Here is a 56825-nt window from a genome sequence, read left to right on the forward strand (position 1 = left end):
GGGGGCGGCGGAGGCGGGCCTCGAGACGCTGGCGACGCTGACGATGCCGGCTCTCGACCCGGTGATCGCGCCGATCGTCTACGCCGTGCCGATGCAGTTGATCGCCTATCACACGGCCGTATTCATGGGCAAAGACGTCGACCAGCCGCGGAACCTCGCCAAGTCCGTCACGGTGGAATAGGCCCGTCACGGGGGAATAGGTCCGTCACGGTCGAGTGAGCCGGTAGCGACGGATCTCCCGCGCTCGCGCGTCGCTCGGCCCTGGCACGATGCGGCTGCCGGGCTAAATCGTTCCGAGACGGCTCGCCCTCCGACGGCTGCGGTTTCCCGCCGCCGCGTCCGGAGGGCGATCTCTCCCGACGGAACGAGGCGAGATGACGAACGGGACTTCGAGAGATGCCGCGCACCCGGGTGCCGCGGTCGCCTCCTTCGTCTGGGAGGACCCCTTCCTGCTCGACGACCAGTTGACCGAGGACGAGCGCGCGATCCGCGAGACGGCACGCGCGTTCTCGCAGGACCAGCTCCTTCCCGGCATCGTCGCGGCCTACGCGGAGGAGCGCACCGACCGCTCCCTCTTCGCCCGCATGGGCGAGGTCGGGCTCCTCGGGCTGACGCTTCCGGAAACGTATGGCTGCGCGAATGCGAGCCATGTCGCCTACGGCCTCGTCGCTCGCGAGATCGAGCGCATCGATTCCGGCTATCGCTCGATGATGAGCGTGCAATCCTCCCTCGTGATGTACCCGATTTTCGCCTACGGCGACGAGGATCAGCGCAGGCGTCTCCTGCCGAAGCTCGCCAGCGGCGCGTGGGTCGGCTGTTTCGGTCTCACCGAGCCCGATGCGGGCTCCGACCCGGCCGGCATGTTCACCCGCGCGCGCGCCATCGACGGAGGCTACAGGCTGAGCGGGACCAAGAGCTGGATCTCGAACGCACCGATCGCGGATGTCTTCGTGGTCTGGGCGAAGTCGGATGCGCATGGCGGTGCGATCCGCGGCTTCGTGCTCGAGAGGGGCCAGCGCGGCCTCTCGACACCCAGGATCGAGGGCAAGCTCTCCCTGCGCGCCTCCGTCACGGGCGAGATCGTGATAGAGGACGTGGAGGTGCCGGATTCCGCTCTCCTGCCGAACGTCTCCGGCCTCAAGGGTCCGTTCGGCTGCCTGAACCGTGCGCGCTATGGAATCTCCTGGGGCGCGATGGGCGCGGCCGAGGATTGCTGGCACCGGGCGCGCGCCTACACCCTCGATCGGAAGCAGTTCGGGCGGCCGTTGGCCCAGACCCAACTCGTGCAGAAGAAGCTCGCCGACATGCAGACCGAGATCGCGCTCGGATTGCAGGCGTCCCTGCGGGTCGGGCGCCTGTTCGACGAGGGCCGCGCGACTCCGGAGATGATCAGCCTGATCAAGCGCAACAATTGCGGCAAGGCTCTCGACATTGCCCGGACCGCCCGCGACATGCACGGCGGCAACGGCATCATGGGCGCGTACCACGTGATGCGCCACGCCCAGAACCTCGAGACGGTCAACACCTACGAGGGGACACACGACGTCCACGCCCTGATTCTGGGCCGCGCGCAGACGGGGCTGCAAGCCTTCGGCTGAGACCGTGGCTCCGAGCCGCTAGAGCATTGAATTCGGCTCGATGCGACGGCATATCGGCCCCGGTTTTTTCGCGGAGCGGAGGCTACACCTTGAGCGAGACCGTGGAGCGGCACGAATTCGGTGCCGAGGTCGGGCGCCTGTTGGACCTCGTCGTCCACGCCCTGTATTCCGACCGGGAAATCTTCCTGCGCGAGCTCGTGGCGAACGCGGCGGACGCGATGGACCGGCGCCGTTTCGAGGCGCTGACCGCTGCGGGCCCGGCGCTTCCCCCCGACGCCAAGGTCCGGATCATCCCGGACAAGGCGGCGCGCACGCTGACGCTGTCGGATGCCGGCATCGGCATGTCGAAGGAGGATCTCGCCCAGAATCTCGGGACGATCGCCCGCTCCGGCACCCGGGCCTTTAGCCAGACGCTCGCCGAGGCGAAGCCGGACGAGCGCCCGAGCCTGATCGGCCAGTTCGGCGTCGGCTTCTACTCGGCCTTCATGGTGGCGGACCGCGTGACGGTGACCTCGCGACGTGCGGGCTCGGACGAGGCCTGGACCTGGGCCTCCGACGGCGGCGGCAGCTACACCCTGCAGCAGGCCGAGCGGCCGGATCCCGGCACCGACATCGTGCTGCACCTCAAGGAGGACGCCGACGAGTACCTGGAGCCCTATCGCCTCGACCATGTCGTGCGGAAATGGGCGGACTTCATCACCGTCCCGATCGCCATCGTGCAGGAGGGCCGCGAGGAGGCGGCGAACCAGGGCACCGCGCTCTGGCGCAAGCCGAAATCCGAGATCACGGAAGAGCAATACGCGGAGTTCTACCGCCAGGTCGGCATGAACTTCGACAAGCCCTGGGCCACCCTGCACTGGCGGGCCGAAGGAGCGCTCGAATTCTCGGCGCTGCTGTTCGTGCCCGGCATGAAGCCGTTCCAGGCGCTCGACAACGAGCGCGAGAGCAAGGTCCGCCTGCACGTGCGGCGCATGTTCATCACGGATGAGGCGGGGCTGCTGCCCTCCTGGCTGCGCTTCGTCCAGGGCGTGGTGGACACGGAGGACCTGCCCCTCAACGTCTCCCGCGAGATGCTGCAGGCGACGCCCGCGCTCGCCAAGATCCGCCGCGCGGTCACGGGACGGGTGCTGTCTGAACTCGCCACCCGCGCCAAGGAGGCGGATTCCTACGCTGCGTTCTGGGAGAATTTCGGCCCCGTCCTGAAGGAGGGCATCTACGAGGACCACGAGCGGCGCGGTGAGATCGCCCCGCTCCTCCGCTTCCGCTCCTCAGCCGTCGAGGGATGGACCTCCCTGCCGGACTACGTGGCACGGATGAAGGACGGGCAGGAGGCGATCTACTACCTCGTGGCCGACGATGTGGACGCGCTCAGGAAGTCGCCGCAGCTCGAGGGCTTCCGCGCCCGCGGCGTCGAGGTGCTCCTGCTCTCCGATCACGTGGATGCCTTCTGGCCGGAGGCCCTCGCCCGCTTCGAGGAGAAGCCCCTCCGGTCGGTCACGCAGGGCAGCGTCGATCTCTCGAAATTCGCGGCCGGAGAGGAGAGCGCGGAAGCGCCCGAGAGCCTCGACGCCCTCGTGGCAGCGATCAAGGGCGCGCTGAGCGGCGAGGTCTCGGATGTGCGCGTCACCGACCGGCTCGTCGACAGCGCCGTGGTGCTCTCCGCCTCGGGAGGTGGCCCCGACCTCCAGATGCAGCGCCTGCTGCGCCGGGCGGGGCGGGCGGCAGCGGGCCTGCCGATCCTGGAGATCAACCCGCGCCACCCGCTGATCCGCTCGCTCGCCGAGGGGCCGGAGGGCGACGTCGCGGATGCCGCCGGCACGCTCCTCGACCTCGCCCGCATCCAGGACGGCGACTCCCCCCGCGATCCCGTCGCTTTCGCCCGCACGGTCGCCGCGGCCCTGGCCTTGCCGAAGCCGGCCTAACAGCCGCCTTGGGGCCCGGTCGCACTGGCCGGGCTGCCCGCGACGGTCGTGGGGCGGGTGTCTGCGGCGTGATCGCGCGCGAACCGCTTGTCGGAGCGTGAGCACGTGTGCTAGGCACCGCCCGTCTCGTCGAGGCACCTCGCGGAGAGGTGGCAGAGCGGTTGAATGCACCGCACTCGAAATGCGGCATGCCTGCAAGGGCATCGGGGGTTCGAATCCCTCCCTCTCCGCCACTTCGCTCAAGTCGCTCCGAGACTTGAGCCACGGCACGCATCTCTCAGCTCGCCTCGATCGGTCCTCCGTCGGCCGGCAGGTCCGATCTGGATGTAACCCTCGTCAGCCCGTACGCAGCGCTCGTCTGCGTGGACGGTACTTCGCCGGCTTCGACTTCGCTGCTACCGGAACGCGGCCCGGCAGCGCGACGCCGCATGGTCGGGACCCGGCGAAGAGGTGAGCGTAGATGGACGAGACCGTATCCCGCAAAGTGCTCTGGCGGCTCGTTCCGTTCCTGATGCTCTGCTACTTCGCGGCCTTCCTCGACCGGGTGAATGTCGGCTTCGCGGCGCTGACGATGAACCGGGACCTCGGCCTCTCCGCCGCCGTCTACGGTCTCGGCGCCGGGATCTTCGTCCTCGGCTACTTCCTGTTCGAGGTGCCCAGCAACATCATCCTGGAGAAGGTCGGGGCGCGCCGCTGGATCGCGCGCATCATGATCACGTGGTCCCTCGTCTCGGGCTGCACCGCCTTCGTGGCGGGCGAGTGGTCGTTCTACCTCGTGCGCTTCCTGCTCGGGGTTGCCGAGGCGGGCTTCTTCCCCGGCATCATCTTCTACCTGACGAACTGGTTCCCGTCCGAGCAGCGCGGGAAGGTCGTCGGCACCTTCATGATGGCCATCCCGATCTCCTCCATCATCGGTTCGCCCCTCTCCGCCTGGATCATGGCCGCCACAGACGGATCGCACGGTCTCGCCGGCTGGCAGTGGCTCTACCTGATCGAGGCGGCTCCGAGCTTCCTTCTAGGCTTCGCCGTGCTCGCCTACCTGACCGATCGGCCCGAGGAGGCCCGCTGGCTCGCACCCGAGGAGCGCCGCTGGCTGAGCGAGCGGATCGCGCGCGACCGGCGGGAGAAGGTCGAGGTCCGGAAGATCAGCCTCGCGCAGGCCCTGGTTCATCCGCGCGTGCTCGGCCTCAGCCTCGTCTATTTCGGAATCAGCACCGGGCTCTACGGCATCGGCCTGTGGCTGCCGCAGATCGTCCGGGAGTTCGGGCTCAGCACGCTCCAGACCGGGTTCGTCACGGCCATCCCCTACGCGGTCTCGGCGGTGGGCATGGTCCTGTGGACGCGCCACTCCGACGCGAAGATGGAGCGCACGTGGCACGTCGCCCTTCCTGCGGTCGTCGGTGGTCTCGCCCTGGCGGCGGCGGGTTACGCGCCCTCGCCCGCCCTCTCCATGGCGGCGCTCAGCCTCGCGGCGCTCGGCGTCTTCTGCGCGATGCCGACCTTCTGGACGCTGCCCACCGCACTCCTGACCGGAAGCGCAGCCGCGGGCGGAATCGCCCTGATCAACTCGATCGGCGGCCTCGGCGGCTTCGTGGGTCCGTACATGATCGGCTGGATCAAGGACGCGACGGGCCAGTTCGGCCTCGCGCTGCTGGCGATCGCGGGCTTCATGGTCGCCGCGGGCCTGCTGACGCTCGTGGTCGGCTCGGTCCGCCCGGCACTCCGCGACAAGCCCTCGCCGGCCGAATGAGCGGGGTCCGCGACCGAGGCGCCCTCGCTCAGCGAGGCGGATCGGGAGGCGGTGCGCAAGCGGACCCACCGACACGAGGCTCGCGGAATCGGCCAATTCATCGGGAGGGCAAGGCCGAGAGGAGGGCGCGATGGACGAGGAGACGATCAAGAGGCTGTCCGACGCCGTCCACGAGGCCGCGAGCGCGCTGAACAGGGCGATGGCCTACGCGGTCCAGAGCGGGCTCCGCGTCGACATCGAGCCCGAGCCCTCACACCTGTCGGTCGGTTACAACCCGATCCCGATCCTCAGGGTCCACGTCTACCAGGAGCGGTAGCCGCGGACCGCGAGGCGGACGACACTCAGCGTCGATAGCCGCGCCGGTACACGACGGTTCTCGGCCCGCGATAACTGCGCCGCACCACGGTGCTCCGCGCGCCATGATAGCCGCGCCGGACTCCGACCGCCGCGTTTGGCCCGACGCAGCCGGCCCGCACCACGCCTCGGGCGCAGACGACGGCGCCCGCGTCCACGGGCACCATCCCGAGAAGGCCCACCGCGACGGCGAGAGCCGGCAGAAGCTGTTTCATCGCACAATCTCCACTTCGCTCGGTGGCGGTGAGGACCGGGGCGTCCCCGACCCCAACGGGACCGCACCCGCCCTCGTCAGGCGGGCGAGATCAAATCTGGCGCGAGCCCGCGATCGATGGCGCCGGGGCGCAAGCGTCCGCTGCCACCAGGCCCCCGGACGGCTCAGGGGGTCGCGAGCATGCGCAGGCAGGTTCCGGCCTTCTCCGCGGCGGGGCGCGCATCCGCCTCGCTGATCTTGCCGGCCTCCACGAGGGAGCGCGTCTGGGCCACGACGGTGTCGCGCAGCGTCTCCAGGCTCTTCATGTTGCGGATGGAGGCGTCGTAGATGATCCGGGAATCGGCCGGCAGGCCTGCCGCGCAATGGGCCGCGGCCGGGTTTCCGCCCCCCGCCTGTGCCATCTGCTTCGGCGCGGAAGCGCCGGTCGCCGTCACGGGCTCCGCCGGGGCAGCCGCGGCCGAAGGCGCTGCCGCGTTGGTCGCGGCGACGGCCGTACCGGCAAGGGCGGCGCCCGCCAGGGCCGAACCGGCGAGCGCGGCGCCCGGGGCACAACGCCAGCAGCGGGCGAAATACGCCTCGCGCGCCAGGGCCGGCCGTGCGACGCCGCCCACCGCGACGCCGCGCCACCCCCGCGCAACCCAGAATGCGTCGGCAGGCGCCGCGAACCCGGCGATGGTCGCGCCGGCGAGGATCGTAAGAACAAGCCGTCGCATCGCTGCCTCCCTCAAGGGTCGGGATTCGGGAAGGGCACGGATTGCGCCCCCTCGGTGTGGGCCGTCGAGAAGACGCGGTCCTCGATCGGCGGGTCGATGGCCCAGTCGGAGAAGGTGACCGTATTGCGCGGGCGGCCCGGCGCATTCGTATCCGTGACCCAAAGCTGGCGTGGCAGGCGATCCTGCACGCCGATCCAGATCTGGGCCTGGGCGTCCCGATCCGCGAAGGAGACGACATCGGTCTCGACACCCCCGACGAGGCGCGAGCGTCCCACCACGAAGGCCCGCGTCAGGCCCTGCGTCAGGGCTTGCGCCGGGTCCGTCACGATCATGTCCGCGAAGGCCTGCCCCTCGCCCGTCGCCGCTGCCTCCGCCTTCAGGGCTGCGTCGAGGCTCGCGGGAGCCGGCTCGGTCGCGACGGTGCGAAGGTCGGGGCGGAAGAGGGTCAGGCTGCGGCCATCGGCAACGAATTCGCGCGAGGGACCGTCGCCGTCCGTCACGACGCGAAGCCGGTCCGGCCGCAGCAACGCGACGCGGCTGCGCACCGTGTAGAAGATCGACTGGCCCTCGCCGTTGGGGACGTCGTGGACCGCGACCGCCGTGAAGCTCAGGCTTCGCGCCGCGGCGAGGGCGTCGCCGGCCGATCGCAGGAGCGCCACCGCAGCCGGCTCGACCATTTCTCCTGCGCCCGGCGGTGCTTGCGCCCCGGCGCGGCGCGCGGATGGCAGAAGCGTCAGGGTCGCCGCGAGCATGGCAAGACCCGCGGCCGCACGGGCAGACCGGAGCCCGTTCGAGTTCGGGGGCCCTCTCATCGTTCCCTCCCGACCATCCTGCCCGCGCCGTCACGGCCCGGCGCGGTGGATCCGCGGCGTCTCACCGGGCCCGCGACCATCACCCGGCACAGGGAGGGGTCGCAGGGACGTACCTCCGGCAGGCTTGTCCGCCGGCCCCGCACTGCTTGCGCCGTGTGATCGACTTGGCGTCGCAAGCGCAGTGCAGCCGGAGGCCGCAAGCTTTCATCGGCTCTTCCCGGCATTCGGGAAGAGCTTGTCTGAAACGGAACGAAGATTATGCCCCCGATTATCTCCAGTCCATGCCGAAAACCGTACAAACGTTGCCAAGCAGACACCCCGATGACAACATCTCTTTTATCGGCTTAATCAAGGAATATCGCAGATTTGGTGCAAACTGTACATTGCACAGACTTCGCATCGCGCGCGGCCAGTTCCTCCGTGCTCCGCCGGGGACTCCCCGCCGACCGGGAGGACGGGCCTTGATCGTCCGAGCGCTCGCAGCATCGCTCGCCCTCGTCGGCTGCGCGGTCGCGATCCTGTACGTGGCGCAGCCGCACGCCGATCTGCGGATCGCGGTCGGTCCGGCGGGCGGCACGATGCAGCGCCTCGTCGCGGCCGTCGCCGCGGCGAACGCGAAGCTGCATCCGCGCGTGCGCCTCGTGCTGGTCGAGGCCGACACGCTGGAGGCCGCCGCCCGCGACCTCGAGGAGGGACGCGTCGATCTCGCGGTGATCCGAAGCGACCTGCGGCCGCCGAGCAACGCCCAGACCGTCGCGATTCTGCGCCGCGACGTGGTCGCCGTGCTGCTCCCGCGCCACAGCGGCATCGAGCATCTCGGGCAGCTCGCCGGACATTCCGTCGTGCTGCCGGCCGGCCCCGCCGCGGTGGACAATGCAGGCCTCCTCGACAAGCTGCTCGGCTACTTCGACGTGCCGCCTGGGAGCGTCTCGCGGATGGTCCTGCCGGCCGACGAGGTCGGGCGCGCCGTGCAGGCGCGGAAGGCAGCCGCGATCCTGGCCGTCGGGCCGATCGGGCCGGGCGCCGTCGTCGACGCCGTCTCGGCTCTCGCGCGCGCGGAGAAATCGGCGCCGAAGCTTCTCGCCATCGGCGAGGCCGAGGCCATCGTGAAGCGGCTCCCGGGCTACGAGCAGATCGACATTCCGGCCGGGGCGTTCCGCGGGAGGCCGGAGGTTCCGGACGACACCGTGACGGGCATCGCGGTGACCTACCGGCTCGCGGCGTCCCGCGCGATGCTCGACATTCTCGCGGCGGCCGTCGCGCGGACGGTCCTGACCATGAAGCCGATGCTTCTCGAAGCGACGCCGCTGGCAAGCCAGATCGAGGCGCCGGACACCGACGAGAAGGATCCCTTCCTGCCGATCCATCCGGGCGTCGCCGCCTATCTCAGCAGCGGGGACCAGAGCTTCTTCGACACTTCGCAGAATTATCTGTACGTCGCCGGCATCCTCGTCAGCGTCGCGGGCTCGACGCTGGCGATCCTCGCGGACCGGCGGCGGCGACGTCAATCCGACCGGGACCGCAAGGTGCTGCTGCACCTCGTCGGGATCGCCGAGCGCGCGCGCGACGCCGATGCCGCCAGCCTCGCGCGCCTCGACGGCGAGTTGCACGGGCTCCTCGCGGCCGCTCTGACCCGGCAGGCCGAGGGCCGCTCCGGACCGGATCAATGGGGTGTCGTCGCGGCTGCGGCCGCCCATGCCCGCCACGTCATCGCCGGCCGACAGGCGTGTCTCTCCGGCTCGGCGGGTGCCCTCTCCGGGCCGAGTCTCGACGGATCCGAGACGTGGGTACGCAACCCCACAAGTCACAGTCCGAGCTGATGGCACTTATTGCCTGGACTAATCAAAGATGGCATGGTCAATATTCGCAATCTGATCATAATTGTACTCGGGCGCACCAGATTTCGCGATCGTGATCCGTACAGGAGCGCACGCACATGGTGGTCGTCGGCCTTGCCCTCCTCGCCGCCACCGTCGCACGTCCGGCGGCCGACCAGGTTCCGGAGTTCGACGTTCGGCCGAGTTGCCACGCGGCGACCTCGCTCATGACCCTCGATCCGAAGCGCGAGAAGCGCTGCCTCGACGACGAAGCGACGGCCCGCAGCGAGGTCGCGAGACAATGGGCGAGTTTCCCGGGCGTCGAGCGGCAGCGATGCGCGGCGGAGGCGCAGCTGAACGGAATGCCGAGTTACGTCGACCTCCTCGAGTGCCTCACCCTCGCCCGTGAGGCGAAGGCGGGCGCGAACTGACCGGGGGCGCCCGGCCGAGGCGCCGCAAACCGGTCGCACCGCTGCCTGGGCGGAGCCTTCCATGCCGAACGAAAGCCGCCCGTCATTCTCCGTTCCGGATCATCCTGGCCTGACGCGCCGCCCCTGGCGGTCCCTGCCCGCCGCGATCCTGATCCTGCTCGGCGCCTGCAACGAGCGGAACCAGTACATCGCACCGCCGCCGCCCACCGTGTCCGTGTCCCAGCCGGTCGAGCGGCCGATCACGCGATATCTGGAGATGACCGGCAACACGCAGGCCTTCGCGTCGGTCGATCTGGAGGCGCGCGTTCAGGGATTTCTGGACTCGATCACCTACAAGGACGGGGCGGACGTGACGAAGGGCACGACGCTCTTCGGCATCCAGCGCGACACCTACGAGGCGCAACTCAAGCAGGCGCAGGGCAGTCTCGCTTCCCTCGATGCGGCACGCTCCAACGCCCAGTCCGAATATCAACGCCAAGCCACGCTCGGCAAACAGGAATTCGCTTCGCAGGCGCATGTCGAGGACACCAAGACGAAGCTCGACCAGGCCACGGCCTCGGTGACGGAGGGGCAGGCGAACCTCGATCTCGCCCGGATCAACCTCGGCTACACTCAGGTCCAGGCGCCCTTCGACGGCATCGTGACGAACCACCTCGTCGATGTCGGCGGCCTCGTCGGGGTCGGCGGACCGACGAAACTCGCCACGATCGTGCGGGTCGATCCGCTCTACGTGTACTTCAACGTGAGCGAGCAGCAGGTGCTGCAGGTCAAGGCAAGTCTCACGAAGCAGGGCCGGACCCTCGGCGATATTGCGAAGATCCCGGTCGAGATCGGGCTTCAGAACGAGGCGGGCTATCCCCATGCGGGGCACCTCGACTACGTGGCGCCCCAGATCGATCCCGGTACCGGCACCCTGCTCGCCCGCGGCCTGTTCGAGAACGGCGGGCACGCCCTGATGCCGGGGCTGTTCGTCCGCGTGCGCGTGCCGGTGCAGCATCAGGAGAAGGGCCTCCTCGTGCGCGACGATGCCATCGGCACCAGCCAGCAGGGCAGCTACGTCCTCGTCGTCAGGTCCGACGACGTCGTGATCCAGCGCCCGATCACGACGGGCCAGCTCGAGGGGCGCTACCGCGTGGTCGAGGCCGGGCTCTCGGCCGGAGAATGGGTGATCACCGACGGGCTCCAGCGCGCCGTGCCCGGCTCGAAGGTCGTTGCGCAGAAGGTGGTGCAGGAAGCGGTGGCCGATGCGCGGCCATCCGCCCCGGCTCCGGCCCAGCGCTGAGGCGTCTTCCCTCCGCGCTCCGGAAAGGCCCGAGCCGACCATGATCTCGCGCTTCTTCATCGAGCGGCCCGTCCTCGCCAACGTGCTCGCCCTCGTCATGGTGCTGATCGGGGCGGTCGCGCTCTGGAACCTGCCCGTGGCGCAATACCCAAACGTCGTCCCGCCGACCGTCCAGGTCACGACGCGCTACCCGGGCGCCAGCGCGCGCACCGTCGTCGACACGGTGGCGCTACCGGTCGAGCAGCAGGTCAACGGCGTCGAGGGCATGCTCTACATGCAGTCGACCAGCGCGAGCGACGGCACCTACACGCTGACCGTCACGTTCGCGATCGGCACGAACGCCGATCAAGCCCAGGTTCTCGTGCAGAACCGTGTCGCCATCGCGATGCCCTCGCTGCCTCAGGCCGTGCAGGTCCAGGGCGTCACCACGCAGAAGAAGTCGACGGCGATCCTGCAATTCGTCACCCTGTCCTCGCCGGACGGACGCTTCGACAGCCTGTTCCTGGCCAATTACGCCGTGATCAACCTGCAGAGCGAGCTGGCGCGTCTGCCGGGCGTCGGGACCGTGTCGGTCTTCGGCGCCGGGCAATATGCCATGCGGATCTGGCTCGACCCCGATCTCGTGCAGTCCCGCGGGCTCACGCCGAGCGACGTGATCAGCATCGTCCAGCAGCAGAGCCAAGAGGTCACGGCCGGGGCGGTCGGGATGCCGCCCGCGCCCAGGGGTCAGGACTTCCAGTACACGCTCAACGTGAAGGGCCGGCTCGACGAGGCGGCCGATTTCGAGAACATCATCCTCAAGGCCGATGCGCAGGACGGCGGACGGATCACGCGGCTCCGCGATGTGGGCCGGGTGGAGCTCGGCGCGCAGAGCTACAGCCAGTCCTTCACGCTGAACGGGCGGCCGGCCGCTGGAATTGGGATCTACCAGCTGCCGGAAGCGAACGCGATCGCCGTCGCGAGCGAGGTCCGCGCCCGGATGGACACGCTCGCCAGGGCCTTTCCGCCGGGCCTCGTCCACACCATCCCCTTCGACACCACGACCTTCGTCGAGGCCTCGATCCGCGAGGTCTACCTGACCCTGTTCGAGGCCGGGATCCTCGTCCTCATCGTGATCATGGTCTTCGTTCAGGATTGGCGGGCGATGCTCGTGCCGGCGACGACCGTCCCGGTGACGATCATCGGCGCCTTCGCGGCGATGGCCGCCCTCGGTTTCACGGTCAACCTCTCGACCTTGTTCGCCATCGTCCTGGCGATCGGCATCGTCGTCGACGACGCGATCGTCATCGTGGAAGGCGTCGCCCGCCACATCGAGCGGGGCCTGTCGCCGCGCGAGGCGGCGGAGACCGCGATGGGCGAGCTGTTCGGGCCGATCATCGGGATCACCCTTGTCCTGATGTCGGTCTTCATCCCGGCCGCCTTCCTGCCAGGCCTGACCGGCCAGCTCTACAAGCAATTCGCCCTCGTGATCGCGGCCACCGCCCTCATCAGCGCGATCAACGCCCTCACCCTGAAGCCGACGCAATGCGCCCTCTGGCTGCGCGAGCCGGTGCCGCCGGAGCGCCGCAACGTCTTCTACCGGGCCTTCAACCGGGTCTACGGCCTCGCGGAAGACGCCTATGCCCGGCTGGTCGCCCGGATGGTCCGGCACAGCCTCGCCCTCGTGATCGTCGCGCTCGCGCTCTCGGGCCTGGCGGGCTGGGCGCTGACCCGCCTGCCGACCGCCTTCCTGCCCGTCGAGGATCAGGGATACGTCCTGATCGGGGCGCAGTTGCCGGACGGCGCCTCGAAGGAGCGCACGGACGCGGTGATGCAGCGTCTGAGCAGCCTCGCGCGGGAGGTGCCGGGCATCGATCAGGTGCTCACGATCAGTGGGATCTCGGTCCTCGATTCGAACGCGAGCCTGCCCAATGCCGGGGTCGCCTACGTCGTGCTGAAGCCCTGGGACGAGCGCGCGGGGATGCCGGGCCAGGACCTGCGCAGCCTCTACGGTCGCTTGAACCGGATGCTCGACGGGGTCGAGGAGGCGGCCACCTTCGTGCTGGTGCCGCCGCCGATCCAGGGCATCGGCAATGCCAGCGGCTTCACGATGCAGGTGGAATTGCGCAACGGCAGCTTCGACTACACCCTCCTGGAGGGGCTGACCCGGACCATCGTCGCGAACGGCAGCGCGCAATCCGCCCTGCAGAGGCTCAACACCTCCTTCCGCGCCGGCGTGCCGCAGATCGCCGTGTCCGTCGACCGGATCAAGGCCGAGGCGCTCGGGGTCACCGTGGGGCAGGTGTTCTCGACCCTGTCCGGCTATGTCGGCTCGGCCTACGTGACGCAGTTCAACAAGTTCGGCCGCACCTTCCAGGTCTACGTGCAGGCCGCCTCGGAATACCGGCTCCGCCCGGAGGACATCGCCAACCTTTACGTCAAGGCCGGCAACGGCACGATGGTGCCGCTCGGAACCCTGGTCACCGTGAGGACGGTGCAGGGACCCTCGCTGATCAGCCTCTACAATCTCTACCCGACGGCCACGATCGTCGGCGGCCCGGCGGCGGGCTACAGTTCCGGCGAGGCGATCGGGCTGATGGAGGAGATCGCCGGGACGGTGCTGCCGCCGGGCACCGGCTACGACTGGACGGCGATGTCCTATCAGGAGAAGGCCGTCGGCGCGCAGGTCTACCTCGTCTTCGCCCTGGCGCTCGTGCTCGTCTACTTCGTCCTTGCGGGACAGTACGAGAGCTGGATCCTGCCGCTCGCGGTGCTGCTCGCCGTGCCGCTGGCGCTGCTCGGCACGGTCGGCGCGCTGGCCGCGCTCGGAGCGGCCAACAACCTCTACACGCAGATCGGGCTCGTTCTGCTCATCGCCCTCGCCAGCAAGAACGCGATCCTCATCGTCGAGTACGCCCGCGAGAAGCGGGGGGAGGACATGGAGATCGTGGCGGCCGCCGTCGAGGCCGCGCGGCTCCGGTTCCGGCCGATCCTGATGACCTCCTTCGCCTTCATCCTCGGCGTGCTGCCCCTCGTCACGGCGAGCGGCGCGGGCGCGGCGGCGCGCAAGTCGATCGGCATCGCGGTCTTCAGCGGCATGCTCGCCTCGACCTGCCTCGCCGTCTTGTTCGTGCCGCCCCTCTACGTGGTTCTGCAACGCGTCGAGGAGTGGCGGGCGCGGCGAAGCACGCCGGCGCGCACCGCGCTGCCGCCGCTGTCCGGCCCGCTCTGAGGAGTTCGGCCAGGGGCCGGCGCGGCCCTGGCGGAGGCGGATGGGAATCGAACCCACCATACGCTGTTGGCGTATCGCTGGTTTTGAAGACCAGGAGGGCCACCAGACCCCGTTCGCCTCCGCACGAGGTGGTAGCAGCCCGCCGGAGGCGGGACAATCGCACCCGCGGCGGCCCCGGCGGCCTCAGCCTGGCAGCGGCTCCGCCGCTCAGTCCTGCAGGCCCATCGTCAGGAACCCCGTCCGGAGTTCCTCCGACATCGGGATATCGAGCCGCTCGCCGTTCGGCAGCCGCTTGAGGAACCACTTGTCGTAGATCCAGCGCAGTTCGCGCGAGGCGGCGAGGCGGCGGAACGTGTCGCCGACGAGGGCGGCGAGGTCCGGATCGTCCCGGCGGAACATGACGGCGTAGGGCTCGAAGGAGAGCTTCTCCGGCAGCACGGTGTAGGCCGCGCCCTCGCGTCCCTCCCCCGCCTTCAGGCCGTAGAGCAGCACCTCGTCGGTGGCGAAGGCGTCGGCGCGCCCGTCCTTGAGCAGCGCGAAGGATTCCGCGTGATCCCCGGCCGTGAGGATCTCAGCCGCGATGCCGGACTTGGCGAGCATCGCGCGGAGCGGGGCCTCGTTGGTCGTGCCCGCCGTGACCACGACCTTGCGGCCGCCGAGGTCCCGGTACGACCGCAGGCCGGATTCGCGCCTGACGAGGAGCTTCGTCGCGCTGACGAACAGGATCGGCGAGAAGGCGACGCTCTTGCGCCGCTCCGCGTTCGTCGTCGTAGAGCCGCATTCGAGATCGACCATGCCCGAGGTCACGGCTGGGATGCGGCCCTCCGCGGTGACCGGCTCGTAGCGGATGCGCAGGCCCTCCCGCCCGGTCGCCCGGCCGATATCGTCGACGATTTCCTGGCAGAGGTCGATCGAATAGCCGATCGGGCGCCCGCCCTTCTCGACGAAGGAGAACGGGACCGAGCTCGACCGGTACCCGATCACGACCTCGCCGGTCTCCGCGGCCTTCCGCAACGTGCCCGTCAGCACCTCGATGGCGCGCGCGGGGGCGGCGCCGAGGCAGAGGGCCAGCGCGCAGGCGACCCTGGTCGCGAAGGAAGCGAACATCGCGCGTCTCCGCGGGTTCGGCCTACTCGGCCGGCGAGGGCAGCGGGCTGACGTCCCGGTCGAGCCGCTGGTCGGTCCCGGCGAGTTGCCCCTCCCATTTTGCGACGGCGACCGTCGCGACGCTGTTGCCGAGCACGTTCGTCGCCGACCGCCCCATGTCGAGAAACTGGTCGATGCCGATGATGAGCAGGAGCCCGGCCTCGGGAATGTTGAACTGCGACAGCGTCGCCGAGATCACGACGAGGGAGGCGCGGGGCACGCCGGCCATGCCCTTCGAGGTCACCATCAGGAGACCGAGCATCGTGATCTGCTGGCCCCAGGTGAGCGGGATGCCGTAGGCCTGCGCGATGAACATCACCGCGAAGGTGCAGTACATCATCGAGCCGTCGAGGTTGAACGAGTAGCCCATCGGCAGGACGAAGGACGTGATCCGGTTCGGCACCCCGAACTGCTCGAGGTTGTTCAGCGTCTTCGGGTAGGCGGCCTCGCTCGAGGCCGTCGAGAAGGCGAGGATGAAGGGCTCCCGGATCAGCCCGAGCAGCCGCGAGATGCCGCCCGAGCCGACGAGGAGAAAGCCGGCGAGGAGCAGCAGGCACCAGAGCACGGACAAGCTCAGGTAGAACTCGACCAGGAACTTGCCGTAGGTGACGAGGACGCCAATGCCCTGCGTGGTGATCGTCGCCGCGATTGCGGCGAAGACGGCGACGGGGGCGAACATCATCACGTAGCCCGTCACCTTGAGCATCACGTCGGCCAGCGCCTCGACGCCCTGGGCCAGGAATCTTCCCTTCTCCCCGAGGGCCGCGAGCGCGACGCCGAAGAAGATCGAGAAGACCACGATCTGCAGGATCTCGTTGTTCGCCATCGCCTCGACGGCGCTCTTCGGCACCAGATGGGTCACGAAGTCCTTCAGGGAGAGCGAGGCGGTCTTGAGCCCCGTTCCCGCGCCGGTATCGGGCAGCGGCAAGTTCAGGTTGTGACCGGGCTGCATGATGTTGACGAGGAGGAGGCCCAGCGCCAGCGAGCAGAACGAGGCGCCGACGAACCAGATCAGCGCCTTTCCGCCGACGCGCCCCACCGAGGCCGTGTCACCCATATGCGCGATGCCGACGACGAGCGTCGAGAAGACCAGCGGAGCGATGATCATCTTGATCAATCGCAGAAAGACGTCGCTGATCAGAGAAATGTAGCCGGAGATCTCCTTCGCCGTCTGGGGATCGGGCCAAGTGATGCTGCAGGCGTATCCGACGCCGATCCCCAGAACCATGCCGATGAAGATCATCGTCGTCAGGCGGTTGCCGCTCACGGGCGTCTCCTCGGCACCTTCGGCATCTCGGCCGCATCATCGGTTCTGAGCAGGAAGCGTGCCGCGCGCAAGCTCAGCAAGGACCCCGGCCCGGGCGGGACTGGACGCAAAGGGCCGCGCTGTCACGAAAGACCGCCTCCTTCGCACCCTCAACTCACGAAGCCGCGACTGCGATTGCCGCCGATGCTTGCCGGAACTCGGCCGGCGGCGCAGCAGGCGACGGCCTTCACGCACCTCGCCAGCGAAACGGCCTGCCCCTGGGTTCCGCGCCCTCGAGCGAAGATGCAGAAAGGCAACACAGGTCGGCGAGCTGCGTTCGACCGCGGCCGAATCGCGGGAATGCTCTTGTCGTAGGCGGATCTTATCTGTCGAATTGCTTTCACGCCATGAACTGATCTTGTGCTTACAACGCAAACAACCCGCACAAGAAACATGCAACCGCGGTTTGACGGGCGCCCAAAGGTTCGGGTGGCCCGGCACAAACCGCGAGACGCCGCCTCGCCCCTCACCTGAGATCGCGCGGGGCTGCCGATGACGGGACGATGATCGATCGGGCTCAAGGCCGGATCGGATCGCATGGGCCAGAATGTCGAGTTGGGGGTGTGGATGATCAGGATCAGATCGGCCTTGCTGTGCACGGCGGCCGGCATCGTGGGAACGGGAACGGCGCAGGCCGCGGATTTGCCCCTCAAGAAGGCGGTTCCGGTCGAGTACGTGCGCGTCTGCGGCGCCTACGGTGCCGGCTTCTTCTATATTCCGGGCACCGATACCTGCCTGCGGGTCTCGGGACGAGCGCGTTTCGAGGCCGGCACCATCCCCAACCCGAACCGGGCGCAGAGCCAGGGCGACGAGTATCAGTCCCGCGGACTGCTGCGCCTCAACCTCGATGCGCGCACCCAGACGGGCTACGGCACGCTGCGCGCCTTCGTCCGCGCCGAGATCGCGAGCCGCACCGGCACGCTGCTCGCCTCGGGCACGCAGCAGCGCATCGCCAACGCCTTCCCGGCCTTCGGCCAGGACACGTTCGGCCGCGTCCAGAACTTCGTCGTCGCCGACAAGGCCTTCGTGCAAATCGCCGGCCTGACCGCCGGCCGCGCCTCGTCGTTCTTCGATTTCTATGCCCACGATTACGAGTTGATCGGCTCGACCGGCGGGTCCGACATCGCCTCCACGAACCTTCTCGCCTACACGGCTAAGATCGGCGAGGGCCTGAGCCTGACCCTGTCGATGGAAGACCCGATGTTCCGCAAGCAGCCGGTCTACGCGGCCTCCGTGGCGACGGCCGCCGCGGGCGCCGGGCTCGCCTCGCAATTCGTCGTCGGCACGACGGCGCCGACGCCGGTGATCCTCACGACGGATGGCGGCTTCAACGCCACCGGCGTCACCTTCCTCGACGCCGTGCAGCGCGCGCGCATGCCCGATTTCGTGGCCGCGCTCCGCTACGACGCCTCGTGGGGCTCCGCCCAGCTCTCGGGCGCGGTCAAGGACGTCAATGTCGGCGGCTTCATCGCGAACTCGGCGTTCGGCACCGGCGGGGTCGCCATCTCGAACGCGGCGGCCGGCGCGCTCCTCGCCGCGCGGGGCGTCCGATCGGGCGCGCAGACCGATTACGGCTGGGCGGTGCAGGGCGGCATCAAGGTCAACCTGCCGATGATCGCGCAGGGCGACGGCTTCTACCTACAGGGCGCCTACGCCGAGGGCGGCATCCTCTACACCGGCTACACCTACCTGACCGGCAGCTACCTCAGCAACCTCACACCCGTCCAGGGCGCCTCGTTTCAGCAATACGTCTCGGACGCGGTGATCAACCCGATCACCGGCAAGCTCGAACTCTCGACGAGCTTCACGGTGGTCGGCTCCTTCCTGCATTACTGGTCGCCCGAATGGCGGTCGGCCTTCTTCGGCAGCTATGGGGAGGTCAATTACAAGCGGGGCACGCGCGAGGCCTTCAGCCTGCTCAACGGCCTGATCGGAGGCGCGACGCCGGCGAACGCCTTCACCAACCCGGCCGCCTTCGCCTTGAGCCCGGTGCTGCGCAACAACGCGCAGATCATCGCGGGCGTGAGCCTGATCTGGTCGCCGGTGAAGGACCTCGATATCGGCATCGAGGGCACGTATATCGGCACGTCCGTCATCGGCGGTCGCGTCGCCGACCAGACCCGCCCCATCACGGTGAACGGCCTGCCGGCCTTCACGGTGAGCCGCTACGACGCCACCCAGATCCGCATGCGCGTCCAGCGCGATTTCTGACCCGTTGCCGGCACCGGCTCGCCCGTGCCGGGGCGCGTGCGTACCGGCACGCCGCTTGCCCCGGCCGCACCCGCAAGCCTAACCTTGCCGCAGACGATCGCGTCAGCCCCCAGGAAGGATCCCGCATGGGCCTGAGAGACAGCCTACTCCCCGCCGCTCTCGCCGCCGCGCTCGCCGTCGCGCCGGCTGCCGCGCAGGAGCTGACCGGTACGCTCAAGAAGGTGAAGGAGTCCGGCGCCATCACCATCGGCCATCGCGACTCGTCGGTGCCCTTCTCCTATCTCGACGGGAGCCAGAAGCCGGTGGGCTACGCGACCGAGATCTGCCTGAAGATCGCCGACGCCGTGAAGGCGAACCTCAAGCTCGACAAGCTGGAGGTGAAGCTCGTGCCCGTCACCTCCGCGACCCGCATTCCCCTGATCGCCAACGGCACGATCGATCTCGAATGCGGCTCGACCACCAACAACGCCGACCGCCAGAAGCAGGCGGGCTTCACCAACACCCACTTCCTCACGGCGACGCGCTATGTGGCGAAGCGGGAGAAGAAGCTCGACACGATCGCGGACCTCAAGGGGCGCACCGTCGTCTCGACCTCCGGCACCACGAACATCCGCCAGATCAACGAGGCGAACGCCGCCCGCTCGATGGGGCTGACCATCCTGCCGGCCAAGGACCACGCCGAGGCCTTCCTGATGGTCGAGACCGGTCGGGCCGACGCCTTCGTGATGGACGACGTGCTGCTCGCCTCCCTCGTCGCCGGCTCGAAGACGCCCGACGCCTACGCGATCTCGAGCGAGGCCCTCTCGAAGCCCGAGCCCTACGGCATCATGCTGCGCAAGGACGATGCGCCGTTCAAGGCCGTGGCCGACGCGGCGACGGCCGCCCTCTACAAGAGCCCGGAGGGCAAGGCCCTCTACGAGAAGTGGTTCACACAGCCGATCCCGCCGCGCGGCATCAACCTGAAGCTGCCGATGAGCGAGGCGATGCAGAAGACCTTCGCGAATCCGAGCGACAGCCCGGACCCGGCTTCCTACTGATCCGGCCGTGACGGGGGGCGGCCGGACATGAACTACACGTGGAATTGGGGGATCTTCTTCGAGCCCTCCCCCGAAGGCACCGGCACCTATGCCGACATGCTCCTGTCGGGCCTTCTCTGGACCATCCTGACGGCGCTCGCCTCCTGGGCGATCGCCTTCTGCCTCGGCTCAATCGTCGGCGTCATGCGCACCCTGCCCTCCAAGGCGGCGCGAGGCTTCGGCACGGCCTACGTCGAGCTGTTCCGCAACGTGCCGCTCCTCGTGCAGATGTTCCTCTGGTACTTCGTCCTGCCCGAGCTGCTGCTCCCGGCCGCGGGCGCGTGGATCAAGCAGCTGCCGAACGCGCCGTTCTACACGGCGGTGATCTGCCTCGGGTTCTTCACGGCCGCGCGCGTCGCCGAGCAGGTGCGGGCCGGCATCGAGGCCCTGCCGCGCGGCCAGCGCCTCGCCGGCACCGCGATGGGCTTCACGGTGGCGCAGACCTACCGCTACGTGCTGCTTCCGAACGCCTACCGGATCATCCTGCCGCCGATGACCTCGGAATTCCTCAACAACCTAAAGAACACGTCGGTGGCGCTCACGATCGGGCTCCTCGAACTGACCGCGCGTGCCCGCTCGATGCAGGAATTCTCGTTCCAGGTCTTCGAGGCCTTCACCGCGGCGACCCTGCTCTACGTCTTGATCAACGTGGTGGTGATCGTGGCCGCGACGTTCCTCGAGCGTAGCCTGACCATCCCGGGGCAGCGCTGATGTTCGCCAACCTCGACTTCGGCGTCATCGTCTCCTCCCTGCCCTACCTGTTCGGGCAGGGCATGGTCTTCACGGTGACGCTGACCGCGCTTGCCGCTTCGATGGGCGTGGTGCTCGGCACGCTGCTCGCGATCCTGCGGCTGTCCGGCGTGCCGGGCGTCTCGCATCTCGCCAAGGGCTATGTCGAGCTGATGCGCTCGCTGCCGCTCGTGCTGGTCATCTTCTGGTTCTACTTCCTCGTCCCCTATATCGGGGCGTGGGTCGTGCGCTCGCCGACGCCGATCCAGGTCGGCGCCTTCGCCTCCGCGCTCGTCACCTTCACGCTGTTCGAGGCGGCCTTCTTCGCCGAGATCATGCGGGCCGGGATTCAGTCGATCCCGAAAGGGCAGACGGCGGCGGCGTTGGCGCTGGGCATGACGCGCGCGCAGGTGATGCGCACGGTGGTGCTGCCGCAGGCCTTCCGCAACATGCTGCCGCTCCTGCTGACGCAGACGATCATCCTGTTCCAGGACACCTCGCTCGTCTACGTGCTCTCGCTGACCGACTTCCTCGGCGCCGCCTCGAAGGTCGCCCAGCGCGACGGGCGCCTCGTCGAGATGTACCTGTTCGCCGCCGTGGTCTACTTCCTGATCTGCTTCACGGCCTCGTCCCTGGTCCGCCGGCTCCACAGCCGCGTCGCGATCATCCGCTGAGCCGACAGGAGGCCGCCGTGACATCCACACCGATCCCGGGACCGGACGCTCCGACGCCCGCCGGGCGCGAGGCGACGCTTCCCGACGACGGGCTGCAGCAGGGCCCGCTGATCCCGCCGCGCACCGCGACCACGGGCGAGCCGATGATCGCGATCAACGCCGTGAGCAAGTGGTATGGATCGTTTCAGGTGCTCACCGACTGCACGACGACGGTGTCGAAGGGCGAGGTGGTGGTCGTCTGCGGACCTTCGGGATCGGGCAAATCGACCCTGATCAAGTGCGTTAACGCCCTCGAACCCTTTCAGGAAGGCCAGATCACCGTCGACGGGACCAAGGTGAAGGACAGGGCGACGAACCTGCCGAAGCTGCGCTCACGCGTCGGCATGGTCTTCCAGCATTTCGAGCTGTTCCCCCATCTCTCGATTACGGACAACCTGACCCTCGCCCAGCGCAAGGTTCTCGGCCGCAGCCCCGCGGACGCCGAGAAGCGCGGGCTCGACCTGCTCGCCCGGGTCGGCCTCTCCGACCATGCGAAGAAATACCCCGGCCAGCTCTCCGGCGGGCAGCAGCAGCGCGTCGCGATCGCCCGCGCCCTCGCCATGGACCCGGTCGTGATGCTGTTCGACGAGCCGACCTCGGCCCTCGACCCGGAGATGGTCGGCGAGGTGCTCGACGTCATGGTCGAGCTCGCCCGCGACGGCATGACGATGATGGTCGTGACCCACGAGATGGGCTTCGCCCGCAAGGTGGCCGACCGGGTGATCTTCATGGATCGCGGCGAGATCGTCGAGGACGCGACGAAGAGCGACTTCTTCGGCCAACCCCGCTCCCCTCGCGCGCAGCACTTCCTCTCGAAGATCCTCTCGCACTGAGCATCGGGCGCGTCTGCCGGGCACCGGTTCCGCGCGCTCGTGGAAAGATGCTTCCCCGAGCATCCGGACAATTCGAGCGATCCCGGTAGCGACCCTCGAACCGCGCGGCCCGCAGCATGCCGGGACCTCACCTGCTTCGAGCGGATTCATGGCGACAACGACAGCAAGACCGGCCCCCGACGACGTCGCGCCGCACCTCGCGGACGCGCGGATCATCCTGCGGAACGGGCCCGACGCGTATCGCTGCCGGGCCGTCATCATCAACCGTCACCGGGCCCTGATCGAGACGAGCCTGACAGCGCAATTGCCCGCCTGGTTCAGCCTCGCCATCGCACCGGATTTCACGCCGAGGCCCTGCGCCGTGACATGGCGCGGCCAGCGGATCGTGAAGGTCGCCCTGTTCGAGTAAGCAGATCCCCGGCGGCACCCGCCACGTCCCATGCGGCTCGGGCCGCAGCGCTCGTGGCGGGCCTGCGACCCCGCAGCCCTACTTCTTCGTGGCGAGATAGGCGATCACATCGTTGATCTTCTTGTCGTCGGGATAGCCCGCGAAGACCATCTTCGTGCCCGGAACCTTGGTCTTCGGGTTCTTCAGCCACTCGTGCAGGTTCGCCTGATCCCAGGTGATGCCCGAGTTCTTCAGGGCGGGCGAGTAGGTGTAGCCCTCCGCGCTCGCGGCCTTGCGCCCGACGACGCCGGTCAGGTTCGGCCCGACGCCGTTCTTGTCGAAGGCATGGCAGGCCTTGCAGGGCGCGAAAGCCTTCTCGCCGGCCGCCGCATCGCCGGCATCCTGCGCGGAGGCGGCGGCGGGAAGGAGAAGGGCGAGTGCGGCGCTGAAGATCACGGAGCGCATGATGGTTCCTCTCATGCAGGGATCGGGCGCCTGTAGCTAAGGTCTGCACTCCTGGCGCAAATGGCGGTCACAGCCGGATCACGCTTTTGTGAACATTGGGCGGGGATTAAATCGCGCTGCAACTTGGTGCTGCTCGGCACTGCACCTAGATCCTCCGGTCGTGCCGTCCGAGGCGGATGGAGAATGAGGCCGTGCGCGTGCCGTCGCACAGAGTCAGCGCCTTCCTGGAGCGCTCGGGCTGGACGCAGGCCAGGCTCGCCTGGGAGCTCGGCGTCAACCAGCCCCGCATCTCCCGCTTCATCAAGGGGCTGAAGAAGCCCAATCCCGAACTCGACGAGGCGCTGAACCAATTCTTCAGCAGCCATCCGACAGCACGCGCCGTCGCGCCGGGACGGGACGACGCGGGAGCCGGGAAACAGCGCGCCTGAGCGGACCCACCGATCTCGGCGCTTCAGTTCAGTCGGTTGCCGTGTCCGCACCCGATCCTCCGGGCGATCGCGCGGCCCAGCTCCCACATCAGCAGATCGACCAGTTGCCGCAGGATCGGGGTGCCGTCCTCGTCGATGGCGCGGCGCGCGGCAAGGGCGTGCGAGGCGGCGCGATCGAGGGGGCTCGACGAAGCCGCCTGCGGGTCCTCGAGTCGACCGTCGCGTAGGACACGGGCGGTGACGTCGATCAGGATTCCGTGCCCGTGTGCCGGCATTGCGGCCTCGCGCGCATAGATGCGCCCATGATCGAGGACCCAGCGAATCCCTTCGGCCGTGTGCACACGGTAGGTCAAGATGACGGGGCCGCCCTCAGCCTCGGCCTTCTCGACGTGCCGGAGCACGTCGGCGCGATCCTCGGAATGGATGCGGGCGATCACCGTCTCCAGCGAAAGCGTGGTCTGCGCCAGGGCCGGATCGCCGGTCAGCATCTCGGCAGCTCCCCTGTCCAGGACATGGTCGCCACGCGCCCCGCTCCAGACCCAGGTGCCGACGACGCTGGCGCCGCGCGCGAGGGTCAGAGGATCGTCGGAGTGCTCCGTCGCGTGATCGCGTGTTCGATGCAGCACGCTTGGTCTCCTCCCGGCAAGCTCGGACTAGCAAGCATCGGGATGAGATACAACTTGCGACGAGTATAGCTCCTGCCCAAAACGTGCACAGCACGCGCGCCACCTGACGGAGGACAATCAATTATTGCGGCGACGCTTGTTGCCGCGCTCGCCACGGCATCGCACGGGATCGCGCCTGACGACACTCTCTTGCCGGCACCGACCGCAGCGTCAGCCCGCAGGATTCCGGGCGGCCCACGGCTGCAAGCCGCACGGATCTGCCATCCCCGGCCCCCTGATGCCGATATGGTGCAAGGCCATCCTCCCCCTTCGTCCCGACCTCGGACAGGCACGGCGAACGCCCTCGCGGAAACGTTTCCGCCCGCTCCGAACGCCGAGGCTTGGCCATGCGTTACCGGCCATGATGCGCAAGGAGCCCGGTTGCGATGCCCCGATCGACCACCCGTTTCCCCTGGAGGAGGCCGACATCGCCCTGGCCCTGCGGCTTGCTCAGGCCAAGGACACCGACTTCGTCCGCGGTCTCGGCACCGTCAGCGAGATCGGGAGCCAGCAGGCGCTGCTGGCTCTCGTCGGGCTGCTCTTCGCCTACGGTCAGTTCGGCCGGGACCCGGCGGCTACGCGAACAGCCGGCCGCCTGCTCGGCGCCCACCTCGCGGCGAGCCTGATCAAGTCGACCGTGAAGCGCCTCGTTCATCGGACGCGGCCGAACGTCCTGATCGAGGACGGGATCTACGCGCGCGGCTGGTCGGGACCCAACGAGGGCCCGTGGCAATCCTTCCCGTCCGGCCACGTCGCCGTCAGCGTGGCCATGGCCCGGGCGCTCGCCCGCGCGCACCCCTCATGGCGGGGGCGAGCCTATGCAGGAGCGGGCTTCGTCCTGGCACTTCAGGTGCTGCGCGGTGCGCATTACCCGGCCGACGTGGCGGCCGGCGCCCTCGTGGGCCTGTTGGCGGAGGCGGCGAGCGAGCGCGGCCTGTGCGCGGCCGAAAATCGGCGGCGTTCGGCTGCCCGCGGACGGTCGGACCGGGCCGGGCGCTGACCGGCGCTCCTCACGGAATCTCGAGCACCCGCAGGTTGTTGGTCGTCCCTGCCCGGCCGAAGGGAATTCCGGCCACCACGACGATGTGCTCGTGGGAGCGGGCGTAGCCGTGCCGCACCGCCTCGGCCGAGGCGAGGTCGACCATCTCCTCGTAGGAAGCGATGTCCGCGGAGAGCACGCTCTGCGTACCCCAGAGCAGGCAAAGCTGACGCGAGACCAGTTCCGACGGCGTCATCGCCAGGATCGGGACGGGCGAGCGGCGTCGCGCGCTTCGGGCCGCCGTGGTCCCGCTCAGGGTGAAGGCGACGAGGCCCGCCGCATGGATCGATTCCGCGAGGCCGGAGGCGGCCGTGGCGACCGCGTGGGGCGGGCTCTCCTCGTCACCCGGCTCGGAAGCCGAGACGAGCGAGGGATAGAGGCGGTGCGCCTCGGTGCGCCGGATGATGCGGTCCATCATGGCGACCGCCTCGACGGGATAGCGGCCGGTCGCGGATTCGGCCGACAGCATCACGGCGTCCGCCCCGTCGAAGATCGCCGTCGCGACGTCGGACGCCTCCGCCCGCGTCGGCGTCGGAGCGGCCACCATCGAGTCGAGCATCTGGGTCGCCACGATGACGGGCTTGGCCGCGACGCGGCAGGCCCGGATCAACTCCTTCTGGCGGCCGGGCACGTCCTCCGGCGGGATCTCGACGCCGAGATCGCCGCGGGCAACCATCACGGAATCCGAGAGGCGGATGATGTCGCCGATCCGGTCGAGGGCCTGCGGCTTCTCGATCTTCACCATCAGGCCCGCCCGGCCATTCACGAGTGCCCTCCCCTCCAGCACGTCGGAGGGCGTCTGCACGAAGGAGAGCGCCACCCAATCGACCCCGAGTTCGAGGCCGAAGGCGAGGTCGTCGCGGTCCTTCCGGGTCAGGGGCGAGATGTCGAGGAGCGTGCCCGGCAGGTTGACGCCCTTGCGGTTCGAGATCGCCCCGCCGACGACAACCTCCGCCTCGATCACGTCGCTTTCCAGCCCCGTGACGCGCACGCGCACCCGTCCGTCGTCGATCAGCAGGTCCTGCCCCGGCGCGACGGCCCGGAAGATCTCGGGATGGGGCAGCGGGATCGCATCCCGGTCGCCGTCGCTTCCGGCGAGCACGAAGCGGACGGGATCACCCGTCTCGATGCGAAAGCCGCCGTCCTTGAGGGTGCCGAGGCGGATCTTCGGACCCTGAAGGTCCTGCAGGATGCCGATCGGGCAACCGACCTCCCGCTCCAGCGCGCGGATCGCCCCGTGGACGCGGGCGTGATCCTCGCGCCCGCCATGGCTGAAGTTCAGCCGGAATGTGTCGACGCCGGCCTCGAACAGGGCCTTGAGCATCTCGGGCGAGGAACTCGCCGGGCCGACGGTCGCGACGATCTTGGCGTGGCGGTGTCTGAGCATCGGCGGCTCCTGCCGTTCGGCGGCGCGGGCCAAGTCGGCCCGCGCTTCGCGGCGGGTGCCGGCGAAGCACCCGCTCGCCCCGACCTTACTCGGCCGGGACGGGCCGCGGCGTCAACGCCTCAGGCTCCACCGCGAAGGGCCGCTCGGGATGCATCGTGAAGGCCAGCGCCGCGCCGATGACGAGGAGCCCGATCGAGCCGGCAAACGGCAGGATCCAGTTGCCGGTGACGTCGACGATCCACCCGAAGGTGAGCGGCGAGACGATCGCCGCGAAGGCCGAGCCGAAGTTCATCAGCCCGCTCGCGGTGCCGGCATATTGCGGGGCGATGTCCATCGGCACCGACCAGATCGGGCCGATCACGAGTTCGAGGAAGAAGAACCCGCCGCTAAGGAGCAGCGCGATCAAGGTCAGCTCCTTGGTGAAGAACACGCCCGCGAGGCAGGCCGCGGCGCCGAGCATGCCGAGGCAGATCACGTTGCGGCGGGCCTTCTGCAGGTCGCCGGTCTTCTTCAGGATGCGGTCGCTCGCCACGCCGCCGAGCGTGTCGCCGATGACGCCCGCGAAGAACACGCCCGAGGCGAACAGGGCGGAGTTCTTGATGTCGAGGCCATAGCCGTCCTTGAAGAACGAGGGCAGCCAGTTGAGGTAGAGCCAGAGCGACCAGCCGTAGCAGAAATAGGTCAGCGTCACCGGCGCCATCCGCGGCACGAGCCGGCGCCAGGGCACGGGCGGCTTCGGAGCGGCCGGCTTGCGGTCGCGGATCGAGAGGCGCTCCAGGTCCTCGGCGGTGATCGCCTTATGCTCGCGCGGATCGTCCCGGTAGTAGAAGAACCACACCGCCACCCAGGCGAAGCTGACGAAGCCCAGCAGCACGAAGGCGCCGCGCCAGCCCAGATAGGCCATCAGCAGGACGACCAGCGGCGGCGTGACGGCATTGCCGAAACGGGCGAAGGAGTGCGTGATGCCCTGCGCGAAGCCGCGCTGGTCGGCTGCGACCCAGGATTGCATCGCCCGCGTCGCCGTCGGGAAGGTGGCCCCCTCGCCGAAGCCGAGGACGAAGCGGGCGAGGAACAGCGAGACCACGCCGCCGACGAAGCCCGTGGCAATCGTCGCCGCGGCCCAGATCAAGCCGCAGATGAAGAGCGTGCGCCGCGCGCCCCATTTGTCGGCCATGGCGCCGCCGACGATCTGGAACACCGCGTAGGGATAGGCGAAGGCCGAGAAGATCAGCCCGAGCTGCGTGTTGGTGAGCCCGAGCTCGGCCTTGATGGCAGGGGCGGCCGTGCCGACATTCACCCGGTCGACATAGGTGATGAAATACATCAGGCAGAGCAGGAACAGCACCATGCCCGGCGCGGTGACGCGTCTGGGTATCGTTATCATCCGTTTCCTCCGGCGGCGTGCCTGCGGCGCGGGTCTGAGGCCGGGCTCGCACTGGTCGAATTCTTGTTTTGCGCGGCTTTCGCCCACCTGCCGTGATGTCGCCCCTCCCGAGCGGGGCAGAAGCGAGCGGCGTTCAGAGCGTCAGGCGTGAAGGCACATCCTCGCGGCGGGCCGGGTTCGGCCGCAGCCGCCCGATCTGGTCTTGTCGCGCCCTAAAATGCATTCATTTTTCAGGCCCGCAAGAACTATCTTGTCGTCAGATCGCCAATCGACGCGCCCCAGCGCCACTGCTACGGTTCCGCCATGGCCAACACCTCGACCCTCGGCCGAACCACCCTTCTCGATCGGCAGGACGGCCGCTCGCAGGTCGTCGCACCTTTCGATCCGAGCAGCGAAGGGGTGCCGCCCCGTGGGCGAGGAAGCGGGACGCTGCCGGGGCGCGATGCACCCGCCGGGCACCTCCACGGCGAGGTGCTGACGCGGCTGCGCGACTACATCGTCGAGGGCGAATTGCCCGCAGGCGCCCGGGTGCCCGAGCGCCTGCTCTGCGAGCGCTTAGGCATCTCGCGCACGCCCCTGCGCGAGGCTCTCAAGGTCCTTGCGGCAGAGGGGCTGATCGACCTCCTGCCGAATCGGGGCGCGCGCGTGCGCCGGCTCGACGAGAGCGAGCTGATCGAGCTGTTCGACGTGATGGGTGGCCTCGAGGCCCTTGCTGGGCGCCTAGCCTGCGAGAACCTGACCGACGTGGATTTCGATGCGATCGAACGGCTGCACCACGAGATGTACGGCCACTACCTGCGCCGCGATCTGCACGGGTACTTCGCCTGCAACCAAGCGATCCACCAAGCCATCGTAACCGCGGCGCGCAACGCCACTCTCAGCGCGACCTACGCGACCTTCGCCGGGCGAGTCCGGCGGGCGCGCTACTCCGCCAATCTCGACGCGGACCGGGACCGCTGGGGAGAGGCGATGCGCGAGCACGAGGAGATCCTCGACGCCCTTCACCGGCGGGCGGGGGCGGAGCTCAGCGACATCCTGTTCCGGCACCTGCGCAACAAGTACCGGTCGGCCGCCCGACAGACGGCCGAACGCGTACAGGCCAAACCTGTCCACGATCTCACCTGAGGGAGCCGCTGGACGCCACTCAGGCCAGAAAATTGAATTCAATTTTCGAGCCTGATCCTACGCCACGGTCGAACAACACTTGCGTTCGACACCGCACCTGAGGGATGGCACGCGTGTTCAAGGCGAAGCTGCGATGGCATCAAATCGGCAACACAATTGTGCCGATCCTGGATTAGGGCGTGCACAAGATTAGTCCGACTGTTAAGACCTGTGAGCGATCTGAGGAACATGCGTCGCGTCGGGCTGCTCCTTGAAGATTCCTGCTCTCCATAGGTGGGTCCTCCGGTCCCGTCGCAGACGGCCGAGCGCGCCGCCGCCGGCCCTCCCGCCCGACATGCGCGGCAATTTCGACGGTCTCCGGGACGGCGTCCTGAACGGCTGGGCCTTCGATCCGCAGCGGCCGGACAACTATGTCGGCATTGAGCTTTGGGTCGACGGCCTGCTCCTGCGCGAGCACCGGGCCGACCGATTCCGATCGGACCTACGGGCGGCTGGGATCGGTTCCGGCTCACACGCCTTCATGATCCGCATCGACGATGCGATCCGCCGGCACGCGTCGAAGCCGGGCGCCCGCCTCGAGCTCCGCACCGCGAGCGATCCGCCCCTGATCCTCGCACAGGTCAGTCTCTCCGAGACGTTTCGGCCCGATCGGGCCGATCCGACGCCGGACTCGATCCTTCGCCTTCAGGCGCAGGTCCTTCGCGCGGCCGCCGCGCGGCCGGACGGCGCGGCGCGGTGTCCGGCTCGCGGTGAGGCGGCGCGCTCGCCCCTCTACCTGAAACTCCTGCGCGGCGAGGGAGCGGATTGCGCCGGAACGGGAAACGGCCGCGATGCCCGGCCGCGCCTCTCGCCCTTCGCTGCGCAATTGCGCGAGCGAATGGGCCTGAGGAAGCAATTCCCGGAACCCTCGGATCGCGACCATCTCTACCGCTGGTACATCGACCATTACGCGGGCAAGCGCCCCTTCCGCGCGCCGCTCAGCGCGGAGGAGATCGCCTATCTCAACGAGCCGATCGTCCTCGGCGGTCAGCGCTACGCCCTGTCCCGGGCGGCGCTCTGGTACGCGCTCGAGGATGACGGCGTCCGCTCCGTCCTCGACCTGTCGAGCGAGCAGGGGTACCGGCGCGTCCTGTACTGGTGGGCCTGCAACAGGGCGCCCGCCCTCAACGTCGAGGATTGCCTCGTCTCGTACCGGCAGGCTGCCTTCCTCCAGGCCGTGCCGGGTGCCGAGTGCGGCGGATTCCTGCCCTTCTCGCGCTTCATCGAGGAGGCGCTCGATCGAAACCCGAACCTCGCCTTCGTCCGCGACACGGGCGACTTCCAGACGCGGATCGCCTGCCATTACGCCGTGCTGCTCGACGCGGCCGAGGAGCCGGGCCTCCTGCGCTTCGTCCCGCGCGAGGTGCTGGAGCATTTCCTGCTGGGACCCGAACCGCAATTCGACGCGGTCGGCGCGACCCTCTCAGCTGCGAACGATGGCACGCCGTATCCCGACCGCGAGACCTATCTCGCCGTCGTCGCCGCCCACGGATTCGACATCGAGCGCCAAGCGTTCGCGACGGTCTCCCACGACGGTGACCGGATCGATGCGGCTCACCTGACGGCCAGTTCGCCGCCCGATGTCATACCGTTCGTGCAGGTGGTCGCGCCCTTCGACAAGGCCTCCGGGCTTGCCACCGCGGCGCGCTCGACCCGGTCCGTGCTGCTCGCCTCGGGGCTCCCCTGCCGCTTCGCCAATTTCTCCCTCGAGAATCCGCAGCCGGCCGTCGCCGACGACAATCACGTCCGCCACGTGGCGCAGGGTGCGGTCGTCAACATCATCCACGTCAATCCGGACCTGCTGCCGCTGGTCTACGCGCATTCGCCGGACGTCTTCACCGACGCCTACAACATCGGGTTCTTCTTCTGGGAGCTCGACCGGATCGCCGCGAACCACCGGCTCGCCCTCGATCTCGTCGACGAGATCTGGGTCGCGTCCGAGTACAACCGGCGCTGCTTCGAGGCGGCGACGAACAAGCCGGTCCGCAACATGCGGCTCGCGCTGCCGCCGCTCGCGCCGGACGGCGCGTCCAGGGCGCGAACCCTGATGCAGGGCCTCTTCGGCACTACAGCCGACGATTTCGTGTTCTTCACCTCCTACGATTCGTTCTCCTACACCTCGCGCAAGAACCCGACGGCGGTGATCGAGGCGTTTCGGGCGGCCTTTCCGACCGACAGCGGGGTCCGACTGATCATCAAGACGCACAATGCCGCGACGCTGAGCGATCCCGGCACTCTGCGCGCTTGGCGCAAGATCGCGGATGCCTGCGACGCGGATGCCCGTATCGCGATCATCGACCGAACCATGCGCCACGAGGAGGTGCTCGATCTGATCGCGGCGGCGGATTGCTACGTCTCGCTCCATCGCTCCGAAGGGTTCGGCCTCGGCATGCTGGAGGCGATGCAGCGGCGCACCCCGGTCGTCTGCACGCACTATTCCGGGAATGCGGATTTCTGCACGTCGGAGACGGCTTGGCCGGTCGCGTTCGACATCGTGCCGACGGGCGCCGACGAATACGCCTACGTCGAACCGGGCCACGTCTGGGCCGATCCTCGACACGACAGCGCCGTCGAGGCGCTGCGGGCAGTGCGTCGCGAGCACGCGGAGCGCGCGCGCCGCGTCGAGAATGCGGCCCGCCTCGTCGGTTCATCCTACGAGCCGGCCGCCCTCGTGACGCTCTACCGGTCCCGAATCGACAGCATCCTGGCGGCTCGCGGCACCGCCGCGCCGCGGGAAGCCGCGCTGGCGTGAGCATCCGCTCCCTCATCGTCGTGACCTGCGGACGGCCGGACGGCGTCGCGGAGGCGCTCGCCGCGGGCGCGGATGCCTGCGTGCTCGACCTCGGCACGGAGAGCGGAGGCGCCCGGAACGCGGCCCGTGCGGCTGCCGCCGAGCCTCTCGCATGCGGGCGGGCGGACAGGGCCGCGACGCGACTCTTCGTCGGGATCGGCCGCCTCGACGCCGGCAAGACGGATGCGGATCTCGCGGCTCTGATGGGCTTTGCGCCGGACGGCATCGTCCTCGCCACGGGCAGCGGCCGCGACGTCGCGGCCCTCGGCGCGCGTCTCGCGGTTCACGAAGCTTTGGCCGGCCTGCCAGATGGGTCGACGCGGATCCTCGCCGCCGCGCATACGGCCGCCGACATCCTCGCCTTGCCGAGCCTGCCGGGCGCGTCCGGGCGGCTCGCCGGCCTGACCTGGGACGTCGGCGCCCTCGCCGCCGACCTCCGCGTCGATGTTTTCGGCACCGGGAGCGCGGATTGGCCGAGCCCCTGCCGGCATGCCCGCGACCGCCTCCTCATCACCGCCGCGGCCGCAGGCCTCCCGGCCTTCGACACGGCGGAGCCGCACTTCGCCGATCGCGGTGGAGCCGAATGCGCCGCCCGTGCTGCCGCCCGCGACGGGTTCTCCGGCAAGCTCGCCGTCGATCCAGCCCATGTCCCCGCGATCAACACCGCATTCGGCAGGCTCGCCCAGCCGCCGGATTGATACCGCCGCCGGCGGCAGGACCCGCACGGTTCCGGGGTCCGCGAAGCCGGGAAGGCCGCTCCCGAGGCGCGCCTCAGACATGGACCGGCCCCTCGTCCCGCTCCCGCTCTCCGATGACCGAGCGGAGCACGAATATGGCGAGGCCGCCGTAGAAGGTCGCGACGAGACCGGCCACCAGCCAGCCCGGGAGGGGGCCGAGCGCCGCGTTCTCGAGAATGTCCCGGATCGCATGGTTCGTCCCGGCGGGGCTGCTGCCGGGCTGAAGCGAAGGCGACGTGATCTTGAGCACCCAGGCGAAGAGCAGGATCAGGAACATCCAGCCGTAATTGCGCCGCAGGCGGCGGGCGACGGCAGCTGCCAGCGAAATGCGGAAGCTCGGGCGCCGAAGGCTGTCGCCGAGGTCGCGAGTCCAGTCGAGGGTGCCGCCGGGGAGCGGCGCGAAGATCTGGGCGTAGTAGAAGCGCTCCAGACGCCGGACGCGGGCCCGGTAAACGTCGAAGAACCGGTACCGGCGCGCCTCGATGGCGAGGAGCAGCAGCACGAGCAGCATCGCGAAGAGCAGTACGCCGTGATGCGCGGTCGGCGTCGAGAGCGAGACCGAGAGCATCGCGGCGATCACCGTGATCGCCCAGTTAGTGGTGCGGTCGATCCGGTCCCGCCAGCCGGCCATGCGGCCGATCTCGGCGCGGTGGTAATGGGCGAGGACCGTGATGATCTCGCCGGACCCGCGCGGTTGCGGCACGGGGCCGGGAGGTCCTTCATGGTGAGGCCCGGCCAGGGGCTCTGGGAGCGGCGCGCGGCTCATATCATTCTACGAGCGGCCCTTCCCGAAGTTGCAGGGAGGGGCCGGCGCGTGCGGGTGGGGACGCCCGGCGCGGCCCCGCACGGAGGCGCAGCGCCGGGCGGACCTTGCTACTGGCCGCTCTCCACGGCCGCACGCAGGACCGGGGTCCATCGGGCGACCTCGCTCTCCACGAGCTTCTGCAGGGCGGCCGGACCGCGCTCGGCGACGGGCGGAACGGTGCCGCCGAGGTCGAGGATGCGCTTGCGGGTCGACTCGTCCTCCAGGGCCTTGCCCAGCGCGTTCACGAGGGCGGCCGAGACGTCCTTCGGCAGACCCTTGGGCGCGAAGACCGCGTTCCAGGCGCTGACCTCGTAGCCCTCCAGGCCCGCTTCCTTGGTGGTCGGCACGTTCGGCAGCGCGGGCGACCGCTCGGGGGTCGCGATCGCGTAGGCCCTGATCGTGCCGCCGGTGATCTGGGGCGCCACGTTGACGATCTGGTCGGTCATGAAGTCGACTTGGCCCGCCATGAGGTCGTTCAGGGCCGGGCCCGTGCCGCGATAGACGACGAGAGTGGGCTTGGCGCCGACGATGGAGTCGAACAGCACGCCCGTCGAGTGGGAGACCGAGCCGACGCCGGCATGGGCCTGGTTGATCGAGGCGCCGCCCGCTTTGACCGCCGCGAGGAAGCCCTTCAGGTCGGTGGCCGCGAAATCCTTCTTGGCGACGATGACGATCGGCGTACCGGCCGCCATCCCGATCGGGTCGAAGCTCGTCGCGGGATCGTATTTCAGGCCCTTGAACAGGGCGGGCGCGGCCCCGTGCGTGCCCATATGGCCCATCATGATCGTGTAGCCGTCCGGCGTGGCCAGCGCGGCGCGGGTGATGCCTGTGGTTCCGCCGGCGCCCGTCACGTTCTCGATCACGACCTGCTGGCCGAGGGTCCGGGACATGTGGTCGGCCACGATCCGCGCGACGACGTCGGTCGGGCCGCCGGCGGCGAAGGGCACCACCATGGTGATCGGGCGCTGCGGATAGGCGTCGGCGCGGGCGCCCGTCGCCGCGAGGCCGAGCCCGGCCGCGGCGATGGCGAGGCCCGCGAGGCGGCGGGTGAGCGTTCGTGTCATCGTCGTAGGTCCTCCCAATTCGCTTTCTCGGCCCGGTCGCGCCACTCCGGCGCGATCAGGCCTCGCTGAAGACGTCGTCGCGGCTGCGGCGCAGCGACGGCATCAGGGCCGCGACCAGCATGATGATCGAGATGGCGAACAGCCCCGCGCAGATCGGACGTTCGAGGAACACCATCGCATCCCCGCGGGACAGCGTGAGCGCCCGACGCAGGTATTCCTCCATCAGCTTGCCGAGGACGAAGCCGAGCAGGAGCGGCGCCGGCTCGAAGCCGAACTTGATCAGCACGTAGCCGATCAGGCCGAACACGCCGATCAGCATCACGTCCGTCGGCAGCGCGTTGATCGAGTAGATGCCGATCGCGCAGAACATCAGGATTGCCGGGAACATCAGCCGGTAGGGCACCTTCAGGAGGCGCACCCAGACGCCGACGAGCGGCAGGTTGATGACGAGCAGCATCAGGTTGCCGAGCCACATCGAGGCGATCATGCCCCAGAACAGGTTCGGGTTCTTGGTCATCACGCCGGGGCCCGGCACGATGCCGTGGATCGTCATGGCGCCGACCATCAGGGCCATCACGGCGTTGGGCGGGATGCCGAGGGTCAGGAGCGGGATGAAGGAGGTCTGCGCTCCCGCGTTGTTGGCGCTCTCGGGGCCCGCCACGCCCTCGATGGCGCCGCGGCCGAAGCGGCTCGGATCGCGGGCGATGCGCTTCTCGACCGTGTAGGCCGCGAACGGCCCGAGCACGGCGCCGTTGCCCGGCAGGATGCCGAGCATCGAGCCGATGGCGGTGCCGCGCAGGATCGGGCCCGCCGCCTGCCGGAGATCCTCCCGGCCGGGCAGGAGGCGACCGATATGCTGGCGCACCACGTCGCGGGTCTCGGTGTGGTCGAGGTTGCGCAGGATCTCGGCGATGCCGAACAAGCCCATCGCGAGGACCGAGAAGTCGATCCCGTCCGTCAGGAAGGCGAAGCCGAAGGTCAAGCGCTCCTGGCCGGTCTCGAGGTCCGTGCCCACCGTGGCGAGCAGGATCCCGACGAGGATCATCGCCACCGCCTTGAGGATGGAGCCGCGCGCCAGCACCACCGCGAAGACGAGGCCCATCACCATCAGGGCGAAATACTCGGCCGGGCCGAAGACGAGGGCGAGCCGGGTGAGCGGCGCGCCGATCGCCGCGATCAGCATGGTCGCCACCGTGCCGGCGCAGAAGGAGCCGATCGCCGCGATGCCGAGCGCGATGCCGGCCCGTCCCTGGCGGGCCATCTGGTGCCCGTCGAGGGTCGTGATGACGGATGTCGCCTCGCCCGGGATGTTGACGAGGATCGCCGTGGTCGAGCCGCCGTACTGCGCCCCGTAATAAATGCCCGCCAGCATGATCAGCGCGCCCACCGGATCGAGCCCGAAGGTGATCGGCAGGAGCATCGCGATCGTGGCGATCGGCCCGACGCCGGGCAGCACGCCGATCAGCGTGCCGACGAGGCAGCCGAGGAAGCAGAGCGCGAGGTTCTGCAGGCTGAGCGCGATCGAGAAGCCGAGCCCGAGATTGGAGACGAGATCCGACACAGCCGGGGGTTCCTTGGATGGATCGCGCTCAGGTCGTCAGCGAATGGGTGGCGACGTCGACGCCCTCGCGCCGTTGGCCTCGTCCGAGGACGAGCAGGGCGAGGCCCCCGACGCAGAGGAGCCCGGCCGCGAGGCGCAGGAGCGTGCGCGAGGACAGCGTGCCCGAGAGCGCGTCGACGAGGGCAACCGGGAAGATCGGGATCGGCAGATTGAGGAGATCGCCGAAGAGCAGCATGCAGCCGGCGGTGAGGAACAGAGCCAGGATGAGGAGTTCCCGCAGGCGGGCTTCAGGCGTGGCGTAGCCGCCGACGATCACGGCGAGAGGCCCTGCCACGATCAGACCGAGGCCGGGAGTCGCGACGGGACCGAGGCTGAAGGGGCGGATCGTGACGGCGAAGGCGAGGATCGCCAGGGTGACGACCACGGGGCCGCGCCACGCGGCGCCCGCCAGCGGCTCGCCGTCCCTGACGAAGGAGACCGCGACGAGGGCGAGGCCGCAGATCCCGACGCCGATCGAGAGCCAGCGCGGCATCAATCCCGGCCCCATGGCCCGGAGCGTACCCTGCGGCAGGTCGCTCCCGGCCCAGAGCCCGAACAGCGCGAGGGCCACCAGGCCGAGACCCGCTACCAGGCTCTGCGGTGCGCGCACGATGCCACGGCCCGGTTCGCGGCCGTGGTCCAGCTCGCTCATCTCGTTTCCTCCTCACGCCGCGATCTTCGGCTGCCGCCTTGCCCGGCGGATCTGCCGAAGACTGTGCCACGTCTTGCCTGTCCCGTCGCGAGGACGCCGACGGTTTTCCCAAGCGGCTCGTCCGCTCATTCCGTCTGAACGCCGGCTTCCTTGACGACCGGCGCCCATTTCGCGGCCTCGGCCTTCACGTGGTCGGCGAGGGTTTCCGGGCTCGAACCGACGATCGTGGCACTGAAGGCCTGCATCCGCTCGATCACGGTCGGGTCCTTGAGGGCCTTGAGCGCCGCCGCATTGAGCGCGTCGATGACCGGCCGTGGGGTCTTGGCCGGGGCGAAGAGCGCATTCCAGGTGTAGGTCTCGTAGCCCGGCAGCCCGGCCTCGGCGATCGTCGGCATGTCGGGGAAGGAAGGCGCCCGCTCCTTGGTCGTCACCGCGACGCCGCGCAGCGTCCCGGCCCGGATGAATTCCGAGGACGAGGGTAGGTTGTCGAACATGATCGGCACCTGTCCCGCCACGACGTCGTTCAGGGCGGGTCCGGCGCCGCGATAGGGGATGTGCTGCATCTGAACGCCGGCCATGCTCTTGAAGAGCTCGCCCGAGAGATGAAGCGGCGTCCCGTTGCCCGACGAGGCATAATTGTACTTGCCCGGCTCCGCCTTCAGCAGCGCGATCAGCTCCGGCACGGTCTTGGCCGACAGGTTCGGGTTCACGACAAGGACGTTCGGCACCACGGCGAGGAGCGAGACGGGCGCGAAATCGGCGATCGGGTCGTAGGGCTTGCGCTTCAGGATCAGGGGGTTGAGGGCGTGGGTGGCCACCGTGCCCATCAGGATCGCGTAGCCGTCCGGATCGGCCTTGGCGACGCGGCTCGCCCCGACATTGCCACCCGCGCCGACGACATTCTCCACCACGACCTGCTGGCCGAGAGATTCCGACATCTTCTGCGCGACGAGCCGGGCAACCACGTCCGTCGAGCCGCCGGCCGCGAAGGGCACGATCAGGGTGATGGGGCGGGTCGGGAAGGTCGCCTGTGCCCGGGCCGCCCCGGCGGTGAACGGCAGGGCCGCGAGGCAGGCTCCGGCCAGCGTCAGACCCAGAAACCCGCGGCGCCTCACGAGCGCACGGCGCCCCGGCATCCCATCCACCATCGAGCCACTCCTCAAGCCGGCCGTTCCGTCCCGGCGCCCGCCTTCGATGGGCGGGTCGCGCGAGCGGCATTCTGGTCCGGCCGAGCCGAGCCCGTAAAGGTGAGCACGGGGGCGGAACTGCCGAGATGCGCTTGAAAGTGTTGAGCGATTGTCACGGATTAAACCCGCCGCCTTCGGAGCGGCTGTCGTCTGATGCCCGCCATGCTAGGGTCGCGCCGCCCACGGAGACCGCTTCATGCGCCTGCCCCTGCTCGCCGCCTTCCTCCTCCTCGCCGGCCCGCTGACGGCGGCAGCGCAGGTCGATCCCTCGCCGAACAAGCGGCGGCCGATCGCACCGAGCGCCGCCGGAGCCGCACAGTCGGCGCCCGCGACGCCCGAGGAGATGGAGGCGCGCCGCGATCGCGCCGACACCGAGCGCAAGTTGCAGGAGAAGGCTTTCGACGACCGCGTCCGCCGCGCGACCACCTCGATCTGCAGCGGCTGCATGTCGGGCGCCGCGGCGGCACCCCGCCGGTCGCGGGGCGCCGCCCCGGCCGGGGAGAGCGCGCCGGCCGATCCGGCCGAGGCGCCGCCTCGGCCCGCCGGACGGTAATGGGCCGCGCGGCCCAGTCTCTTCGGCCGGCGCCCTTGCCAAATGCCTGCGGCGATCTGTAATGATACGGACCCCTTCCCGGTCCCGGCGGTCCATTTCGCGACCCGCGGCCGAGCCTCCGGGCACAGACGTTGCGTCGCTCCCGGTCCCTCGCGGTGATCGCCGGACCCGTATCGGTCGTCGGGCGGGTGTCGGTAGACGTGGCGGAGTTTCTCTCGCCACACCGTTTTGGAATTCGCGACCGGCCGATGCCGGTCAGGATGTTTTCGCGAGGTCGGGGAAAGGATGAGCGCACGCACAGCATCGGTTGCCGTTGCTCGTGCCGCAGGCGCGCGTGTTTCACGTCGCGCCGGTTCGCTCGTCCCCTCGGCCATGTTCAACCCCAGGCGCGCCGACCACCGGCGCCGAGCGGCGGTTGACGGCAATCCCTTTCCCACAGCCCCCACGGCCCCGGTGACGAGGCCGTCGCGAGCGTTTCCCAACATGGCCCGCGGGCCGGGAGAGGCTCCACCGGGACGCCTCGGTCCAAGGTGTGCGACGTCGGCCGCCATGTCGAAAGTTCGTCATGGCCAACAACAAGATGCTCATCGATGCGATGCACCCGGAGGAGACCCGGGTCGTCACGGTTCACGGCTCTAGGGTCGAGGAATTCGACTTCGAGGCCGCCAACCGGCGTCAGCTTCGCGGCAACATCTACCTCGCCAAGGTGACCCGCGTGGAGCCCTCGCTCCAGGCGGCCTTCGTGGAGTACGGCGGCAACCGCCACGGCTTCCTCGCCTTCAACGAGATCCATCCCGACTATTACCAGATCCCCCTGGCCGACCGGCAGGCGCTCCTCGAAGACGAGGCGCGCGACGCCGAGGAGCATCGCGAGCGCGAGGAGCGCCGCCGCTCGTCCCGCCGCTCGCGCGGGCGCCGTGCCGAGGCAGCCTCGGCGCGCAACGCCGAGACTGTGAGCGCGGAGGACGCGGCGGAGACCGCTGCCGAGAACGACGAGCTGGTGGTGCCGGGCGGCGATGCCTCGGCCGATCTCCCCGAGGCGGCGCTCGCGGCCGGCGCGGAGGCGTCCTCCGAGACCGCCGAGGCATCCGCCTCGCCGGCGGAGGGGGGCGAGCCCCAGGCGGAGCGCGACGCGTCCGCCCCGGCGACCGAGGCGCCCGAGCCGGTGGCCGAAGGCCATCCCGAGCCCTCCGAGATCGGGGACGACTCCGACGAGGGATCGAGCACGGACGCGGCCGGCGCCGAGGAGGATGACGATTCGGACGAAGACGACGAGGACGACGACGCCTCCGATGACGACGAGGAATCGGACGAGGACGAGGAATCCGAGGACGGCGACGATCCGGATGCCGAGCCCAAGATCGCCCAGGTCGGCGGCAACGGCGACGCACTGGCCGAGATCCCCGAGCGGCCCCGCACCTACCGGCGCCATTACAAGATTCAGGAGGTGATCAAGCGTCGGCAGATCATCCTCGTTCAGGTCGTGAAGGAGGAGCGCGGCACCAAGGGCGCGGCGCTCACCACCTACCTGTCGCTCGCCGGGCGCTACTCCGTTCTGATGCCGAATACCGGCCGCGGCGGCGGCATCTCCCGCAAGATCACCTCCGCCGCCGACCGCAAGCGTCTCAAGGAAGTGGCGCAGGACCTCGAGGTGCCGGAGGGGATGGGCGTCATCCTCCGGACCGCCGGCGCGTCGCGCACCAAGCCCGAGATCAAGCGCGACTTCGAGTACCTGATGCGCCTCTGGGAGAGCGTGCGCGAGCTGACGCTGTCCTCGCAGGCCCCGGCGCTCGTCTACGAGGAGGGCTCGCTGATCAAGCGCGCCATCCGCGATCTCTACAACAAGGACTTGGAGGAGGTGCTGGTCTCGGGCGAGGACGCCTACCGGGAGGCCAAGGACTTCATGCGGATGCTGATGCCGACGCAGTCCAAGGTCGTGAAGCCCTACCGCGATCCGACGCCGATCTTCGCGCGCTACGGCATCGAGCAGCAGCTCGACGCGATGTTCTCGACCCACGTCTCGCTGAAGTCCGGCGGCTACCTCGTGATCAACCCGACCGAGGCGCTGGTCTCGATCGACGTGAACTCGGGGCGCGCCACCCGCGAGCACGATATCGAGGACACCGCGCTCAAGACGAACCTCGAGGCGGCCGAGGAGGTCTCCCGGCAATTGCGCCTGCGGGACCTCGCTGGCCTCATCGTCATCGACTTCATCGACATGGAGGAGAAGCGCAACAACCGCGCCGTCGAGAAGAAGCTCAACGAGTGCCTGAAGAACGATCGCGCCCGCATCCAGGTCGGCCGGATCTCGCCCTTCGGGCTCCTGGAGATGAGCCGCCAGCGCATCCGCACGGGCGTGCTGGAATCCTCCTCCATCCCTTGCGCTCATTGCGGCGGCTCGGGCTTCGTGCGCGCGACCTCGTCGGTGGCGCTTCACATCCTGCGCTCGATCGAGGAGGCGCTGCTCAAGTCGCAGAGCCACAACCTCGTCCTGCGCACCCGCACCGAGGTCGCCCTCTACATCCTCAACCAGAAGCGCGCGCATCTGCGCGAGCTTGAGGTCCGCTTCGGGGTGACCGTGACGATCGCGGCCGACGAGCGGCTCTCGGCCACCGCCGCCTACCAGCTCGACCGCGGCGAGCCTGCCCAGCGGGCCGAAGGGCCCGTGACCGGCGTTCGCGCCGTCGCCATCTCGCCATCCATGGCGGTCGACGACGAGATCGAGGAGGAGGATCTCGTCGAAGAGACGGCCGAGGAGGCCGAGGCCGGTTCCGACGAGGAGGCCCGCACCGAGGGCCGCGAGGAAGGCCGCGAGGAGGGCGACGGCCATCGCCGCCGCCGTCGCCGTCGCCGGCGCCGGGGCGGACGCTCCGAGGCGGGCGCCGACGAGAGCGAGGCGCAGTCGGGCGACGAGGACGGCGACGACGAGACCGTCGAGACCGCCGAGGGCGAGGAGAGCGCGGCGGACGCCTCCGAGGAAGCGCCGGCCGAGGCCGCTCGCCAGCCCGATGATGAGAATGGCGGACGCCGCCGCCGCCGCGGACGGCGGGGCGGTCGCGGCCGCTCGGAGGGCCGCGGGCAGGCGGCCGAGGGCGATGCGAGCGACGAAGTCGCGATTCTCTCGGCGGAAGAGCCCGTGAGCGCCGATGCGGTCGCCGAGGTCAACGCTGCGCCTGAAACGGCATCGGCCGAGCCGGTGCCGATGGAGGACGCGATCGAGCTGCCCGTCACGACGGGTCAGGGCGAGGACAAGCCGGAAGCCGCTGAAACGGCGGCCGCCGAGCCCGCGGCCGAGGTCCCGCCGGCGCCCGCCCGGGAGCCGGTCGCCGTGGTGCTGACACCGCCCGCCGACCCCGACCGGCCGAAGCGGGCTGGCTGGTGGTCCCGCACCAAGGCGGCGATCACGGGAGAGTGAAGGCGCAGCCCGCCCCGCGACCGTGAACATTCCTTGCGATGCCGCCCTGCCGAGATGCGGGGCGGCATTTCTCTTTTCGGTAACCTCTCTTCGTCCAAGTCGATACGGCGAACATTGTATTCAGCAACCGAATATCTCGCCGTCGCGACTTCGAGACAGGACGACGCAATCACCGGGAATCGCCTCATCCGGGATGGGACGACGGGCTCAAGACGACAGGAAATGACCTCCGCGCCCGGATGACCTTCCCGAAGGCTTAACGATCGCTTGAGCCTTTTCTGACCAATATGCCGGAGTATTTTCCGAGGGCCCGTCGTTCCATGCTCCGTCTCTTCCGCAATGCCGATGCACGGACGGACGTCCCGACGATGGCCCCGGCGCCTGCCGAACCCACCGCTCCTGTTGCCGCTCCGCCGCCGGCCCCTCCCGGCCCGGACCTTGACCTGCTCCGGCGTCAGGCCCGCGTCTCTGCGGCCGCCTCCGAGGCTGGGGTCTCGATCGGCTGGATCACCCACGACGCGGCCCAGGTCGCGGATCAGGCCCGCCTGATCGCGGCGGCGAGCGAGGAGGTCGCGGCCTCGACGAGCGAGGTCGCCGCCCGCTCCGCGACCTCCGCCGAGACCGCCGAGCGCGCCCGCGCCGGCATCGCGGAATGCGCCGTCGACATGCAGCAGGCCGGCGAGCGGATGCGCGTGATCGAGACCTGCACGACCGAGATCGGCGGCCGGCTCGACGCCTTCGCGGCGGCCGCCCGGCGGATCGAGGAGATGGCGAGCGCCATCGCCGCGATCTCCGCCCAGACCAACCTCCTGGCGCTCAACGCAACGATCGAGGCGGCGCGCGCCGGCGAGGCGGGCCGCGGCTTCGCTGTGGTGGCGGGCGAGGTCAAGGCGCTCTCCGCCCAGACGGCCAAGGCCACCGAAGAGATTCGGGCCCGGCTCACCTCGCTCCAGGGCGAACTCGCCTCTATGCAGGGCGCGGTCGATCAAAGCCGGGCCGCGGTGGCGGCGGGCTCCGACGTGATGGCGCGGGCCAATGCGCGGGTGGAGGCGGAGAGCGCGTCCGTCGCCGCCGCGGCCTCCGACATGCGCACGATGGCCGAGATCATGGACCAGCAGATCCAGGCGACGAGCGAGATCTCCTCGAACATCACCCGCATCGCTGCGGGCACGGACAAATCCCGCGGCGAGATCGCGGACGCGATCGGCAGCCTCCTGAAGCTGGAGGAAGCGAGCCGCGATCTCCTGGCCGGCGACGGGAGCGTCTCCGCGCGCCTCGCCCGCCTGCCCGCCGATTGCGCGACCTGGCGCCGTCACCTCGCCTCGGTGCTCGTGGGCCTGTCGCCGGCGAGCGAGGAAGCCACTGCCTGCCCCGGCCAGTCCGCGCCGCTGCCGCCTCAGGTGCAGGCCCATCTCGACGGGGCCCGCGCCCGCGCGGCCGAGATGGTCGCGAGCGTCCGCGCCTCGGATTGGGGCAAGGCCGCCGATGCCTTCCGGGCCTTCGAGGCGAAGCTCGGGGAAGCGGTGACGGAGGCGGAGGGCGCCGCGCTCCGCGCGCTGGCGGCCTGATCACACAGAATACGCCCGGCGCGGGGACGGCGGCAGCAACCCCGCTCGGCGCGTCGATATCCACGCAGACCTACCGCTCCGCTGCGGTCAGCGGCCGAGCCAGCCCTTGAGGCGAGCAACCGCCTCCCGGCACTCGGCTTCCGACCCCGCGAAGGAGAAGCGCACGTGGTGCGCGCCCTCGTTGGGGTCGAAATCGAGCCCCGGCGTGGCAGCCACGCCCGCCTCGTCGAGCATGCGCCGGCAGAAGCCGGAGGCGTCGTTGGTGAGGTTCGCGACGTCCGCGTAGAGATAGAAGGCGCCGTCCGCGGGATGGGTTCGGCCGAGGCCGAGGCCGGGAAAGGCGTCGAGCAGGATCGCGCGGTTGCGCGCGTAGCCGTCGCGCACGGCATCGAGTTCGTCCCGCGCGTCGAAGGCCGCGAGCGCCGCGACCTGCGACAGGTACGGCGCGGAGATGTAGAGGTTCTGCGCTAGGCGCTCGACGGCGCGCACGAGGCTGGGCGGCACCACCATCCAGCCGATGCGCCAGCCCGTCATGCAATGGTACTTCGAGAACGAGTTGATCACGACCGCCTGCGGATCGAATTGCAGGGCCGTGGCCGTCGGCACGCCGTAGCTGAGGCCGTGGTAGATCTCGTCCGAAATGAAGGGCAGTCCAAGCGCGCGCGCCGCCGCGCAGAGTTCAGCCAGCCGATCGGGCACGATCACGGTGCCGGACGGGTTGGCCGGGCTCATCACGAGCACGCCGGCAAGCGCGCCGGCCGCGTGGGTCGCCCGCAACCCGGCCGCGGTCGGGGCGAAGCGGTCCTCGTCGCGCAGCACCATCGGGGCGGGCACGAGGTCGAGGGCCGCGAGGATGCTGCGATAGGCCGGGTAGCCGGGCTGCGGCACCGCGACCCGCGCGCCCGCGTCGAACAGGCTGAGGAAGGCGAGGACGAAGCCGGCCGAGGAGCCGGTCGTGATCACGACCCGCTCCGGCTCAACGCCGACGCCATATTGCTCGCGGTAGTGACGCGCCACGCGCTCGCGCAGGGCGTGGAGGCCGAGCGCTTCCGTATAGGGCACGCGCCCGCTCCGGAGGACGGCCTCGGCCGCCGTGATCACCGGGCGCGGGGCGGCCGCCGAGGGCTGGCCGACCTCCATGTGAACAATCCCGGCCCCGGCCCGGTCCTTGGCGGCGGCAGCGGCCATGACGTCCATGGCGAGGAAGGGCGCGACGGCGGAGGCGCGGCGGGAGATCTCGGGCATCGGGTCCACTCGGGGTGCCGCGCAGGCGCGGCGGGCGCGGGCGCCGGAAAGGCCGCCCTGTTACCGGCTGCGCGGCGAGGCCTCAACATGGCACGCATCGCGCTCAGCCGAACATCTCCGCCGTGACGGCCTCGAACCACGCCTCGCCGTGGGCCGCCTCCTGGGCGCGCAGATTCTCCGGCGCGCCGACGGGAGAGATCCCGGCCGCCTCGGGGATCGCGACGAGGGTGTCCCACTCGATCCCGTAGACACCCGCGATCGAGACCGCGCGGCCCGGGGCGACGAGGCTGTAGCAGACGTTGACCAGTTTGGGCGGCGCTGGCGCCCGTCCCCGGAGGAGGTCGGCGACCGCCTGGGCACAGACCTTCGCCTGATCGTTCGCCGAGAAGGCCGATTTCGGCATCGCCCCTGGCATCGCCGCATCGCCGATCACGTGCACCCCGGAAACGCGCCGCGATTCGAAGCTCACGGGATCGACAGGGCACCAGCCGCCGGCATCGGTGAGGCCCGCGGCGCGGCAGATCTCTGGCGCCCGCTGGGGCGGGATCACGGAGGCTACCGAGGGTCGGAACGTGCCCGCCTCGGCGCGCAAGGTCATGGCGGAGGCATCGACCTCGGCGAGGCGGCCGCCGCGCGCCCTCGGCACGTACTCGAGATGCTGCGGATAGCGTGTCGCCCACGCCTCCTCGAAGAGCGGCTGCTTCGAGAACACGTCCTTGGCGTCGAGCAGGATCAGCTTCGAGCGCGGCTTGCGCGCCTTGAGATAATCCGCGATCAGGCTGGCCCGCTCGTAGGGCCCGGGCGGGCAGCGGTAGGGGTTGTCCGGCACCGTGAGCACGACGAGACCGCCATCCTCCATCGCTGCGAGGCGGCGGGCGAGGGTCTCCGTCTGCGGGCCGGCTTTCCAGGCATGCGGCATCATCTCGCTCGCGCTCGCGTCGTAGCCGGGAATCGCGTCGAGGCGGATCTCGATGCCGGGGGAAACGATGAGGCGGTCGTAGGCGAGGCTGTCGCCGCCCGCGAGACGAACCCGGCGCGCCGAGCCGTCGATCGCGACCGCGCGGTCGTGCACGACCCGGATCCCGGCCGCGGCGAGGCCGCCGTAGCCGAAGACCTGTGACGCCATCGGGCGCAGCCCCACGAGAACAGCATTGCTCAAGGGACAGGCATGATAGGTCCGCGCCGGCTCGACGAGGGTGACGCCGAGACCGAGCCGGCACAGCGCACGCGCGGCCGTCGCACCTCCGAAGCCGCCGCCGACGACCACGACATCCGGCCGGGCCCCGCCGAGCGCGGGGGCCGCGGCGAGAGCGGAGAGGCCGCCCAGTACGGTGCGGCGCGTCGCCGTCATCGCGGAGCGGCTTGCCCGAGATGCTCGGCGAGCGCCCGGATCTCCTCCCGGGAAAACCCCTTGGCGAGATAGGGCATCACCGTGCCGGTCCTCGTCCCGGTGCGATAGGCGTCGAGCGCTTCGGCGATCTGGTCCGGCGTCCGGTTGCGGAGGCAGGGCGGAGCCGCCGGGACGGGCCCGCATGCGGCATGGCAGACGGCACAGGACGAGGCGCCCGGTGGTGGGACATCGTCGGCGACGGCGGGCGCGCCGACCAGACAGAGAAGCACGACGCGCGCGGATCTCGACCCAACTGACAGCGGCACGCCCCTCCTCCGACCTACTACTTGGTAGGCGCACCATCGTCACGGGGCAAGCCGCCGCCAGTCGCGAATTGACCGGCCGCCGTGAAAACGCCTAACCCCGTGGCTACCGACCCGTTGCTGCCCGGCATCGGCCGGCCCGTGCCGACCCGCGAGGTTTCATGCTCCGCCTTCCCTTGATCTCCGCCCTCGCTCTGACTCTCGCCCTCGGCGCGCTGCCCGCTGCCGCGCAGACGGCGGAGACCTCGCCCTTCACGGACGCGCAGCGCAGCGCCATCGAGGCGATCATCAAGGATTACCTCGTCAAGAATCCGGACGTGCTGCAGGAGGCGATCGCGGAGGGCGAGAAGCGGCAGCTCGAGACGCAGCGTCTGGCGCAGGCGGCCGCCCTCAAGGAATCCCGCGAGGCTCTCCTGAACGGACCGCACGACGTCGTCGCCGGCAACCCGAACGGCGACGTCACGCTGGTCGAGTTCTTCGACTACAATTGCGGCTATTGCCGCAAGGCGCTCGGCGACGTGCAGGCGCTGATCAAGAGCGATCCGAAGCTGCGGGTCGTCATCAAGGATTTCCCCGTCCTCGGCGCTGAATCGCTTGAGGCCAGCCAGATGGCGGTGGCCGCGAAGCAGCAGATCAAGGGCGAGAAGCTGTTCGAGTTCCACCAGAAGCTGCTCGAGTCGAAGGGCCGCGTGAACGGAGCCCGCGCCCTGCAGGTCGCCAAGGACATGGGCCTCGACACGGCGAAGCTCCAGAAAGACGCGCAGGGTCCGGAGGTGAAGGCGGCGTTGAGCGAGAACCGGGGCCTCGGCGACAAGCTCGGCCTCTCCGGAACGCCGGCCTTCATCATCGGCGACGAGATCATCCCGGGTGCCGTGGGAGCGGACCCGATCCGCAAGACGATCAGCGATGTCCGGCAATGCGGCCACGCGAGTTGCTGACGGCGGCCGCGCCGTGAGCGGGCGGGCGGCCCTTGTCGCGGGCGAGGCCCATCGTCTAAGAGCGGCCGACCTCGCGCCAGCCCGCGCGGCCCCCGGATCTCTTCCATGATCTCGATCCACGTCCTGAACGGGCCGAATCTGAATCTGCTGGGCCGCCGAGAGCCCGGCATCTACGGCACCGCGACGCTTGCGGACATCGAGCGGGACCTGACGGCCCGGGCCGAGGCTCTCGCCGTCGCGCTCACCGTCCGGCAGACCAATCACGAGGGCGAACTCGTCGGCTTCGTGCAGGAAGCGGGGCTCGCGGGCGCCGGCGTCCTGATCAACGCCGCCGCCTACACGCACACCTCCGTGGCCCTGCGCGACGCGATCAGCGGCAGCAGCGTGCTCGCCGTCGAGATCCACCTCTCCAACGTGCACGCCCGCGAGAGCTTTCGCCACGTCTCGCTGATCGCACCTGTCTGCGCGGGCGTGATCTGCGGCTTCGGCCCGATGAGCTACCGCCTCGGCCTCGACGCGCTGGCCGCGCTGATGGCCGGCCGCATCCCGACTCCCGCTTCCGAAGACTAGAGCCGATGCCCAAGCAAGATTCCATCGATCCCGAACTCGTGCGCGAACTCGCCAACCTCGTCACCGAGACGGGGCTGACCGAGATCGAGGTGGAGAAGGGCGACCTGCGCATCCGCGTGGTGCGCCGCCTGGAACCGGTGAGCGTGCAGGTCGCGGCGCCGGTCGCCGCTCCTCTTCCGATGGCGGCGGTGAGCGCGCCCGCGGTCCCGGCGCCGGGTCCTGCTGCCGAGAAGGGCAAGGCGGGGGCGAGCCATCCGGGAGCGATCCTCTCGCCGATGGTCGGCACCGCCTATCGTCGTGCGTCGCCCGAGGCCAAGGTCTTCGTCGAGGTCGGCTCGCAGGTTGCCGCCGGCGAGAAGCTCCTCCTCGTGGAGGCCATGAAGACCTTCAACGAGATCGTCGCGCCCCGGGCCGGCACGGTCACCGCCATCTTCATCGAGGACGGGCAGCCGGTGGAGTTCGGCGAGCCCCTTCTGGTGATCGAGTAGGCGCGGTCCATGTTCGACAAGATCCTGATCGCCAATCGCGGCGAGATCGCGCTGCGCATCCTGCGGGCCGCCAAGGAACTCGGGATCGCGACCGTGGCGGTGCATTCAACCGCCGATGCCGACGCCATGCACGTGCGCCTCGCCGACGAGAGCGTCTGCATCGGTCCGCCCTCGGCCCGCGAGAGCTACCTCAACATCCCCTCGATCATCGCGGCCTGCGAGATCACGGGCGCGGATGCGGTGCATCCGGGCTACGGCTTCCTCTCGGAGAATGCCCGCTTCGCCGACGTGCTCGCCCACCACAATATCGGCTTCATCGGGCCGAAGGCCGACCACATCCGGGTGATGGGCGACAAGATCGAGGCGAAGCGCACGGCCAAGCGCCTCGGCATCCCTTGCGTGCCGGGCTCCGAGGGCGGGATCGAGGACGCGGACGAGGCCAAGCGCGTCGCCGCCGAGATCGGCTATCCCGTTCTCGTCAAGGCCGCCTCCGGCGGCGGCGGCCGCGGCATGAAGGTGGCGCGGACGGAAGCGGACTTGGAGCAGGCCATCGGGATGGCGCGCTCCGAGGCCAAAGCCGCCTTCGGCGACGATGCGGTCTACCTCGAGAAGTACCTGGAGAAGCCGCGCCACATCGAGGTGCAGGTGCTCGGCGACGGGCACGGCGGGGCCGTGCACCTGGCCGAGCGTGACTGCTCCCTGCAGCGCCGCCATCAGAAGGTCTGGGAGGAAGGCGGTTCGCCCGCCCTCAACGACGCGATGCGCGCCGAGATCGGGAGCATCTGCGCCAAGGCCATGCAGGAGCTCGGCTATCTCGGCGCCGGCACGATCGAGTTCCTCTACGAGGAGGGCCGCTTTTACTTCATCGAGATGAACACGCGCATTCAGGTTGAGCATCCGGTGACCGAGATGATCACCGGCATCGACCTCGTGATCGAGCAGATCCGCGTGGCGGCCGGAAGCGCCCTCTCCGTGGCGCAGGGCGACATCCGCGTCGAGGGCCACGCCATCGAGTGCCGGATCAACGCCGAGCACCCGGCGACCTTCCGCCCCTCCCCCGGCCTGATCACATACTACCATCCGCCGGGCGGCCTCGGCGTACGCGTAGATTCGGCCGCGTTCCAGGGCTACCGGATTCCGCCCAACTACGATTCGCTGATCGGCAAGCTGATCGTCCACGGCCGCACCCGCAACGAGTGCCTGATGCGGCTTCGCCGCGCCCTTGACGAGTTCGTGGTCGATGGCGTGGACACCACCCTGCCCTTGTTCCGCACGCTGGTCCGCAACGCGGACGTGCAAAACGGCCTCTACGATATCCACTGGCTCGAGGGCTTCCTGGCCCAGGGCGGCTTCGACGGCTGAAGCTCACTTCCGGCGCCGCCCATGTCTGCTGCGTCGCCCTGTGTGGTGGCGCACCAGTCGGAAGCCGACGCGACACCGCATTGCACAAACCGGTAGTCGCAATCCGATCGGATAAATCTTCTCACGGTTGTGATCAGGCGAGGATTTCGTCTGCGAGGTGCCACGCCATGGGAGTGCGCCTGTCTCCGGGCAACCCCGAGATCCGCGACCTTTCGTCGGCTCAGCGAGGGCCGGAACGCGAGCGCCGCAGGACGCTTCATCCCGCAACCAGGTCGGGACGGTGGTGAGCAAGCCTCAACCGAAGCCCCGGACCGGCAAACCCCTCGCCCATTCCTCGTATCGAGACGACAGCCATGCGCACCCTCGCCCTCGCCCTCCTTGCCGCCACGCTCACCGCCGGCACCGCGTCCGCCCAGGTTCTCACCGGCCCTGCCGTTCCGCAGGGTGAGTTCGCCCCCTACGCCTATGACGGGCGCCTCGTCGGCAACGTCGTGAACACGGCGCCAAACCGCCAGGCGATCTTCGAGGATTCCGCCAAGGGCGGCAACGCCGAGCAGACGAACCGGCGCGTCCCGAATCTCGGCACGACCTCGGGCGGCCCGATCTTCTGATCACCCGAATCGGTAAAAGCGCGGCGGAGCTTCGGCTCCGCCGTTTTCGTCACCACAAGCCTCTGGTCTTCCGCGCGCCGCCGCGCCAGACTCAACCCCATGCACGACGGCGCCCGTGTGGAGATCACTCCCGAGATCCTGCTCAAGGCTTACGCGGCGGGCATTTTCCCGATGGCGGAGGACGCGAGCGACCCGACCCTCTACTGGGTCGAGCCGCGCGCACGCGGCGTGCTTCCGCTGGACGGCTTCCGGGTCTCGCGTCGCCTCGCGCGCACCGTCCGATCCGACCTGTTCGAGGTCCGCAGCGATTCGGATTTCGACGGCATCATCGCGGGTTGCGCCGCACCACGGCGGGACAGCGAGCGGACCTGGATCAACCGGCGCATCCGCGACCTCTACGGCGCCCTGTTCGACCAGGGCTACGCGCACACGATCGAGGTCTATGCGGGCAGCCCCCGTCGGCTCGTGGGCGGGCTCTACGGGGTCTCCCTCGGGGCCGCCTTCTTCGGCGAGAGCATGTTCCACGAGGTGCGCGACGCCTCGAAGGTCGCGCTTGTCCACTTGATGGCGCGCCTGCGCCGCGGAGGCTACCGCCTCGCCGACACCCAGTTCGTCACCGACCATCTCGCACAGTTCGGGGCGCACGAATTGCCGCGCCATGTCTACAAGCGCCTGCTCGGCGATGCGCTCGCGGCCCGCGCGAACTGGGATGTCTGGCCGAGTAACGGCAGCGTCAACGGGGCCGACGCCCTCGCCGCCCTCGGACTCGACCGCAACACCTGAGGGACGGCCCGGAGCTGGGCGCCGGATTACTACTCTAAGTAATTATTGAGCCGTCCACCGCGCCGCGGATATAGAGCGCTATCCTTCGTCGACGCCGAAACCGACCGCGCACCGTGACGCACCTTCCCCGCGCGAGCGCGCGCCCGCGATGAATGCCGCCGACCTCGCCTTCTCGCCCGAGGAATACCTGCGCCTCATCGAGAGCCTCGGGCTGACCGGCACCTGGACCTGGACCTTCGCGACGAACGAGCAGACTTGGTCGCCCGGCCTCTACCGGATCCTCGGCATGGAACCGAGCCTCGTCAGGCCGAGCTACGACCTGTTCCGCAGCCTCGTTCATCCGGAAGACCGGTCGATGCTGGAGAGCGTCGTCGAGGTGATGCATCTCGGCTGCCTGACGGACCATACGGTTCGCGTTCAGCGGCCCGACGGCGGATCGCGCACCCTGTCCTGCCGCGGCGAGGTGCTGTTCTCGCCGGACGGCCGCCCGCGCTCGGCCAGCGGCTTCGTCCTCGACATCACGAACCCCGACCGGCTGGCGCGGGCGCAGGCCGCGGAGCGGCAGCGTCGCTGGGCGCTTTTCGAGCAGACCGGCTCGTTCCAGTTCACGCTCAGCGTCGACGGCGTGTTCCATTTCCCGAAGGAGCTCTTCGCGCTCACGGGCCTGACGGCGGCGGACATCGCCGAGGACGCCTTCGTCACGATCTGCCGGGAGGAGCGGGAGCACTGGCGCGGGCTGAGCCTGGAGGCCCGCGGGGCGGGCCTCGCCCACTCGTCGAGCCCGCTCGCGCCGCTGGCGGGCGGCGGCTCCGCCCGATTCCGGGTCGTGACGGTGCCGGTTCGGAGCGACCTCGGCCTCATCAAGGAGTGGAGCAGCATCACCGTGCCGGTCGACACGAACGCTTTCCGGGCCTCGGATTCGGCGCTGGAGGGATTGGAGCAGGCCGTGTGCGGCGCCCATATCCGGGCGGCTCGCGCGCTCCTCAACTGGTCGATGGCCGATCTCGCCCGGGCGAGCGGCGTCTCCTTCCACACGATCCGCCGGATCGAGGAGGACGCGCCCGGCATCCTCGCCCAGACCCGCCACCTCGCCATCGCGGCGCTTCGGCGGGGCGGAATCCGCTTCGTCTTCCTCGACGATGGGTCGATCGCGACCGCGCGGGTGTGAGCGCCTCTAGCGGAACAGCGCGTCGAACAGCGATTGGGGCTGCTGCTGCGGCGCCGCGGCAGGCCCCTCATTCGACGGGAAGAACTTGCGCGAGGGCTTCTGGCGCGGCTGCACCGGCACGCCGCGCGGCGCCTCGACGTCGACCTGGCCGGCCGAGTTCACCTGCTGGGCGGTGCGGGTCGGATCCTTGTCGCGGTTGCGCTTCGGCTTCTCGGGCTTCGAGGCGAGCGCGGGCACGTCCTCCTGCTCCTTCGCCTCGGCGATCAGGTCGGTCCCGCCCTTACAATCGACGAGCCAGACATCGTAGATCGGATGCTCGATCGCGTGCAGGCCGGGGCTCGCCGCGAACATCCAGCCCGTGAAGATGCGGCGGTACTTATTGTCGAGGGTGACCTCGTCGACCTCGAGGAATCCGGTGGTCTTGGCGCTCTCGGTCGGCGGCCGCGTGTAGCAGACCCGCGGCGTGAGCTGCAGGGCGCCGAACTGCACCGTCTCGTCCACCGCCACCTCGAAGGAAACGATGCGGCCGGTGATCTTGTCGAGGCCGGAGAAGACTGCGGTCGGGTTCTTGATCTTGTCGGCGGAGGCCGGGAGCGCGCAGATCCCGAGGGCCAGCGTGGCGAGGACGGTTCGGCCGAGCGCGGCGCGCGCGAGACGTGCGGTGATGCGGCTCAAGGCTCGCCCCTCTCGAATGGACGGCGCGCCGGCGGCGGGCGCGTCCGGCCATCAATACCCGAACGGTGGTGGAAAAAGGGCGGTCCGGCTCAGTCGCCCGGCGTCCAGGGCACGTAGTCGCCGGTCGCGGCGGGGCGCTGCCCCCAGGAGAGCTGCGAGCCCTTCGGCCGGTAGGCCGCCGCCGTCCCCGTGAGGTTCTCCTCGTAGGGCTTCTGCCACTCGCGCGGGCGGTAGCCGTCCTCGCTCGGGGGCACGTCGCCGTTGTGGCAGAGCCAGGCGCGCCAGCCCGGAGGCACGCGCGAAGCGTCCGCGTAGCCGTTATAAACGACCCAGCGCCGCTCGGAGCCGACCGAGGCGTCGATCAGCGGTCCCTGGGCCCGGTAGTAGGTGTTGCCCAATTCGTCGGTGCCGACGAACTGGCCGCTGCGGGCCGTGTAGAAGGCGAGCGACATGGTCTGCCCGTTCCACCACGTGAAGATCCGCAGCAGCGTGTCCTTGAGAGCCATCGGCGTCCTCGCGTCCCGCGGCCGGTGGCGGCCGGCCGCGCCTGTCGTCCGCCTTATGCTGAGAGGGTCCGCGCAAGTCCAGCCCGCAGAGGGTCGCGCCGGTGCGGAGAGGCCGCGCGAGGGACGGCATCCGCGCGGCTCCTCGCGCACGGCCGGTCGCCTCCAACCTCCGGGTGTCGCATTTGAGGCACGCTATCCCCGCTATCCGCCCCCCGATACGCCGACGAGGCGGTCCCCGAGGCCCATCGGGCTCTCACGCCCTGTGGACGCAAAAAAATTCCGGCGCGAATCCCGAAGGCCAAAAGCGGACTTAGCGGCGGCCTCCGGATATCCACAACTTTTGGTTCGCCACCACAACATCTAGCGAGGAACATAGCCGCCAAACACCAGTTGTTGACGTGATGGCCGCCCGGGCATTAATGTTCGGGTCACGGTTCGGGAGCGGCCGCCGCGTGGTTCGCGCCCTCTCGGAAGCGTCATCGTCATGTTCAGCGGCCTGGAGCGCATCGTCGATGCGGCCGGAGTCGGCACCCATTGATCGGGCATACGTCCCGCGCAGCGTCGCGGGCCGAGACCTCGTGTCTCGTCGGGAGAGGTGTGTTTCATGCGGTTCGAGCGGCGCTACACCACGTCGGGTCAGTCACCCTACGCGGCGATTCCCTTCCGGAAGGCCCTGAGCGAGATCCGCAATCCCGACGGATCGGTCGTGTTCCGGCTGGAGGGCATCAGCGTGCCCGAGAGCTGGAGCCAGGTCGCCGCCGACGTTCTGGCTCAGAAGTACTTCCGCAAGGCCGGCGTCCCGGCCCGGCTCAGGAAGGTCGAGGAGAACGACGTCCCGAGCTTCCTCTGGCGCTCCGTTCCCGACGAGGCGGCCCTCGCCGAGCTTCCCGAGGAGGAGCGCACCGGCTCCGAGATTTCGGCGACCCAGGTCTTCGACCGGCTCGCCGGCTGCTGGACCTACTGGGGCTGGAAGGGCGGCTACTTCTCCTCCGAGGAGGATGCCTCCGCCTTCCTCGACGAGTTGCGCTTCATGCTGGCTCGCCAGATGGTGGCGCCGAACTCCCCGCAATGGTTCAACACGGGCCTGCACTGGGCCTACGGCATCGACGGTCCGGGCCAGGGCCACTATTACTGCGACTGGAAGACGGGCGAGCTGACGCGCTCCACGAGCGCCTACGAGCACCCGCAGCCGCATGCCTGCTTCATCCAGTCGGTGCAGGACGACCTCGTCAACGAGGGCGGCATCATGGACCTTTGGGTGCGCGAGGCGCGCCTGTTCAAGTACGGCTCCGGCACCGGCTCGAACTTCTCGATGCTGCGCGGGGAGAACGAGAAGCTCGGCGGCGGCGGCAAATCCTCCGGGCTGATGAGCTTCCTGCGCATCGGCGATCGCGCGGCGGGCGCCATCAAGTCCGGCGGCACCACGCGGCGCGCCGCCAAGATGGTGATCGTCGACATCGATCACCCGGACATCGAATCCTACATCGACTGGAAGGTGAAGGAGGAGCAGAAGGTCGCCGCCCTGGTGACCGGCTCCAAGGTCGTCTCGAAGCACCTCCAGGCCGTGATGAAGGCCTGCACCCAGTGCGAGGCGGAAGGCGACGCTTGCTTCGATCCCGAGCGCAACCCGGCCCTCAAGCGCGAGGTGAAGGCCGCCCGCAGGGCGATGGTGCCGGACGCCTACATCAAGCGCGTGATGCAGTTCGCCCGCCAGGGCTTCACCAAGATCGAGTTCCCGATCTACGACACCGATTGGGATTCGGAGGCGTATCTCACGGTCGCGGGCCAGAATTCCAACAACTCGGTCTCGCTCACCGATGACTTCCTGCGCGCCGTGGAATCGGATGGCGACTGGAACCTCACCGCCCGCACCACCGGCAAGGTGACGAAGACGCTGAAGGCCCGCGACCTCTGGGAGCGGATCGGCGAGGCGGCCTGGGCCTCGGCCGACCCGGGGCTGCACTTCAACACCACGATGAACGACTGGCACACCTGCCCGGCGGGCGGGCGGATCCGGGCCTCGAACCCGTGCTCCGAGTACATGTTCCTCGACGACACCGCCTGCAACCTCGCCTCGGCGAACCTGCTGACGATGTACGACCGTGAGGCCAAGCACTTCGACGTGGCCGCCTTCGAGCACCTGAACCGGCTCTGGACGGTGGTGCTCGAGATCTCGGTGATGATGGCGCAATTCCCCTCGCGCGAGATCGCGGAGCTGTCCTACCGCTACCGGACGCTCGGCCTCGGCTACGCGAATATCGGCGGCCTGCTGATGACGATGGGCCTGCCCTACGATTCGGAGGCGGGGCGCGCGCTCGCCGGTGCCCTCAGCGCGATCATGACGGGCACCGCCTACGCCACCTCCGCCGAGATGGCGGCGGAACTCGGCACCTTCTCGGAATATCCCGAGAATGCCGACGCGATGCTGCGGGTGATCCGCAACCACCGCCGCGCCGCGCACGGCGAGGCCGAGGGCTACGAGTTCCTCAGCATCAACCCCGTGCCGCTCGACCACGCCAACGTGCCGCAGGCCGACGTCGCGGAGCGCGCCAAGGCGGTGTGGGACCGCGCCCTCGAACTCGGCGAGGAGCACGGCTACCGCAACGCGCAGGCGACGGTGATCGCGCCGACCGGCACGATCGGCCTGGTGATGGATTGCGACACGACCGGCATCGAGCCCGATTTCGCGCTCGTGAAGTTCAAGAAGCTCGCCGGCGGCGGCTACTTCAAGATCATCAACCGCGCCGTGCCTGACGCCCTTCGGGCGCTCGGATACCGGGAATCGGAGATCGCCGAGATCGAGGCCTACGCGGTCGGCCACGGATCGATGGGCCAGGCGCCGGCGATCAATCCGGGCAGCCTGCGCGCCAAGGGCTTCACGGACGAGAAGATCGCGGCCGTCGAGGCGGGCCTGAAATCGGCCTTCGACATCAAGTTCGTCTTCAACCGCTGGACGCTCGGCGACGACTTCCTGAAGGACGTCCTCAAGGTGCCGGCCGACAGGCTCGTCGATCCGGCCTTCGAGCTCCTGCCCTTCCTCGGCTATTCAAAGAAGGACATCGAGGTGGCCAACACCCATGTCTGCGGGGCGATGACCCTGGAGGGCGCGCCGCACCTCCGCCGCGAGCACTACGCCGTGTTCGACTGCGCCAATCCCTGCGGCCGCATCGGCAAGCGCTACCTCTCGGTCGAGAGCCACATCCGGATGATGGCGGCGGCTCAGCCCTTCATCTCGGGCGCGATCTCCAAGACCATCAACATGCCGAACGACGCCACGGTCGAGGATTGCAAGGAGGCCTACAAGCTCTCCTGGACGCTGGCGCTCAAGGCCAACGCCCTCTACCGTGACGGATCGAAGCTCTCGCAGCCCCTGAACGCCGCGCTCATCGCCGACGAGGACGACGAGGCCGAGGACG

The 56825-nt window shown here is 69.4% G+C and carries 50 protein-coding genes and 2 tRNA genes (1 of these 52 running past the window's edge); 32 read left to right on the top strand and 20 right to left on the bottom strand.

Going from position 1 to position 56825, the window contains the following annotated elements:
* The 6 genes from E1J50_RS07570 to E1J50_RS07595 all read left to right on the top strand — a co-directional run.
* On the top strand, positions 1-181 hold a 181-nt coding region (locus tag E1J50_RS07570), incomplete at its 5' end, for a hypothetical protein (protein WP_132252079.1).
* A 193-nt stretch (positions 182-374) separates the two neighbouring features.
* Positions 375-1598, top strand: coding sequence for an acyl-CoA dehydrogenase (locus E1J50_RS07575; RefSeq protein ID WP_132252081.1), 1224 nt, complete (start codon positions 375-377; stop codon positions 1596-1598).
* Between the two features lie 89 nt (positions 1599-1687).
* Positions 1688-3520: a molecular chaperone HtpG gene (gene htpG, locus E1J50_RS07580; RefSeq protein WP_132252084.1), complete on the top strand. Its 1833-nt coding sequence runs from the start codon at positions 1688-1690 to the stop codon at positions 3518-3520.
* A 143-nt stretch (positions 3521-3663) separates the two neighbouring features.
* Positions 3664-3753 (top strand) — tRNA-Ser (locus E1J50_RS07585).
* Between the two features lie 227 nt (positions 3754-3980).
* Positions 3981-5270, top strand: a complete 1290-nt coding sequence (locus E1J50_RS07590) for an MFS transporter (RefSeq protein WP_132252087.1) — start codon at positions 3981-3983, stop codon at positions 5268-5270.
* 130 nt (positions 5271-5400) lie between these two features.
* A complete protein-coding gene (locus tag E1J50_RS07595) occupies positions 5401-5586 on the top strand; it encodes a hypothetical protein (protein ID WP_132252089.1) in 186 nt (61 codons plus the stop codon).
* 25 nt (positions 5587-5611) lie between these two features.
* Here the strand turns inward: E1J50_RS07595 and E1J50_RS07600 are convergent, their stop codons facing one another.
* The 3 genes from E1J50_RS07600 to E1J50_RS07610 form a co-directional block, all read right to left on the bottom strand.
* Entirely contained in the window at positions 5612-5839 is a 228-nt protein-coding gene (locus E1J50_RS07600) for a hypothetical protein (protein ID WP_132252092.1), read from the bottom strand.
* A gap of 163 nt (positions 5840-6002) precedes the next feature.
* Positions 6003-6551, bottom strand: a complete 549-nt coding sequence (locus tag E1J50_RS07605; protein ID WP_132252094.1) for a hypothetical protein — start codon at positions 6549-6551, stop codon at positions 6003-6005.
* 11 nt (positions 6552-6562) lie between these two features.
* On the bottom strand, positions 6563-7228 hold the full coding sequence (locus tag E1J50_RS07610; RefSeq protein WP_165937812.1) for a DUF2092 domain-containing protein: 666 nt from the start codon (positions 7226-7228) through the stop codon (positions 6563-6565).
* A 596-nt stretch (positions 7229-7824) separates the two neighbouring features.
* Between E1J50_RS07610 and E1J50_RS07615 the strand changes: the two genes are divergently transcribed.
* From E1J50_RS07615 to E1J50_RS07630, 4 genes are all read left to right on the top strand, one after another.
* Entirely contained in the window at positions 7825-9183 is a 1359-nt protein-coding gene (locus tag E1J50_RS07615; RefSeq protein WP_165937813.1) for a TAXI family TRAP transporter solute-binding subunit, read from the top strand.
* 116 nt (positions 9184-9299) lie between these two features.
* Positions 9300-9611 carry a hypothetical protein gene (locus tag E1J50_RS07620; RefSeq protein WP_132252100.1) on the top strand — a complete coding sequence of 104 codons (312 nt, stop codon included), beginning with the start codon at positions 9300-9302 and terminating at the stop codon, positions 9609-9611.
* Positions 9612-9672: 61 nt separating this feature from the next.
* Positions 9673-10893 carry an efflux RND transporter periplasmic adaptor subunit gene (locus E1J50_RS07625; RefSeq protein WP_132252102.1) on the top strand — a complete coding sequence of 407 codons (1221 nt, stop codon included), beginning with the start codon at positions 9673-9675 and terminating at the stop codon, positions 10891-10893.
* A gap of 40 nt (positions 10894-10933) precedes the next feature.
* Positions 10934-14104: an efflux RND transporter permease subunit gene (locus E1J50_RS07630; RefSeq protein WP_132252104.1), complete on the top strand. Its 3171-nt coding sequence runs from the start codon at positions 10934-10936 to the stop codon at positions 14102-14104.
* A gap of 28 nt (positions 14105-14132) precedes the next feature.
* Here E1J50_RS07630 and E1J50_RS07635 read toward each other — a convergent pair.
* From E1J50_RS07635 to E1J50_RS07645, 3 genes are all read right to left on the bottom strand, one after another.
* Positions 14133-14225 (bottom strand) — tRNA-Sec (locus E1J50_RS07635).
* An 86-nt stretch (positions 14226-14311) separates the two neighbouring features.
* A complete protein-coding gene (locus tag E1J50_RS07640; RefSeq protein ID WP_132252106.1) occupies positions 14312-15211 on the bottom strand; it encodes an amino acid ABC transporter substrate-binding protein in 900 nt (299 codons plus the stop codon).
* A 22-nt stretch (positions 15212-15233) separates the two neighbouring features.
* The gene (locus E1J50_RS07645; protein ID WP_132252108.1) at positions 15234-16517 is read right to left on the bottom strand and encodes a dicarboxylate/amino acid:cation symporter; all 1284 of its coding nucleotides are present in this window, start codon (positions 16515-16517) and stop codon (positions 15234-15236) included.
* Between the two features lie 606 nt (positions 16518-17123).
* Here E1J50_RS07645 and E1J50_RS07650 point away from each other — a divergent pair.
* The 6 genes from E1J50_RS07650 (at position 17124) to E1J50_RS07675 (ending at position 22527) form a co-directional block, all read left to right on the top strand.
* On the top strand, positions 17124-18767 hold the full coding sequence (locus tag E1J50_RS07650; protein WP_132252110.1) for a porin: 1644 nt from the start codon (positions 17124-17126) through the stop codon (positions 18765-18767).
* A gap of 125 nt (positions 18768-18892) precedes the next feature.
* The gene (locus tag E1J50_RS07655) at positions 18893-19804 is read left to right on the top strand and encodes an amino acid ABC transporter substrate-binding protein (protein WP_132252112.1); all 912 of its coding nucleotides are present in this window, start codon (positions 18893-18895) and stop codon (positions 19802-19804) included.
* A gap of 27 nt (positions 19805-19831) precedes the next feature.
* Complete coding sequence (locus E1J50_RS07660; RefSeq protein ID WP_132252115.1) at positions 19832-20554, top strand: amino acid ABC transporter permease; 723 nt, start codon at positions 19832-19834, stop codon at positions 20552-20554.
* Positions 20554-21246, top strand: a complete 693-nt coding sequence (locus tag E1J50_RS07665; protein ID WP_132252117.1) for an amino acid ABC transporter permease — start codon at positions 20554-20556, stop codon at positions 21244-21246. The genes E1J50_RS07660 and E1J50_RS07665 overlap by 1 nt, the downstream gene beginning before the upstream one ends.
* Positions 21247-21389: 143 nt before the next feature.
* Positions 21390-22118 (top strand): amino acid ABC transporter ATP-binding protein, encoded by a 729-nt coding sequence (locus E1J50_RS07670; protein WP_132252189.1) that lies wholly within the window; start codon positions 21390-21392, stop codon positions 22116-22118.
* 148 nt (positions 22119-22266) lie between these two features.
* Positions 22267-22527 (top strand): hypothetical protein, encoded by a 261-nt coding sequence (locus tag E1J50_RS07675; RefSeq protein WP_132252119.1) that lies wholly within the window; start codon positions 22267-22269, stop codon positions 22525-22527.
* 78 nt (positions 22528-22605) lie between these two features.
* Here the strand turns inward: E1J50_RS07675 and E1J50_RS07680 are convergent, their stop codons facing one another.
* Positions 22606-22971 (bottom strand): c-type cytochrome, encoded by a 366-nt coding sequence (locus tag E1J50_RS07680; protein WP_132252192.1) that lies wholly within the window; start codon positions 22969-22971, stop codon positions 22606-22608.
* Positions 22972-23168: 197 nt separating this feature from the next.
* On the opposite strand from E1J50_RS07680, the gene E1J50_RS07685 reads away from it, so the two are divergent.
* Complete coding sequence (locus tag E1J50_RS07685) at positions 23169-23399, top strand: helix-turn-helix domain-containing protein (protein ID WP_132252122.1); 231 nt, start codon at positions 23169-23171, stop codon at positions 23397-23399.
* A gap of 23 nt (positions 23400-23422) precedes the next feature.
* Here the strand turns inward: E1J50_RS07685 and E1J50_RS07690 are convergent, their stop codons facing one another.
* Entirely contained in the window at positions 23423-24025 is a 603-nt protein-coding gene (locus E1J50_RS07690; RefSeq protein WP_132252124.1) for a PAS domain-containing protein, read from the bottom strand.
* 400 nt (positions 24026-24425) lie between these two features.
* Between E1J50_RS07690 and E1J50_RS07695 the strand changes: the two genes are divergently transcribed.
* On the top strand, positions 24426-25064 hold the full coding sequence (locus E1J50_RS07695) for a phosphatase PAP2 family protein (protein ID WP_132252127.1): 639 nt from the start codon (positions 24426-24428) through the stop codon (positions 25062-25064).
* 10 nt (positions 25065-25074) lie between these two features.
* On the opposite strand, the gene pyk is transcribed toward E1J50_RS07695, so the two are convergent.
* Positions 25075-26490: a pyruvate kinase gene (gene pyk / locus E1J50_RS07700; protein WP_132252129.1), complete on the bottom strand. Its 1416-nt coding sequence runs from the start codon at positions 26488-26490 to the stop codon at positions 25075-25077.
* Positions 26491-26575: 85 nt separating this feature from the next.
* Positions 26576-27874 (bottom strand): MFS transporter, encoded by a 1299-nt coding sequence (locus E1J50_RS07705; RefSeq protein ID WP_132252131.1) that lies wholly within the window; start codon positions 27872-27874, stop codon positions 26576-26578.
* A 303-nt stretch (positions 27875-28177) separates the two neighbouring features.
* Here E1J50_RS07705 and E1J50_RS07710 point away from each other — a divergent pair, with 303 nt between their 5' ends.
* The 3 genes from E1J50_RS07710 (at position 28178) to E1J50_RS07720 (ending at position 32527) form a co-directional block, all read left to right on the top strand.
* A complete protein-coding gene (locus tag E1J50_RS07710; RefSeq protein WP_132252134.1) occupies positions 28178-28999 on the top strand; it encodes a GntR family transcriptional regulator in 822 nt (273 codons plus the stop codon).
* Positions 29000-29333: 334 nt separating this feature from the next.
* Positions 29334-31790 (top strand): glycosyltransferase, encoded by a 2457-nt coding sequence (locus E1J50_RS07715; protein WP_132252136.1) that lies wholly within the window; start codon positions 29334-29336, stop codon positions 31788-31790.
* Positions 31787-32527, top strand: a complete 741-nt coding sequence (locus E1J50_RS07720) for an aldolase/citrate lyase family protein (RefSeq protein ID WP_165937814.1) — start codon at positions 31787-31789, stop codon at positions 32525-32527. Before E1J50_RS07715 ends, E1J50_RS07720 begins: the two co-directional genes overlap by 4 nt.
* A gap of 73 nt (positions 32528-32600) precedes the next feature.
* Here the strand turns inward: E1J50_RS07720 and E1J50_RS07725 are convergent, their stop codons facing one another.
* The 5 genes from E1J50_RS07725 to E1J50_RS07745 all read right to left on the bottom strand — a co-directional run bounded on the left by E1J50_RS07725 (position 32601) and on the right by E1J50_RS07745 (position 37823).
* Positions 32601-33332 (bottom strand): DUF2270 domain-containing protein, encoded by a 732-nt coding sequence (locus E1J50_RS07725; protein WP_132252141.1) that lies wholly within the window; start codon positions 33330-33332, stop codon positions 32601-32603.
* A gap of 107 nt (positions 33333-33439) precedes the next feature.
* On the bottom strand, positions 33440-34435 hold the full coding sequence (locus E1J50_RS07730; RefSeq protein ID WP_132252143.1) for a tripartite tricarboxylate transporter substrate-binding protein: 996 nt from the start codon (positions 34433-34435) through the stop codon (positions 33440-33442).
* A gap of 55 nt (positions 34436-34490) precedes the next feature.
* Positions 34491-35996: a tripartite tricarboxylate transporter permease gene (locus tag E1J50_RS07735; protein WP_132252146.1), complete on the bottom strand. Its 1506-nt coding sequence runs from the start codon at positions 35994-35996 to the stop codon at positions 34491-34493.
* A 28-nt stretch (positions 35997-36024) separates the two neighbouring features.
* Positions 36025-36687, bottom strand: coding sequence for a tripartite tricarboxylate transporter TctB family protein (locus E1J50_RS07740; protein WP_132252148.1), 663 nt, complete (start codon positions 36685-36687; stop codon positions 36025-36027).
* Between the two features lie 125 nt (positions 36688-36812).
* Positions 36813-37823, bottom strand: coding sequence for a Bug family tripartite tricarboxylate transporter substrate binding protein (locus tag E1J50_RS07745; RefSeq protein ID WP_132252194.1), 1011 nt, complete (start codon positions 37821-37823; stop codon positions 36813-36815).
* A 247-nt stretch (positions 37824-38070) separates the two neighbouring features.
* Between E1J50_RS07745 and E1J50_RS07750 the strand changes: the two genes are divergently transcribed.
* From E1J50_RS07750 to E1J50_RS07760, 3 genes are all read left to right on the top strand, one after another.
* A complete protein-coding gene (locus E1J50_RS07750; protein ID WP_132252150.1) occupies positions 38071-38427 on the top strand; it encodes a hypothetical protein in 357 nt (118 codons plus the stop codon).
* A gap of 565 nt (positions 38428-38992) precedes the next feature.
* Positions 38993-41842 carry an Rne/Rng family ribonuclease gene (locus E1J50_RS07755; protein ID WP_132252152.1) on the top strand — a complete coding sequence of 950 codons (2850 nt, stop codon included), beginning with the start codon at positions 38993-38995 and terminating at the stop codon, positions 41840-41842.
* A gap of 320 nt (positions 41843-42162) precedes the next feature.
* Positions 42163-43410, top strand: a complete 1248-nt coding sequence (locus E1J50_RS07760) for a methyl-accepting chemotaxis protein (RefSeq protein ID WP_132252155.1) — start codon at positions 42163-42165, stop codon at positions 43408-43410.
* Between the two features lie 87 nt (positions 43411-43497).
* On the opposite strand, the gene E1J50_RS07765 is transcribed toward E1J50_RS07760, so the two are convergent.
* From E1J50_RS07765 to E1J50_RS07775, 3 genes are all read right to left on the bottom strand, one after another.
* Positions 43498-44655: a pyridoxal phosphate-dependent aminotransferase gene (locus tag E1J50_RS07765; protein WP_132252157.1), complete on the bottom strand. Its 1158-nt coding sequence runs from the start codon at positions 44653-44655 to the stop codon at positions 43498-43500.
* Positions 44656-44758: 103 nt separating this feature from the next.
* The gene (locus E1J50_RS07770; protein ID WP_132252159.1) at positions 44759-46006 is read right to left on the bottom strand and encodes an NAD(P)/FAD-dependent oxidoreductase; all 1248 of its coding nucleotides are present in this window, start codon (positions 46004-46006) and stop codon (positions 44759-44761) included.
* The gene (locus E1J50_RS07775; RefSeq protein WP_245516474.1) at positions 46003-46275 is read right to left on the bottom strand and encodes a c-type cytochrome; all 273 of its coding nucleotides are present in this window, start codon (positions 46273-46275) and stop codon (positions 46003-46005) included. Before E1J50_RS07775 ends, E1J50_RS07770 begins: the two co-directional genes overlap by 4 nt.
* Before the next feature lie 194 nt (positions 46276-46469).
* Here E1J50_RS07775 and E1J50_RS07780 point away from each other — a divergent pair, with 194 nt between their 5' ends.
* The 7 genes from E1J50_RS07780 (at position 46470) to E1J50_RS07810 (ending at position 52228) form a co-directional block, all read left to right on the top strand.
* Complete coding sequence (locus tag E1J50_RS07780; protein WP_132252162.1) at positions 46470-47246, top strand: DsbA family protein; 777 nt, start codon at positions 46470-46472, stop codon at positions 47244-47246.
* Positions 47247-47351: 105 nt separating this feature from the next.
* Positions 47352-47816, top strand: coding sequence for a type II 3-dehydroquinate dehydratase (aroQ, locus tag E1J50_RS07785; RefSeq protein ID WP_132252164.1), 465 nt, complete (start codon positions 47352-47354; stop codon positions 47814-47816).
* 5 nt (positions 47817-47821) lie between these two features.
* Positions 47822-48304: an acetyl-CoA carboxylase biotin carboxyl carrier protein gene (accB, locus tag E1J50_RS07790; RefSeq protein WP_132252167.1), complete on the top strand. Its 483-nt coding sequence runs from the start codon at positions 47822-47824 to the stop codon at positions 48302-48304.
* A 9-nt stretch (positions 48305-48313) separates the two neighbouring features.
* Complete coding sequence (gene accC / locus E1J50_RS07795) at positions 48314-49666, top strand: acetyl-CoA carboxylase biotin carboxylase subunit (protein WP_132252169.1); 1353 nt, start codon at positions 48314-48316, stop codon at positions 49664-49666.
* A 353-nt stretch (positions 49667-50019) separates the two neighbouring features.
* Positions 50020-50277, top strand: a complete 258-nt coding sequence (locus tag E1J50_RS07800; protein ID WP_132252171.1) for a hypothetical protein — start codon at positions 50020-50022, stop codon at positions 50275-50277.
* A gap of 99 nt (positions 50278-50376) precedes the next feature.
* Positions 50377-51060, top strand: a complete 684-nt coding sequence (gene aat, locus E1J50_RS07805; protein ID WP_132252173.1) for a leucyl/phenylalanyl-tRNA--protein transferase — start codon at positions 50377-50379, stop codon at positions 51058-51060.
* 148 nt (positions 51061-51208) lie between these two features.
* Positions 51209-52228 (top strand): PAS domain-containing protein, encoded by a 1020-nt coding sequence (locus tag E1J50_RS07810; protein ID WP_132252175.1) that lies wholly within the window; start codon positions 51209-51211, stop codon positions 52226-52228.
* 6 nt (positions 52229-52234) lie between these two features.
* Here the strand turns inward: E1J50_RS07810 and E1J50_RS07815 are convergent, their stop codons facing one another.
* Both E1J50_RS07815 and E1J50_RS07820 read right to left on the bottom strand, forming a co-directional pair.
* Positions 52235-52903: a DUF2155 domain-containing protein gene (locus E1J50_RS07815; RefSeq protein WP_132252177.1), complete on the bottom strand. Its 669-nt coding sequence runs from the start codon at positions 52901-52903 to the stop codon at positions 52235-52237.
* Between the two features lie 89 nt (positions 52904-52992).
* Positions 52993-53409, bottom strand: a complete 417-nt coding sequence (locus E1J50_RS07820) for an NADH:ubiquinone oxidoreductase subunit NDUFA12 (RefSeq protein WP_132252179.1) — start codon at positions 53407-53409, stop codon at positions 52993-52995.
* Between the two features lie 604 nt (positions 53410-54013).
* On the opposite strand from E1J50_RS07820, the gene E1J50_RS07825 reads away from it, so the two are divergent.
* On the top strand, positions 54014-56825 hold the 5' portion of the coding sequence (locus E1J50_RS07825; protein WP_132252181.1) for a vitamin B12-dependent ribonucleotide reductase. Its footprint extends 920 nt past the window's final position; 2812 of the gene's 3732 nt are visible here — the first part of the coding sequence; its start codon is at positions 54014-54016; its stop codon lies off the right edge, out of view.

Source organism: Methylobacterium segetis, from assembly GCF_004348265.1.
Lineage (GTDB): Bacteria > Pseudomonadota > Alphaproteobacteria > Rhizobiales > Beijerinckiaceae > Methylobacterium > Methylobacterium segetis.

Bases quoted from the DNA above. Each gene is read 5' to 3' on its own strand.
- E1J50_RS07575 (WP_132252081.1), top strand. From the start codon at position 375: ATGACGAACGGGACTTCGAGAGATGCCGCGCACCCGGGTGCCGCGGTC.
- E1J50_RS07590 (WP_132252087.1), top strand. From the start codon at position 3,981: ATGGACGAGACCGTATCCCGCAAAGTGCTCTGGCGGCTCGTTCCGTTC.
- E1J50_RS07595 (WP_132252089.1), top strand. From the start codon at position 5,401: ATGGACGAGGAGACGATCAAGAGGCTGTCCGACGCCGTCCACGAGGCC.
- E1J50_RS07600 (WP_132252092.1), bottom strand. From the start codon at position 5,839: ATGAAACAGCTTCTGCCGGCTCTCGCCGTCGCGGTGGGCCTTCTCGGG.
- E1J50_RS07605 (WP_132252094.1), bottom strand. From the start codon at position 6,551: ATGCGACGGCTTGTTCTTACGATCCTCGCCGGCGCGACCATCGCCGGG.
- E1J50_RS07610 (WP_165937812.1), bottom strand. From the start codon at position 7,228: ATGGTCGAGCCGGCTGCGGTGGCGCTCCTGCGATCGGCCGGCGACGCC.
- E1J50_RS07620 (WP_132252100.1), top strand. From the start codon at position 9,300: ATGGTGGTCGTCGGCCTTGCCCTCCTCGCCGCCACCGTCGCACGTCCG.
- E1J50_RS07625 (WP_132252102.1), top strand. From the start codon at position 9,673: ATGCCGAACGAAAGCCGCCCGTCATTCTCCGTTCCGGATCATCCTGGC.
- E1J50_RS07630 (WP_132252104.1), top strand. From the start codon at position 10,934: ATGATCTCGCGCTTCTTCATCGAGCGGCCCGTCCTCGCCAACGTGCTC.
- E1J50_RS07640 (WP_132252106.1), bottom strand. From the start codon at position 15,211: ATGTTCGCTTCCTTCGCGACCAGGGTCGCCTGCGCGCTGGCCCTCTGC.
- E1J50_RS07650 (WP_132252110.1), top strand. From the start codon at position 17,124: ATGATCAGGATCAGATCGGCCTTGCTGTGCACGGCGGCCGGCATCGTG.
- E1J50_RS07655 (WP_132252112.1), top strand. From the start codon at position 18,893: ATGGGCCTGAGAGACAGCCTACTCCCCGCCGCTCTCGCCGCCGCGCTC.
- E1J50_RS07660 (WP_132252115.1), top strand. From the start codon at position 19,832: ATGAACTACACGTGGAATTGGGGGATCTTCTTCGAGCCCTCCCCCGAA.
- E1J50_RS07665 (WP_132252117.1), top strand. From the start codon at position 20,554: ATGTTCGCCAACCTCGACTTCGGCGTCATCGTCTCCTCCCTGCCCTAC.
- E1J50_RS07670 (WP_132252189.1), top strand. From the start codon at position 21,390: ATGATCGCGATCAACGCCGTGAGCAAGTGGTATGGATCGTTTCAGGTG.
- E1J50_RS07675 (WP_132252119.1), top strand. From the start codon at position 22,267: ATGGCGACAACGACAGCAAGACCGGCCCCCGACGACGTCGCGCCGCAC.
- E1J50_RS07680 (WP_132252192.1), bottom strand. From the start codon at position 22,971: ATGCGCTCCGTGATCTTCAGCGCCGCACTCGCCCTTCTCCTTCCCGCC.
- E1J50_RS07695 (WP_132252127.1), top strand. From the start codon at position 24,426: ATGATGCGCAAGGAGCCCGGTTGCGATGCCCCGATCGACCACCCGTTT.
- pyk (WP_132252129.1), bottom strand. From the start codon at position 26,490: ATGCTCAGACACCGCCACGCCAAGATCGTCGCGACCGTCGGCCCGGCG.
- E1J50_RS07705 (WP_132252131.1), bottom strand. From the start codon at position 27,874: ATGATAACGATACCCAGACGCGTCACCGCGCCGGGCATGGTGCTGTTC.
- E1J50_RS07710 (WP_132252134.1), top strand. From the start codon at position 28,178: ATGGCCAACACCTCGACCCTCGGCCGAACCACCCTTCTCGATCGGCAG.
- E1J50_RS07715 (WP_132252136.1), top strand. From the start codon at position 29,334: ATGCGCGGCAATTTCGACGGTCTCCGGGACGGCGTCCTGAACGGCTGG.
- E1J50_RS07725 (WP_132252141.1), bottom strand. From the start codon at position 33,332: ATGAGCCGCGCGCCGCTCCCAGAGCCCCTGGCCGGGCCTCACCATGAA.
- E1J50_RS07730 (WP_132252143.1), bottom strand. From the start codon at position 34,435: ATGACACGAACGCTCACCCGCCGCCTCGCGGGCCTCGCCATCGCCGCG.
- E1J50_RS07740 (WP_132252148.1), bottom strand. From the start codon at position 36,687: ATGAGCGAGCTGGACCACGGCCGCGAACCGGGCCGTGGCATCGTGCGC.
- E1J50_RS07745 (WP_132252194.1), bottom strand. From the start codon at position 37,823: ATGCCGGGGCGCCGTGCGCTCGTGAGGCGCCGCGGGTTTCTGGGTCTG.
- E1J50_RS07750 (WP_132252150.1), top strand. From the start codon at position 38,071: ATGCGCCTGCCCCTGCTCGCCGCCTTCCTCCTCCTCGCCGGCCCGCTG.
- E1J50_RS07755 (WP_132252152.1), top strand. From the start codon at position 38,993: ATGGCCAACAACAAGATGCTCATCGATGCGATGCACCCGGAGGAGACC.
- E1J50_RS07760 (WP_132252155.1), top strand. From the start codon at position 42,163: ATGCTCCGTCTCTTCCGCAATGCCGATGCACGGACGGACGTCCCGACG.
- E1J50_RS07765 (WP_132252157.1), bottom strand. From the start codon at position 44,655: ATGCCCGAGATCTCCCGCCGCGCCTCCGCCGTCGCGCCCTTCCTCGCC.
- E1J50_RS07770 (WP_132252159.1), bottom strand. From the start codon at position 46,006: ATGACGGCGACGCGCCGCACCGTACTGGGCGGCCTCTCCGCTCTCGCC.
- E1J50_RS07780 (WP_132252162.1), top strand. From the start codon at position 46,470: ATGCTCCGCCTTCCCTTGATCTCCGCCCTCGCTCTGACTCTCGCCCTC.
- aroQ (WP_132252164.1), top strand. From the start codon at position 47,352: ATGATCTCGATCCACGTCCTGAACGGGCCGAATCTGAATCTGCTGGGC.
- accB (WP_132252167.1), top strand. From the start codon at position 47,822: ATGCCCAAGCAAGATTCCATCGATCCCGAACTCGTGCGCGAACTCGCC.
- accC (WP_132252169.1), top strand. From the start codon at position 48,314: ATGTTCGACAAGATCCTGATCGCCAATCGCGGCGAGATCGCGCTGCGC.
- E1J50_RS07800 (WP_132252171.1), top strand. From the start codon at position 50,020: ATGCGCACCCTCGCCCTCGCCCTCCTTGCCGCCACGCTCACCGCCGGC.
- aat (WP_132252173.1), top strand. From the start codon at position 50,377: ATGCACGACGGCGCCCGTGTGGAGATCACTCCCGAGATCCTGCTCAAG.
- E1J50_RS07810 (WP_132252175.1), top strand. From the start codon at position 51,209: ATGAATGCCGCCGACCTCGCCTTCTCGCCCGAGGAATACCTGCGCCTC.
- E1J50_RS07820 (WP_132252179.1), bottom strand. From the start codon at position 53,409: ATGGCTCTCAAGGACACGCTGCTGCGGATCTTCACGTGGTGGAACGGG.